The following is a 46,010-nucleotide window of genomic DNA, read 5'->3' on the forward strand; positions in this document are numbered from 1 at the left end:
CGGCCACCACTTCGGCCAGCCCCGCTGTAATCACGAGGCTTGACGACTGCACCGCCCCGCTCAGGCCCGCCGCCAGGGCAAACGGCACCGTGAGGCCATCGGACAAGCCAATGACGATGTCTTGCAGCATGGCCGAGCTGGTAAGGTGCTTCTCGCCGGGTGCTTCTACTATGGGAGTCATAAAATTCAGCTAATCAAGGCATTACGAAAGATAAATCGAAGCTTACCACGTTGGCCGTGAGGCCGGTAGTCTGGCGGTAGTAGCCGTAGCGCAGGTCGAGCGACTTGAACTTGGTGACACCGTGGCCAAGTGGTATTTTGAAGCGGCCCAGCCCGTAGAGCGGCGCGTAGCGCAGGCCCAGGCCCGCCTTGTGGGCCGAAAAGGCCGAGAGGTCGTAGTCGGAGGTGTAAAACTCGTTCGTAACCGAGTGGGCCAGGTAGGGCGCAAAGTAATCGGCCGAAGTTTGGGTGTGGTAGCGGTAAAACGGATAGAGCGTGAAAAACGGGCTCACTTTCACCGGCACTTCCAGCTCCAGGGTGTGCGCCCGGATGCCGAAGTTGTCGTTATAAAAGCGGTAGAAGCCGCGTAGCTGCACCAGGTCGGTGGCGTAGTAGGTGAGGCGCAGGCTGGCCGGATACTTATAGCGCAGGCGGGGCAGCACCTCAGCCAGGGCCGTGCCCAGGGCACCGGGCGTGCCCAGCTCGGGGCTGCTATCGAAAAAATACACCCGTTGAAACGGCGTGCTCAGCAGCCCACGCTGCGCCACCGGCTCGATGCTCACGGAGGCTTGCAGGCGCTTGCTCAGCACCTGCGCATACACCACGGAGAGCGTGAAGCTCTGGCGGTTGTCGGAGCCGTACTTCTTGTTTTTGGTGCCGCCCACCCGCAGCTCGGCGGGCGTGATGAGGGTAATTTTATCAATAAATGCCTGGCCGCTCACGCTCAGTTGGCGGTTGCCATCGCGCGAGGTGCGCGCCCACGAGCCCACGAGGTTAAACGACAGGTAATCATACTCTTTTGATACGCCCAGGCCCGCGCCCACCGTGGTAAGCTTGTCGGCCAGCACGTGCGCCAGGCCAAAATCGGCGTGGTAGCGCACGTCGGCCGATGAGGGCGACGACATTACCTGGTCAATCTTGTCCGACGAGGCCGAGGCGTAGTAGTCGATGCCCACGTTGGCGGCCAGGCGGGTGGTGGAGTCGAGCGGCACGTTGAGCAGGATAGTGGGCGCCACATCGGTCAGGTGCTGGCTGCCAATGCCACCCTCCACGGCCGAGTGGTCGCCGTTTTGCTGGTAGTAGCTGCCCAGGATGTCGAGCTCCGTTTCGCCGTAGCTGCCGGGCCGGGGCAGCGGCGAGGCGTTGGGCACAATGCCCGAGCCATCGAGCCGGTTGGGCGTGGGCGTGGCCTGCGCCAGGGCGGCGAGTGGGGCCGCAAAGGCCAGGCCGGCGAGTAGGATTTTTTTCACGAAGGAGTTCAGTTAATTTTTCCGCATTGTCATTGCGAGCGCAACGCAGTGGAGCGCGGCAATCCTTCCTGCACGCATAGGTTACTAAAGCAGTGAGACAGACGACCAGGAAAGATTGTCGCGCTCCACTGCGTTGCGCTCGCAATGACAATTACTTAATCACCTTTAATTGCAGCCGCAGCCACCGCCTACTTTACCGCCGTTGGCCCCGCCGGCACCTTCGCGGTAGCTCTCGAAGTTGACTTCCGAGGTTTCTATCTTCTTGGTAGCCAGCTTCATATCTTCATCATTGAGATAGGCTTTTTGGTAGGCAGCCACCGACACGCAGCCGGGCAGCGCAGCCGCGCCAGCCAGCGCCAGGCCCAGCAGCGCCGGGCGGAAACACAGGGGGAGATTCATCATTTTGCAGGGTTGGGGGCCGGAGCCGCGGCGGCACTGTGGTAGGCGTTCATCTGCATTCCTCTGGAAACCAGAATTTTGCCGTCGTCGGTAATCAACGTGGCGTCTACGCCCTTGAGGCGGTTTATGAGGGCCAGGCCCGCCACGGGGCCGAGCACAAACACGGCATCGTCGAGGGCATCGGCCAGCTCCACATCGGGGCAAATAATGGTGACCGAGCGCAGGCCCGTGGCCGGGTAGCCGGTGTGCGGGTTGATGATGTGGCCGTAGTACTTACCGGCCACCGTAAAATACTGCTCGTAATTGCCAGCCGTTACCACGGCTAAGTCGCTCACCGTGAGCCAGGAAGATACGGTGTGCGGCCGGGCCGGGTCGCCGATGGCAATGCGCCAGCCGCTGCCATCGGGCTGCTTGCCCCAGCAGTACACGTCGCCCGAGCCGTTGATGAGGCCGCCCGCGATGCCCATTTGTTTCATTATTTCGGTAGCGCGCCGCACGCCGTAGCCTTGCAGGACGCCCGCCAGGTTCAGGCGCATGCCTTTTTCGGGCAGGTAAACGGCGCGCGTGGCCGCATCGAGCCGCACCTTTTGCCAGCCAATGCGGCGCACCGAGTTGCGCACCGTAGCCGAGTCGGGCAGGCTGGCATGGGCCTGTTTATCAAACTGATATATCTTGTCGCCGCTGGCAAACGTGATGTCGAAGGCCCCGCCGCTGAGCTGCGATATCTTGAGGGTGCGCTGGATAAGGTCAAACACCTCCTGGTCCACCACCACTGGCCGGATGCCAGCCAGCCGGTTGATTTTGACCACCTGCGAGGTCGAATCCCAGTAGGAAAAAAGGTGGTCGATGCGCTGGGTTTCGCGCAGGCCGGCACGCAGGGCGCGCCATGCCAGCGAGTCGTCGCTGGATACAGCCGTAAACGTGAAGTGCGAGCCCATGAGGTGCGCCTCGCGGGTGTAGGCGCGGGCGCGCACCGGGGCCAGGGGTTGGGCTAACACGCCCAACCCGCTCATTACCAGCGCAATGATACTACTGGCTACCCAGGCTCCTCCCCTCTTGCTCATGGTGGGCGCGTAATTAATCAGCTGCAAACAGGCTTATTTCTTAGCCAGCAATTGCGTAAGGTAGGCGTCGTAGGCAGTGGCCCCGCCGGAGCGGTAACCGGTGCGCGCCAAGATTTTACCCTCGGGTGAGAGCAGCACCACGGCCGGAAATGAGCCCTCCTTGTTAAGCTGCGCAGCCGCATCCTCGCTGAGCTTGGTTTGGGCCGGGTCGAGGCGGTTTTTTTTGTTGCGTGGAAAGTCGAAGCGGGCCAGCACAAACCTATCCTGGGCATAGCTGGCAAACTCGGGCTGGTCGAATACCTCCTGCTTGAGCAGCATGCAGGGCTTGCACCAGTCGGAGCCGGAGAACACGGCCAATACCGGCCGCTGGCTGGCTTTGGCCTGCGCCAGAGCGGCGGGCAACGAGCTGGTCCAGGCCAGGCCGGATGCAGACGGGCTGGTTTGCGCAACGGCCGAGGCCGAAGCGAATAAGCTGATTGTGAGCGCGTTTAGCAATAGGGCACGCATAGCAGAAGAAAGAAGGCCAAAGAAGAAAATAGTAAAAAGTCCGGGCGTTACGCGGCAGGAAGACCCGTACAAATACGCTGCCGGGTTGGTGACAGCAAAACGGAAACCGCTCTGTAATAGCTTGGCCGGGGTCTTAAGATTGACTTAAAACTCATTGGTAAGCAATTGCTCACGACTAAATAAGTACTGTTACGCGGATGGCACGGGGCAGGGCCCCGCGCCATCCGCCCATCCGCAAACCGGAATTAGTCGCCGCCTTCGCCTTTGCGCAGCTCGGCATCCAGAAAATAAGCGCCCTTGCGCACCAACTGGGTGGTGTCGGGCAAGGGGTCGAGCACGGTCACGGCCACATCGCCGTGCTGGGGCGGCGCGGCGCGCACCCGCACCCGCCGAAACACGGTGCGGCCCGAATCCTGGCCCACGCGCCGGAAAATATAGCTCAGCTCACCGGCCTGAATGAGGGCCGCCTCGGGCAGGGTGCGCACCCGTGCGCCGGCCGTTTGGATGCGGGCGGCCACAAACTGGCCGGGCAGCAAGTCGCGCCGCTCGGGCTCCAGGTGGGCGTGCACGCGCACGGTGCGGGCGTTATCGTCGAAGGCCTTGCCCACCAGGAATACGCGGGCGGTGAGCTCCTCGTCGCGGTTGGCATTCTGAATTTTGAAAAGGATTTTCTGGCCGACTTTCACCTGGGCCACGTCCTTCTCAAACACCTTGAGCTCCAGGTGCAGGTCGTCGCGGTTGAGCACCTCCACCAGCACGTCCTGGGGGCCCACGTACTGGCCGGGGTTGATGTTGACGACCTTCACGTAGCCCGAGATGGGCGAGGTAAGCGGCACGCTGGTAACTAGTTGCCCGGTAGCATCGAGGTGGGCCACTGAGATACCGAGTAGCCGCAACTGGGCGGCGGTGGCGCGCAGCATAGCCTGCTCGGTGGCGTAGTCGGCGCGGGCCATCTGCAGCTTGCGCTTGGCCCCCACATCCTCCACGTCGAGGATGCGCTGGCGCTCCAGGTCTTCGGCCAGGAAGCGTACTTTGGCCTTGCTCTGAAGGTAGTTCTGCTGCAAGGTGAGGTACTCGGGCGAGCGCAGCGTGGCCACTGGCGCGCCGGCCGCCACGTGCTCGCCGGGCAGCACCAGCACGGTTTGCACGTAGCCGCCCTGCACGGCCGTGATGGACACCCGGTTTTGGGGCGGCACCTCCACCGAGCCGTTGGCCTGCACTTCGGTGGTCATGTTCTGGCGCTCGAAGCTGCCGAAGGTGATGCCGGCGGCTTTTTCCTGGGCGGGGCTCACGGACAGCTGGTTGGGGTTGGCGGGGGCGGCCGGGGCGGCGGCTTTGCCGTCGGCGGGGGCATCTTTTTGGGCGGCATCGCCGCCTTTCGAGCCGCAGGCCGTGAGCAGCGCCAGGGTGCCCGCGAGGGCGTATAAGTTGAGGTTGAAAGACATTAGTAAGGAAGGTCGAATCGAAAAGAAATACGGGCTCACACTAGCGATGAGCTCCCGAGGTAAGCCAGCTACTTGGCAGTGCCCTGCGGAATATCCGTACCCGTGAGCGCCTGCAAGCTCACTACCAGGTCGTTATACCGCTGGGCCTGGTCGAGGTAGTTGGACTGGATTTGCCAGGCGGGGTCGGTGTTCACCACGTAGGTCACGTAGTCGATGTCACCGGCCCGGAAGCTTTTTTCGGCCGTATCAAGAATGAGCCGGGCCTGGGGCAGGGCCGTGCGCTGGTAATAATCGAGCGACGCCTGCGCCCGGCGCAGCTGGCGGCGCAGGGTGCTGAGCTGGGTACTGAGCTGGCTGGTGGCGTAGGCCAGCTGGCCGGCCGCCGCCTGCTCGCCCAAGCGGGCGGCGGCCACCCGCGCCCGCCCGGCCCCGCCCAGCAGCGGAATCGCCAGGCCCAACTGCCCCACCCGCAGCGCCCTATACTCGGGCCGGAGGGTTTGCTGGAAGTAACCGGCGCGCACGTCGGGCAGCCGGCGTAATTGCTCGACCCGCGTTTGGAGCTGGCTCACGGCAATTTGCTGGCGCAGCAGGCCCAGCGTGGGGTTGCTCTCGGGCGAGAGGGCGGCCGTGTCGGCGGCCGTGAGCGGGGCCACCAGCGCGCCGGTAGTGTCGATGGCGGCCAGGCCGGGGCTGCCCAGCAGCTGGCCCAACTGCTCGCGCTGCACCTCCAGGTCGGAAAGCGTGGTGAGCAGGCGGTTTTGCACTTCCAGCAGCCGGGCCTGGGCGGCTACCTGCTCCAGGCGGTTGGTTTCGCCCACTTTGTAGCGAATGAGGGCGGCGTGGGCGGCGCGGCGGTACAGGCTGTCCTGGCGGCGCAGCAGCGCCACCCGGCGGTAGCTCACCAGCAGGCCGTAGTAGTTGCTGCGGATGGCCTGCACTAGGCTGCGCCGGCTCACGGCGGCCTGCCGCTCGGCCGTAGCACCCTGGCCCTGAAGCAGTTTGCGCTGCGCGCTGTACACCCCCGGCAAAGCGGCCTGCTGAATAATGTTGAACGTGCGGTCGTTCAGGTTGCTCGATATCTGGCCGAGCTGAAAATCGACCACCGTGCGCGGCAGCTCCACGCCCGTGCGAATAAGCGCCTGCTGCTGCTGCGTTTGCAGGCCGGCGTTGCGCAGCGACTGGTTTTGGGTGCCGGCCGTTTGCAGGGCCTGACCCAGGTTTACGGGCGCGCCAGCCGTGGAGCCGAGCGTGTTCTGGGCCAGCGCCGGGCGGGCGATGCCGCCCAGCAGAATTAGCAGCAACACGGCCGTGGCTACGGCGGTGGGCAGCTTGGCCGGGGTTTGGCTCGGTTGGCCAGCGCCTACGGTGGGCTCAGCCGGCGGGTTTTGGCCGGGCGCTTCGCCCTTTTCGGCGGCGTGCTTGGCATCGTCGGCGGCTTGGGCGGCCTCTTTGGGGTTGGGTTCGCCGTCTTTAGTGAACAGCATGTAGAGCACCGGCAGCACCACCAGCGTTAGCAGCGTGGCCGATATCAGCCCGCCAATCACCACCGTAGCCAGCGGCTTCTGCACCTCGGCCCCGGCCGACGTACTCAGGGCCATCGGCAGAAAGCCCAGCGAGGCCACGCTGGCCGTGAGGATAACCGGCCGAAACCGCTCCTCCGTAGCGCGCAGCACGCGGTCGCGCACCGACTTCACGCCCTCGGCGGCCAGCTCGTTGAGGCTGGCCAGCAGCACAATACCGTTGAGCACGGCCACGCCAAACAAAGCGATGAAACCCACCCCCGCCGAAATACTGAACGGCATGCCGCGCAGCCACAGCGCCATAATGCCGCCGATGGTAGCCAGCGGCACGCCCGTAAAAATGAGCAGCGCCTGCTTCACCGACCGAAACGAGAGGTAGAGCAGCAGAAAAATCAGCAGCAGCGATACCGGCACGGCTACCTTGAGGCGCTCGATGGCGTGGTTCAAATTCTCAAACTGCCCGCCGTACACGATGGTGTAGCCGGGCGGCAGCTTGAGGCCCTTAGCAAGCTTACCCTGAATTTCCTGCACCAGGCTCTGCACGTCGCGCCCGCGCACGTTGATGCCGATGTTGATGCGGCGACGGGCATCGTCGCGCGAAATCTGGATGGGCGCGTTCTTATACGCTACGGTGGCTACCTCGTCGAGCGGGATTTTCTGGCCGCTGGGCGTGTCCACGTACAGGTTTTGCAGGTTGGTGAGGCCGGCGCGGTGCACGCTGTCGAGGCGCATCACCAGGTCGTAGCGGCGCTCGCCTTCGTACACCTGCCCGGCCACGTTGCCGGCGAAGGAAGTGCGCAGTATCATATTCAAGTCGCTCACCTTCAGGCCGTACTGGGCCAGCTTCTGGCGGTTGTAGGTGACGCGCATCTGCGGCAGGGCCGCGATTTGCTCCACTTTCAGGTCGCCCACCCCGGCCAGGGGGCGAATGAGCGCGGCGGCATCGTTGGCTTTCTCGTAGAGCACGGCCAGGTCATCGCCGTAAATCTTGATGCTTACGTCCGATTTCACGCCCGAAATCAGCTCATTAAAACGCATCTGGATGGGCTGCTGAAACTCCATGCTCACCCCCGGAATACCGGCCAGCGCGTCCTGCATCTTGTTGGCCAGCTCCTCGCGGGTATCAGCCGAAGTCCATTCGCTGTGGTCTTTGAGAATCACCATCTCGTCGCTGTCTTCCAGCGACATCGGGTCGGTGGGGATTTCGGAAGTACCGCTCTTGCCCACAATCTGCTCGATTTCGGGAAACTTGGCTTTCAGAATCTGCTGAATGCGCAGGTTGGTGGCCACGGTCTGGCTCAAGGAAGAGCCGGGTGCGAGCGTCACGTTCAGGGCAATATCGCCCTCGTCGAGCTGCGGAATAAACTCGCCGCCCATCTTCGAAAAGATAAAGCCCGCCAGCACCAGCAGCGCCACCGCCGCGCCCACCACGATAACGCGCGCATTGAGCGCCGCCCGGATAATGGGGTCGTAGCCGCGGTGCAAAAACTTCATGATGCGGTAGGCAATCGTACCTTCCTCCTTAATATCCTTTTTCAAGGCCCAGGCCGTAGCGGCCGGCACAAACGTAAGGCACATGAGCATAGCCCCAATTATGGCGAAGCTCACCGTAAGGGCCATGGGCCGGAACATCTTGCCCTCGATGCCAGTCAGCGACAGAATGGGCAGGTACACGATGAGGATGATGAGCTGCCCAAACAAGGCCGATGACATGAGGCGCGTGGCGGCGCTCTCGGTCATGTCGTCCATGGTTTCGTGGGCGGCCTTGTCGCGCTGGTGCACGATGTGGAAAATGACGGCCTCCACGATAATCACGGCCCCGTCCACAATCAGCCCGAAATCCAACGCCCCCAGGCTCATCAAGTTAGCCGATACGCCGAATACACTCATCATGCCCAGCGCAAACAGCATGCACAGCGGTATCATGAGGGCCACTACCACGGCGGCGCGCCAGTTGCCGAGCAGCAGCAGCAGCACGGCCAGCACAATCACGCCGCCCTCGATGAGGTTGTGCTCCACGGTGGCAATGGCCTTGTCGATGAGCTTGGTACGGTCCAGAAACGGGGTGATAACCAGGCCCTTAGGCATCGTTTTCTGAATCTCGGCCACCCGCGCCTTTACGTTCTTAATGGTTTGCTCCGAGCTGGCGCCTTTCAGCATCAGCACCACCGCGCCCACGGTTTCGCCCTCGCCGTTGCGGGTCATGGCCCCGTAGCGCACGGCGTGGCCCATGCGCAGGGTGGCCACGTCGCGCACCAGCAGCGGCGCGCCGGCGGCGGCCTGCTTGATAACGGTGGCCCCCAGGTCGTCGAGCGAATTGGCCCGGCCCTCGCCCCGGATGAAGTAGGCATTGGGCCCGCGCTCGATATAAGCGCCGCCGGTGTTGGCGTTGTTATCCTGCAAAGCAGCGTACAACTCGCTCATGGTCACGCCGTTGGAGGCCAGCCGGGCGGGGTCCACGCTCACCTCGTACTGGCGCAGGTAGCCGCCGAAGCTACTCACGTCTACCACGCCGGCCACGCCGGCCAGGCGGCGCTTCACTATCCAGTCCTGCACGTCGCGCAGCTTGGCCAGCGAAAACTGCTTTTCGTAGCCCGGCAGCACCCGAATGCTGTACTGGTATATCTCGCCCAGGCCCGTGGTAATGGGGGCCATGGTGGGCACGCCGGCCCCGGCGGCGAGGTCGGCCTCGGCGGTTTTGAGCTTTTCGGCTACCAGCTGGCGGGTCTGGTAGGTGGTCATTTCGTCGGGGAAAACGACGGTAATCACCGACAGCCCAAAGCGCGAAATGGAGCGGATTTCCGTCACGCCGGGCACCGTGCGCAGCTGGAGCTCCAGCGGAATAGTAATGAGCTGTTCCACCTCCTGGGCGGCCAGCGCATCGCTCTGCGTGATGACCTGCACCTGGTTGTTGGTGACGTCGGGGATGGCATCGAGCGGAATATTGGCCGCCGAGTAGCCACCCCAGGCAATGAGGGCCAGCAGCAGCAGGGCCACCATCAGCTTGTTGCGGACGCTGGCCGCAATTATTTTTTCCAGCATAAAGATGAGGAGATGCGGCACCCGGCAGGCCAAACCTGTCAGGCTTATAAACCCTTGTCAGCAAGAGCATTACCCGCGATGATTTCTAGTAATTAACCAACTCGGCCGGCGCGGTAATCGCTCACTTATTGGGCCGCCTTGCGTGGGCAGCGGGGCCATCCAGGCCGGCGGCGCAACGGCGCGCACTACCCCCGGGGGCTGCGCAGCACTAGGCTCGGGGCGGCTGCAACAGGGCCGGGGCAGCGCCATCCTGATAGCGCGGCTGGCCGGCCGGCCGGTAGGCAGGGTTGGCTACGCTGCGCCGCTGTGGCAGCAGGCGCACACCCACGGGCAGCAGCAGAAACGCCACGTGCGCGCTGCATGCGTGCTGCCCGTGCAGGGGCAAACCCTGGTGGTCTTGCTGGTGCCGGGGCGAAAACGTGCACCCAAAGTGCACGGGCGTACCCGAGCCATAGTGCTCGGCCATAAACTGGCCCACCGACAAGCCGCCGCCCGCCACCGAATGGTGGAAGCGGTAGTGTTCCAGCAGCTGGGGCAGCTTGCTCAACTCCGCCAGGTCGTTCTGCGGAATGAGGCTGCCCACCAGCATCAGGCAGGCCAGAAAAAAGGAAACCACCGATTTCATACGTGCTTTCTCAACGCCCGGGGGGGGTGAAGGTTTCTCAAGGAGTAGGGCAATGGGCAAATTTAAGGGCAATTTAAGATTGCAGCCTAGTTGTGGCGAGCCAAAACATTTGCCCGCCGCTACGTATTCTTGGCGCATCATGCGTCTACTTCCCCTCTTTCCGCTCAACCTGGTGGCATTCCCCGGTGAACACCTGAATCTGCACATCTTCGAGCCCCGCTACCGGCAATTGGTGCGCGACTGCTTCACGGAGGGCCTCCCCTTCGGCATCACGCCTTTTCTCGACAATGCCGTGCAGGAGCTGGGCACCGAGATGCGCCTGCTGAGCGTGGAGAAAACCCACTCGGGCGGCGAAATGGACATTCGCACCGAGGCCATCGGCATTTTTCGGGTGCAGCAGTTCTACCGCCAGGCCCCCGACAAGCTCTACGCCGCCGGCCAGGTAGAAGCCGTGGTGCAGGACGAGGAGCCCGACCTGCTGCTGCGCGACATCATTGCCGGGCAGGTGCGCCAGCTCTACGAGGCGCTGGGCCTGCGCAAGCTGCTGCTGCAGCTGGAGCCGGACTTTAAAATATTCGACGTGGCCCACCACATCGGCCTCAGCACCGAGCAAGAATACCAGCTGCTGGGCACCACCGCCGAGGTCGAGCGCCAGGAAATGGTGCGCGAGCACCTGGAGCGCCTGCTGCCCGCCGTGCTCGAAGCCGAGCGCCTCAAGGAGCGCGTGCGCCTGAACGGGCACTTCAAAAACCTGCAGCCGCCGCAGTTTTAGCGGTTATTCTGAAATAGCTAAAGGCTGTGACCGGAATTATCAACCGATTTTCCGGGGAATACGTACGTTTGCGCGAATGCCGACAATCGACATTTGCCAGACTGTCTATTCCTAATTAACAGCTTTTTATGAAAAAAATATTTCCTCACCTGGGGTTACCAAAAGGACTGCGCCCAGCGGTCGTGGCGCTTGGCGTACTGGGGGCTCCAGCTGCCTTCGCCCAATCATCCTCGGTGCCGGTTACGCCTACCACTGTGTATGGGCTTGGCTATAATGTGGGCACGGGAGCCACCTTTATATTGCCGCTTAACCCCGCTAACTTAAATAACGGAAACCCGCTTATCCAGGCCCTGCCCATCGCGATAGACCTAACTAACGTTACACCAGGCCAACGGTTAGTGGCTATTGACACGCGGCCCAGCACGGGGCAGATTTACGCACTAGGGTATAATTACAACCTTACTACCAACAATGCCCGGCTGTATACTCTGACTCTGAATGCGGCCGGCAACAGTTTTCTGGTTAGCCCGGTAAGCAGCAATTTACTGACGCTGGACCTACAAGACCCTACTAAAGGATTTGCAGCGAGCCCAACCGTTCCGGTAGGCACTGGTAATACATTAGATTTCACCACCACGCCTACCCCTGCCGCACCGCAGTTATACAACGTCGTTTTCGACTTTAACCCGCGGGCTGACCGAATTCGGGTGTCGGGCCCGCGCACCAGCAATGGCACCAGCAACGGCATCACCTACGTACTGAACCCCAATACAGGCGCTGTTGGGGCAAGTAGCCCCGTCACCGGAAGCTTTACTGATGGGCAAGGCAATCAAGTGCCCTATTACTTGGGCACTGGCGCTTACACTAACTCCGCATTTGGGGTGGCGGGCACCACACTCTACGACCTGACTATTAATAACGGGGTCGGCAAAGTAGTAACGCAAAACATCGCTACCGGCGCACTCACCCGACAAGCAGACCTAACGTTTGCTACGTTGGGCAGCGCAGGTTACGGCTCTTACACAACGCTTAACTCTCCCACCATTAGGCTCGACCTTGATTTTTACTATGACCGGGGCGGCAACAGCGGCCAGCGTAATATTGCCTACGTGCTGGAAGCTCGCCGTAATCCGAATAACAATGGTTATTCTTCGAATCTTTATACCCTGGATTTCAGCAGTGGTGCTACTACTTCAGGGCAGGCTACGGGTAAAAATATCTACGGTGCATCGGATTTGTCCGGGGCTGGAGCCAGCTTTATTTACGACATCGCGGCACTGAGTAATAGTCCTAAAGTCTGGATTGGCAAAAGCACTACTGCTCCTACGGCTTGGAACGACAACGATAACTGGTACCCGATGGGCCGCCCAACGAATACTGATGACGTACTGATTCCTGGTAACGGCACATTTGTGGCTTTTGGCAGCGGCTACACCGTAACGACGCAGCCAACGGTGAATACCAGCAACCCCGCCAATGGCACTGCTGCTGTGAGCGAGGCCCTGTCGGTGACGCTCACAAACGGAGCCCTATTGACGCTGGCTGATGGCGGCACCCTCAATATCTATGGCGACTTTGTGAATACTGATAGCCAAGTATCAGGCGGCGGCAGTGGCACTCTAGCTCTGCTCAATGACCCTAATATGAGTACCATAACTCATGACTTAGGAGGTAACGTTGCCACTACTTTCCCTAATCTGTCCGTAGGCGCGGGCATTGCTGCGACTACCTCGCAGGCCGTAAGCATTACGCAGGCCCTGACGCTGAGCAGCAACTTGACTATTGGTACCGGCCAGCTATTTACGCTGCTCTCCAATGCCGCCGGCACGGCTTACGTGGTGAACAACAGCACCACAAACAACTTCCTCAACGGCAACGCGACCGTGCAGCGCTACATCGATGCCAGCGGCAACAGCGGCAGCAGCGGCTACCGCCAGTATTCATCGCCCATCGCCCGGGCCACGGTTAACAGCCTCACCACTACGGGCCAGGGCGGCAGCTTTACGGCGCAAGTAAACCCAGCCTATAATACCCAGGACCCCAATACGTTGACGGTGGCTACTTACCCCAACGTATTCAGCTACGATGAAACTAAGATTCCGGGTTCGCCGGCCGTTACGTTCACCAATTTCGATAAAGGCTATCAGTCGCCGCAATCGGTGAACGACCCGCTGATAGTGGGCCGTAGCTACACCGTGCAAATCGGCAACACGGAGAAAGTGCAGTTTACCGGCCAGGTCAACAACGGCGACCAAACCATTGGGGGCCTAACCCGTACGGGCAATACCGATGGCAGCGGCTGGGCACTGGTGGGTAACCCCTACCCTTCGCCTCTCGACTGGGGCACAGTTACGAGCGGGCAGCTCACCAACGTTGACGCCGCCGTATACGTGTTTCAAAGCACGGAAGCCTATAAAGGTCGCTTCACCTCCTTCACCAATGGCGTAGGGGCTGGCACCGGCCTGATTGCCAGCAGCCAGGGCTTCCTTGTGCGGGCCAGCGGCGGCACCGGCTCCATTACCCTCTCCAACGGCAACCGCGCGGCCTCATCAACGACCAAGTTTCAGCGCACGGCCGCCGAAACCCGCCCGTTGCTCCGCCTGAGCCTGGGCCTGGGCAGCAGCCCGGCTACCATCGCCACGGCCCAGGACGAAACCTTTGTTTACTTCGAGCAAGGCGCCACGGCTGGGTTTGATGGTAAGTTCGACGCCTACAAGCTAGCCAACCCCAGCGGCTACTACTTGGGCACGGCCGCTACCGTAGCCGCCGGCGACCAGCCCACCGGCTTGAGCATTGATGGCCGCAATCCGCTCGTGGCCACCAGCGCTACCGAGGTAATTGCGGTGCAGCTGAGTGCCCCGACCGGCACGTATAGCCTCACGGCTACCAGCCTGCTCAACTTTGCCAGCGCCGGCACGCAGGTGTACCTGCGCGATGCCCTACTGGGCACCCTTACCAACCTGGCCACCACGCCTAATTATAGCTTCAGCATTGCGGCTAATTCCGCTAGCACCGGGCGTTTCTCACTCGTGTTTGGCTCGGCTTCGGCCCTGGCCACGGCCCCGAGCGCCGCGCTGGCCCAAACGCTGGCTACCCTCTACCCGAACCCCGCCGCCGGGGCCGATAACGTAACGCTGGCCGTTACGGGCCTGCCCCAGGATGTGCGCCTGGTAGAAGCTACGCTGGTGAACGCCTTAGGCCAGATAGTGAGCCGCACCACGCTGGCCGCCGCCCAGGGCAATGCTCGCACCAACCTGACTACCAGTAACCTAGCTGGCGGCGTGTACCTGCTGCGCCTGAGCGCTCAAAACGCGCAGGGCCAGGTAGTAGGTAGCTTGCCCGCCCAGCGCCTGAGCCTACACTAAGGTTGTTTTTCTCCTTAATAAAGTTCGTTTTTATGCCTACTTCCCTTTTTTCCTTGCCGCGCCTGTTACTGGCCGGTGCCCTACTGGCTGGTAGCATTGCCACCAGCAACGCACAGTCTCCTACTTCTGGCGGGAATACCAACGGCCCATCGCTGCCCCAGAATCCCCAGGACCCCACGGCAGTTCCCCTTGATGGGGGGGCCTCCCTGCTGCTGGCCGCGGGCGTAGCCTACGGCGTGAAGCGCCTGCGCCGCCGCCAAGCGTAGCTTCCCTGCTTGGGCAGGCGGGCCTTTGGAGCCTGAATAGCCCGCCAATTGCCCACAAAAAAGACCCTGACCGTTGAACGGTCAGGGTCTTTTTGCGTGCTGTGCGTGCTGTGAGTAGGCCTCCAAGCGGCAAAGGCAATATTTTCTAGCTGGTCGCCCTGCGTGTAGCCTAAGGTTTATACCGCTTTCCTACTTCCCGAGCCGCCATTCCAGCGCCCTGGCCATAGCAGCGGCACCAGCATCATTACGGGCAGGGGCGACACGATAAAATCGATGATGCGCCGGCTCAACTTAAACGCCCACTCCGCATTGCCAGCCAGCCGGCCGCCCACCATCAGCAGCACGTACAGGGCCAGCAGCCCCAGGTAGAGCCGCAGTGCCCAGCGTGTGCGCCGCGTATCGCGCAGCAGCACCTGCAGCAGTAGCAGGCAGCAGCCAATGTAGAACAGGCTGTAGGTGCCCATGGCGGGCAGGCTGCGGGTGGTTACCAAGTGGCTGGTACCCTGCTGCCAGTGAGCCAGGATATCGCCCAAGCCCAACAGACCCGCCAGCATTTGCCACCCGCGCGTGAGAACGGCAAACACGGCATCCGACTCCATGCCAATCATAAAAAGCAACAGGGCCAGCGCCGCCGCCGCGGTCCAGCGGCCGGGCGTCATGGGCCGCACGGGGGTAGCGAGCGGCTGGCTCATGCTTCGGCAACGGCCGGCGCGCCATACCAGCGTACCCACTGCATCCAGAGGGCGCAAATGCACGCGTACACCACAAACGTAAAAGTGTAGTGGTGGTTGAAATCAACCGACCGGTGGGCGTAGTGATGATTGAGAGCCAATGCGCCAACCCGCACTATATTAAGCAGATATAATAAGAGTATTCCCACTGGAATGAACCATAGCTTGGGCCGGGCCGGGCCGGGAAAGGCAATGATAAAACCCGCAAACAGGGCGTATATCACCAAGCCATCGCAGGGTGGCCCCACCACCACGGCGGGCAGGTTATCCATCAGCAGCAAATTGGAGCCAGGCGCCGCGCTGGCCGTGAAGCCCAGCACGCGCAGCAGCCAGGCCCCACCCGCCGCAATATTGATGGACAGCAGCTCGTCGAGCCGGCCATCGGGCCCTACCACGCCTTCATATAGCAGCAGCCAGGCCAGGTACAGGCCCGCGGCTACGAGCAGAAACTGCCAGCGCGGAGCCAGCTGTGCCCATTTAGAAGTGAGGGAAGACGGGAATTCAGGAAGCATGGCTACAAATATATTACGCAGCCCCAGCAACTACTACGGGCTCAAACTAACGCAAAAAGGCGGGCTACGGATTTTATCCGTGGCCCGCCTCCCTCGTACTGCGCTGGGGCTATTGTTTCAGGCCGCCGGGGGTGCCCTGCGGGTACTGCTTCTTAATATCCTTTTGCAACTCCTCAATGCGGTTGCCGGGGTTGGGGTGGGTAGCCATGAACTCGGGCTGCCGGCTACCGCCGCCCTGTTTATCCAGCATGGCCATCACGTTCATCATCGACCGGGGGTCGTAGCCCGCCACGGGCGTCAGCTTCACGGCAAAGTCGTCGGCCTCCAGCTCGTCGTTACGGCTGAAGCGCAGGGTCACCAGCTTGGCTATCATGGCGGCGGCGGCGGCGCGGGCCACGCTGCTACCGGGGCTATTGGGGTCGTAGGAGGCAATGGCGGCCGCCCCGGTGAGGCCCTGGGTCAGCTGGCTCTTGGCTACCTGCTCGGCCGAGTGGCGGCCTACCACGTGGCCTATCTCGTGGGCCAGTACGCCGGCCAGCTGGCCTTCGGTAGTAAGGTTTTTGAGCAGGCCCTGCGTAATGAATACCTGGCCACCCGGCAGCGCAAACGCGTTGATGGTCTGGTCATCGGCCAGCAGGTGGAAGCGGTACTGGTACTTGGTTTTCTGGTCGAGGCCGTTGGCCTGCACAATGCGCTGGCCCACCTGCTGCACGGCGGCCGTAGCGCGGGCGTCGCGGCTTTCGCCGCCGTATTGCTGCGCCATTTCGGGCACGGCCTGCACGCCCAGGGCTATTTCCTGGTCGGCCGTCATGTTTACGTGCTGCTTCTCGCCCGTCACGGGGTTAGTCGAGGTGTTGAAAAAGTACCCAATCAGCGTAACCGCTGCGATTACAAGGCCAATAATAAAGCGAAAATTTAAGCGCATAGCGTGAAAAAAGGGTAGGGGGAGAGAAAAGAATGAGTAAGCTTACCTAGTTGGGCCCAGCTGCCAGCAGCCCGGCCAACCGAATGGGGCTTGTAACGGGCAGCGCCGGGCTAGGTTATGCTGCGGGCTACCCGGTGCCGGGTCATAACCTGCTTTCGGCCCTAGCTTCGTTCTTCCGCCCGGGCTGCCCACGGCCGGCGGCCCCATTTCCTATGGCTTTTTCTCTGTTTGCTTCTACTCGTGCTGCTGCCACTCGGCGGCGGCTCTTCCTGCTGGCCCTCCCCGCCTTGCTGGCCGGCTGCGGCCACGCCCTGCCCGATATTCCGGGCTTTGCGGCCCCCGCCTGGCGGGCCGACCGCTACGCCTGCGCCAACCGCCGGGCAGCCCTGCTGCCGCCGCTGCTGGCGGCCCGCCCCCGCCTCTACGAGGCCCGCGCCAACGATGTCACGGCCGTGCTCGGGGCCCCCGATGAGGAGGAGCTGCTGGCCAATACCGAAAAAATTTATCACTACTACCTAGTGCCGGGCCCGCAGTGCGCCCCCCGCCGTCCCCACGCTACCGGCCCGCGCCTTAGCATTCACTTTGGGCCGCTGGGCACGGTTACCGAGGTGCAGGCCGACCCGCTGCCCAAGCCTTAGTCAACCAGCCATAAAGAAGCCCGGCGGAGACTCCGCCGGGCTGCGCTTTTAAACGCTGGGGGCTGCGCCTAGCCATTACCGCCCGAGGTTGTGCCTTGGTTTTCGCTTTGCTGAAGCTGGCTGAGCTGCGAAGGCGACATAATGCGGCTGCATTCCTGGTCATATTGCGTTTGCAGCTCGCTGAGCTGGCTGTTGCGCATGGCCGGGTCTTTTTGGGTGCTGGTGCTCTGCTCAATTTCGCGCTGCCGGGTCTGGCGGGTGCGGTTGAGGGTTAGTAGCCGCACGTATTGCCCCTCGTTGAGCCGCAGGCGGGCACTCATTTCGCGGGTCATATCGGTGGGGTTTTGGGGCTGGAGCGTCTGGGCCTGGCTCACTACGGCAAAAAGCAAGGCCAGCGGCAACAGGCGGAAGGAAGTCGTTTTCATAAGTGTTTGTAGAAAATGTGCAGGCGGGCCTTGAAATTATGCTAGATTGTCCGGCCTAACCGCACGCTACGCGCCGTAGTTCCCATTTTTTCTTATTTTACTCCTTTGGCAGTAGCCTTACCTTCGCGGCTTGCCTTCTTCGCCATGCTCACCTGTTTTGCCCCCGACCTGCGCCCCGGCCAGGCCAGCTACACCCTCACCGAAGACGAAAGCAAGCACGCCGTGCGCGTGCTGCGCCTCGGCCCCGGCGCGCCCGTGCTGCTCGTAGACGGGCGCGGCACGCTGGCTACCGCCGCCATCCAGGAGGCCAACCCCAAGCGGTGCGCCCTGGCCATCACCAGCCAGGAGCTGGTGCCGCCCCGCGCCACCTACACCCACGTAGCCGTGGCCCCCACCAAAAACCTCGACCGCATGGAGTGGCTCGTCGAAAAAGCCGTGGAAGTCGGCATCGAGCGCCTCAGCTTCCTACGCTGCGCCCGCTCCGAGCGTCGCGACCTCAAGCTGGAGCGGCTGGAAAAAATTGCCGTCAGCGCCCTCAAGCAGAGTGGCCAGGCGTGGCTGCCGCAGCTTGATGAACTACTTGACTTTGATAGCTTTATAAAAAGCATCGACCCCATCACTACGTTCATTGCCCACCTCGAAGCCGGCGAGCGCACGGCGCTGGCCCAGGTTATCGGCGCCGCGCCGCGCTGCTGCGTGCTCATCGGCCCCGAGGGCGATTTTTCACCCGCCGAAATAGAGCTGGCGCTGGGCCGGGGCGTGCGCCCCGTTACGCTCGGCACCTCGCGCCTGCGCACCGAAACGGCGGCGCTGGCGGCCGTGTTCACGGCGCAGGTAGTGCGGGAGCAAGTTTAAACAATCCGTTAACTGCTAGCATACTAATCGCTTGCTACCTAGGTAGCTACCTCACTAGCGCGCTGCGGTAGCGCGGCGCTGAGCTTTGCACCGCAAGTGGCGCAAAAAGGCATGTGACTAAAGTTTTTGCCACCGCAGCTGTGGCAGTTTGAAAACAGCTCCAACCCGCAGTGACGGCAAAAATCCGTCACGAGCTGGTTTGCTTCCTTCGCATTGGCAGGCAGTGGGAACTCCCATTTTTTCAGGATAAAATCCTTGCCGCAGGAAGGACAATAGTGGTTCTCCAGCGCCTTTTCCGCCACCTCCAACTGCACATTCTGGGCGCGCTCCTGGCTCGATGCTTTCAGCTCCTGCTGCTTGCGGTCGAGGTAAGCCCGGATGGTTTTGATGGCATAATATCCCAGCCCAACCGAGAGCGCCACCCCTACCGCCGACCGTACGTAGCCGCCGTAACTAGGCAGGTAGGGCACCAAGCCAAAAAAGAAAGCATAGAGCGAGAAAAGGGTGAACCCCAGGTACAAAGGCCAGAATTTGTGGCGGCGATAGCGAATAAAAAAGAAGATGCCCAATCCCAGTACGGGCCCCACAAACAGAAGCCGTATCAGGAATACGCCTAGGTCATAGCGCTTGAGGGCCACCGCGTATTTCTCGTTGGCCAGCGCATTTTCCTGGTCTCGCTGCTGCTGCACTTGGGCCTGCTGCCGTTCGTTGGCCTCCACCGCGGCTTGCTGCGTAGCCATTTGCCCGCGCCAGGCCTGCTGCACTTTGTAAAAATCATCCAGCCGCGTGGCCCGGCTCACTACTTCCCGGTCTTTATTGGGCGAGCCCAACGTTTTGCGGGTTTTCACCCAGTTCTCAAACGACTGCTTCTCATCGGTATAATTCTGCTGCGCCGTTAGCATGGTTCGCTCCAGCAGTGCGTTTTTATCCCGCAGGGCTTGCACGGCCGCCTCCAGGCTGCTTTGGCGGGCGGTGAGGCTGGCTACGGCACGCTCATTCAGGAAGGATTCAGCTTTGGGACGGGCGGAGGCCGTGTCCAGGTCGCCAATGAACTGATTGGAAAGCAGAATCAGGAAAACGCACAGAATGAGGGAGATGGCGTAGTACACCAAGCGGGAGGTGCGTTCCAGGTTTTTGCTGTTGAATTCCATGTGTTTTCTATTCTTTTTAACTTCGGTTGTATGCCTTAGCCAACCCAAACGGCAGTTGAATCCGGTGCTTCAACCCGCCGAATCCGCGCACAACCAAGTGCCCGCTTTCATCGCCAACGCGGCGCTAATCAGGTGGGCGGGTTGGCCTTGTTGCGTTTCTTCACCCGCCACGGCGCTTCCTGCTCCCAGTCGCCGGCCATGATGCAGCCGTAGGGCCGCACCTCGTCGAGCACGGTGGCCAGGCCAAACTGCGCAATCTGCTGCTGCACCTCGGCGGCGTCTTTGTAGGCGCTGGGCAGCTCCGAAATATCAATCTGGTCGAAGAAAAACCGGGCGTCAATGCCCTGCGTTTCCTCCGCAAACCATTCTTCCTTGGTCTTATCGGTGCGGCTGGCCTTGTGGCGGGTGCGGCTGAGGTTGCGGCCCGCCCCGTGCGGCGCAAAGCCCAGGTTATTGGCGGTGGTAGCGCCCTCCACAATCAAAATGGGCTGCGCCATATTGAGCGGAATAATGCGCGGGCCGGTGATATCGGGCATAAAGCGCGGGTCGAGCGGCGTGGCCCCCTTGGCGTGGTAGTAAAGGTCGCCGTTTTTGAACACGAAGTTGTGCTCGTTCCAGTAGCGCTGCTGCACGGGCACGGCCAGGCGCTGGGCAATATCGTCGTGCAGGCACAAGTGATTGAGCTTGGTCCACTTGCGCACGGTTTGCAGGGCCGCCCAGTAGGCCACGCCCTCGGCCGAATCGGCAGGCAGCCAGGCATTGGCGGGCGCGGTTTGGGGCGATAGCTGCCGGCGGAAGCGCTCGGCTACCTTCATGCCCTCCGTGTAGAGGCGCGCGCCCACCCCGCGCGAGCCGTGGTGCGTCACGAGCACGGTATCGCCGGTGTTGCGCGAAATGCCCACGTACAGAAAGTGGTTGCCGTCGCCCTGCGTGCCCAGCTGCTCGTGGGCCAGGGCGAGGGTTTTGTCGGTGTCCAGAAAAGGATTGGCCTGCATCTCGGCCCGCAGGGCGGCCGGCAGCTCGTAGCGCCGTTCGGGCGGCCGGCCGCCCGGGCCGAAGTGCGTTACCTGCTGGGCCACGTCCAGCACTTTTTTAGGGTCAATTTTACCCAGGTTGGTCAGCATCACCGAGCAGCAGATATCGGCCGAATGCATGCCGGGGTGAATGGCGTTGCGCGTCACCACCACCCCACCCACCGGAATGGTGCCGGGCGGGCCCGCCGGGCAGGCATCAGGCATAATCGCGCCCGTTACCACGGTGGGCGTGCGCATGAGCAGCTGCATCGACGCCTTCACGTAGTCGATGTTTTGCTGCTCGACTACCGAGCCAGCGCTGATATTTTCGTAAAAGGGCAGCGGCTCGGGCAGCAGCGGCATGGTGGCGGGCGGCTTCACGGTATCGAGATAAGCCAGCATTGCGTCACCGGTCAGCCCGTGGGCGTTAACGTGCTCCAGGGCCTCTTTAAACCATTTGCCCGCCTTGAAGCCGAGGTCGAGCAGGTCTTTGCCGGTAGTCATGGGGTAGGTACTTAATCGGTGATTTTAACGGCCGGCAGTTTGGCGGCGGCCATGGCGGCAATAGCTTCGGTGCGCACCGGCTTCAAGGTTTTCAGGAAGTTGTCGATGCCAGCGCCGTAGCCTCTTTTAGAATACGCGTACAGCAAAACGCCCGTTTTGCCCGCGCCCAGCGCCACTTGCTTGTAGCGGTACACGTTGAATTCGGCAATGCCCTGGTTACCTTCCATATTCTGGCTGAGCAGAAAATCGAGAATAATTTCTTTGTTGTCGGGACTGGTAATCAGCTGGTAGTTGCAAATGACATCGGACTGCTTGCGGGCTTCTAACTCCTTTACCTTCAAGGCCGCTACGCTTCGCACATCGGTATCCTGGCTGACCAGGTGCAGGGCTAGCATCTGCTTGAAATCGGCCGATTTTTCGCCCTTGGGCAGGTATTCCTGCACGTAGTAGGTGGCACTCGGCTTGGTAGCCCAGGCCAGGTTGTAGGTGGTGCCGCCGAAGGTGAGGGGCCCCGCCACGCCCAGCCGGTCGGTGGGGGCGGCGCTATCGCTGGTAAAAGCCATGAGTAGGATTGCCGCAATTGGCAGGTACTTTTTCATTTTATGTTAGGTTAAGTGGGTGCCACCCGCGGCATCGCTTTCGCTTTAAGCCGAGCGAATATACCGGCATAGCCGGTTAGTCCTCCCCGCGGGCCCCTGCCCCGGCCCCGAACTTTGCGGCGCTACCGTTTCTTTGCCACCCTAGTTGCCTCCCCCTGCCCTCGCCCATGATTCGCCCGCTTCTCCTCGCCGCCGCCCTGCTTTTTACCGCCACGGCAGCCACGCCGCCCGCCGCGCCCAGCTACCAGCTGGCCAAGCTGCACTACGGTGGCGGCGGCGACTGGTACGCCAACAAAACGAGCCTGCCCAACCTCATCAGCTTCTGCAACCAGGCGCTGCACACCAATATCGCGCCCGACGAGGCCACCGTGGAGCTCGACCAGCCCGAGCTGCTCACCTACCCCTTCGTGCACATGACGGGGCACGGCAACGTGAGCTTCAGCGCCGCCGAGGCCCAAAACCTGCGCCGCTACCTCATGGGCGGCGGCTTCCTGCACATTGATGATAACTACGGGCTCGATAAATTTATCCGCCCCGAGATGAAGAAGGTATTCCCCGAGCTGGAGTTCGTGGAGCTGCCCTTCTCCCACCCCATCTACCACGAGAAGTATCAGTTTCCCAAGGGCTTACCCAAAGTGCACGAGCACGACGGCAAGCGCCCCCAGGGCTTCGGCCTGCTCTACAAGGGCCGCCTGGTGTGCTTCTACTCCTTCGAGTGCGACCTCGGCAACGGCTGGGAAGACGTGGGTACCTACCCCGAAGACACCCCCGCCGTGCACGACGCCGCCCTGCGCATGGGAGCCAACTTGGTGGCGTATGCGCTCACGCAGGATTAAGTGTGAATTGGTGAAGGAGTGAGTTGGTGAATGAAAAGTGGGTCATTCACTCCTTCACCAACTCACTCCTTCACAATTACAGCACGCCCTGCTTTGGGAAGCGGCCGGTTTTGGTGCGGTAGAAGGCTTTAATTACTTCCAGGTCTTTTTCGTAATCACCCGTGGGCCAGACAACTGGACCCACGCCGGCCTCCCGCTTCTTGTAGTCGAGGAAGCCGAGCAGGATGGGCACGCCCGCCTCTACGGCGGCGTGGTAGAAGCCCTTGCGCCACTTGGGCTGGTAGGCGCGCGTGCCTTCGGGCGTGATGAGAATCACCAGTTCCTCGTGCTGCTTGAAGAGCTGCACCATGCCATCGACCAGGCTGTTGTTGCGGCTGCGGTTCACGGGCAGCGCACCGATGGATTTCACCAGCCAGCCCAGCACCGGGTTTTCGGTCCACTCGCTTTTCACGGTGAAGCGCACGTCCACATCCATGATATAGAAGGCGGCGCGGGCCATGATGAGGTCCCAGTTGCTGGTGTGCGGGGCCGCAATCATCATGCACTTTTTGATGTCGGGCGGCACCTGGCCGGTTTGCCTCCAGCCAGCCACGCCAAAAATGGCTTTAGCGATGTAGTACCAAAAGGTGGAGGTTTTGCGGACGGCCATTCACTTATCAACTAAAAATTAACTTCCAAAGCTAGGCACCAACGGCCAGCAGGGCGCGCAGCTCGGCGGCCCGGCTCAGGGTGTAGCGGTAGCCCACCTCAAACAGCTCGGCGGCCTTGCGGTAGTCGAGCGGGCGGTAGGTACGCAGGGCGGGCGGCTCCAGCAGCAAGGCGCACTGGCTCTTGCGGGCGGTTACGTTGGTGCTGAGGGCCAGTTGCAGGGTGCGCTCCACGAGGCGGCGCAGGTTCGACACGCTTACGTCGGTGTTGAGCGGGTTGCAGTGCACGCCCACCACGCGCTCGGCGGGCCGGCCCAGCAGCGGCTCCACGGGCAGGTTGTTGAGCAGGCCGCCATCTACCAGTTGCCGGCCCTGGTACTGCACCGCCCGGTACACGATGGGCACCGCCGCCGAGGCCAGCAGCGGCGGCAGCAGCGGCCCGCTGGTGAAGTACACCGACTCGCCGGCCACCAGGTCGGTGGCCACCAGCGTGAGCGGCAGCCGCAAATTCTCAAACTGCAAATCGGCCCCCAGGTGCCGCGCCAGCAGCTGCTCCACCGCCTCCAGGCCCAGCAGCCCCAGCCGGCTGAATACCGGCCGCGTCAGCCCCCGGAAATTGGTGCCCAGCAGCAGCCGCAAAATATCGCGCGGGGCAAACCCCGCCGCGTAAAACGTGGCCGCAATCCCGCCCGAGCTCACGCCCGCCAGCCGCCCCACGGGCAGGCCCAGCTCGTCGAGCGCCGCCAGCACCCCCAGGTGCGCAATGCCCCGCGCCCCGCCCCCCGACAGGGCCAGGGCGAGCGTATTAGCGGGCAGGGCAGTGGCTGAATTTTTACTTTCCATTAAATACAAAATACTATTAATCAGTAAGTTGCAATAAATTACAAATCACTGATTCGCAGCGTTTCGCCCAGGCGCACGCCCTTGTCGGTGAGCTGCACGGTGCAGGCTTCGTGCTGCGCGTCGTGCTCTAATAGCAGCACCCAGTTTTCTTCAGCGGCGCGGCGCAGCACGGCTTCCTTTTCGCCGAGCGTGAGGAGCGGGCGCACGTCGTAGCTCATCACGTAGGGCAGCGGAATGTGGGCCGTACTAGGCAGTAAATCAGCCATGTAGGCCAGCGTGCGGCCTTTGTATTTCAGCACCGGCACCATCATTTTCTCGGTGTGGCCATCGACAAACAGCAGTTCGCTGAACTGCGGCAGCGCGGCGGGCACCCCTTGGCTGGGGTCGATAAACCTGAGCTGCCCGCTCTCCTGAATGGGCATGATATTCTCGCGCAGGAAGCTGGCCTTTTCGCGGGCGTTGGGCTGGGTGGCCCAGTTCCAGTGCGCCTCGTTGCTCCAGTAGGTGGCGTGGGCGAAGGCCGTTTGCAGGGCCCCATCGGGCCGCCGCACCACCGAGCCGCCGCAGTGGTCGAAGTGCAGGTGCGTCAGAAAAACGTCGGTGACGTCGCTGCTGGTAAAGCCCAGCTTTTGCAGCGACTTCTCCAGCGTGTCGTCGCCGTGCAGGTAAAAGTGACCCCGAAACTTCTCGTCCTGCTTTTCGCCAATACCATTGTCAATGAGCACCAGGCGGTTATCATCCTCCACGAGCAGGCAGCGCATGGCCCAGGTGCACATATTGTTGGCATCAGGCTGGTTCAGCTTCTGCCATATCGCCTTGGGCACCACGCCAAACATGGCCCCGCCGTCGAGCTTAAAAAGGCCGGTGTCTATTGAGTGGATGGTCATTTTTTGGGGTGTAAGGTTGGGGGGGTAAGGGGGTAAAGGGCAAAAAGGGGCGGGGGTAAGGGAAGGAAGGCTAGCCAAAAACTTCTGCCCCCTACCCGCCTGCCCTGCTTTATTCCACCACCACGCCCATCGCCGAAAACTTGTCGATGCGCTGCGAAATGCGCTCGTCGGCGGGCACGGCGGCCAGCTCGCGCAGCGTTTCGATTAGCTTGCTTTTCAGGGTGGCAATCATGGCGGCTGTGTTGGTGTGCGCCCCGCCGAGAGGTTCCTGAATGATGCCATCGACCAGGCCCGCGCCCTTCATGTCGGTGGCCGTGAGCTTGAGGGCCTCGGCGGCCTGCTCCTTGTAGTCCCACGAGCGCCACAGAATGCTGCTGCACGACTCGGGCGAAATAACGGAGTACCAGGTATTTTCCAGCATCAGCACGCGGTCACCGATGCCGATGCCCAGCGCCCCGCCGCTGGCCCCCTCGCCAATGATGACGCAGATGACCGGCACCTTCAGCATAAACATCTCCTTGAGGTTGCGGGCAATGGCCTCGCCCTGGCCCCGCTCCTCGGCCTCCAGGCCCGGAAACGCGCCCGGCGTGTCGATGAGCGTTACCACGGGCACGTTGAATTTTTCGGCCAGCTTCATCAGGCGCAGGGCCTTGCGGTAGCCCTCGGGGTTGGGCATGCCAAAGTTGCGAAACTGCCGCTGCTTGGTGTTGTGGCCCTTTTGCTGGCCCACGAATAGCACCGGCTGGCCATCGAGCTCACCAAAGCCGCCCACCATGGCCTTGTCATCGCCCACGGTGCGGTCGCCGTGCAGCTCCACAAACTTATCGGCCATGCCCGCGATGTAGTCCAGAGTATAGGGCCGCTCGGGGTGGCGCGAGAGCTGCACCCGCTGCCAGCGCGTGAGGTTGGCGTAGGTTTCTTCTTTAAGGGTTTTTATCTTGGCTTCGAGGGCCGCCACGGCCTCGGTTACTTCGACGTCGCTGTCGAGGGCGAGCTGTTGCATTTGGCGCAGCTTGTCTTCAAGGGCCGCGATGGGTTGTTCAAAATCGAGCAGCATGGGGTAGGTTGCTGGGTGCTGAATGAAAAGGCGGGCCGCCGCCGGGGCCAATTATGCCCACGGAAGCTGCCCAAAAGCCGGTTGGCAAAGGTAAAGCCAAACCAAGCCTGCCGCCCCGCCCAAAAACAATGAGCCTGAAAAACAACCTACAACGTTTGCCAACGCCCCCAATACCCGCTTTTTTAGCCCGTTGGCTTGTAGGTGGGGTTTTGCCGGCTCTACCTTTGCAACACCAAAACGGAAAAGCCTCCTGGTTTTCCCGACTGCGGTAAACGGTTTGGTAGTTCAGCTGGTTAGAATGCCGCCCTGTCACGGCGGAGGTCGCGGGTTCGAGTCCCGTCCAGACCGCAATCGTTTAAGACGAAAGCCCCTAAAAGTCGCTCATCTGGTCACAGAAGCGGTTTTAGGGGTTTTTGCTTTTGGTCGGTTTACGGTTTAGCAGCCGGTTTAGTCGACTGAATGCTCCCCGACCCGCCCGCTCGCCGTGGCCAGTCAGGTTGCGCTGTGCCCTGCCTGCCCGGCCTTTCGACTAACATAAAAGGCAGTTTGATTACCCCTGCTTTTCGAGTAGTGAGAACCCTTGCCTGGTCAATAAAAACAAAACTAACTTCTTACAAAAGCGGTGAGAACTCACGCATTTGAGGGCCCGGAGGCCTCGCAAGTAGAAGACGTGGCGCGGCCGGTGCCGGCGGCGGATGAGATTTTAACCTAGCCTGACAGTGAGCAAAATTGCCTGCGAGCGGGGGTTCGAATATTTGCAATTAGTCAGTCAGCAAGCTGTTTAAAACTAAAACGAACCTGGTGCCTTTAGAATGCAGGACCTCTTTTAATCAACCAAAAGACGCGGGCTATTTTTTGTGGCATTGTTTGACCGGCGTACCCGCCGCCACCTATTTACGACCTAAACTACCCGTTTCTTTGCCCTGATGGGGTGCCTGTGTGCGGCGGCGGCCACGGCGGCCATATTTACTGCCCGGCGGCTTGCGCCTCTTTTTTGGCCTTTGCCTGTTTTTTAGCCTGCTTGCGGAAGTAGCCGCGCAGCAGAAAATTGTGTTTCAGGGCTTCCATGTTCTGGTTGAAGCCGTCCGTGCCCTGCTCCACGTTGCGGGAGGTTTGGCGCAGCTGCCCGCTCATGGCCGTGTCGGTGAGCAGGGTATGCAGCGGGCCGTTGCCGGCTTGCACCTGCTGCTGCAAGCTACCCAAGGTGCCGGCCAGGGTACTGGAGCTACGGGCCAGCTGGCGGGTAGCGTGCCGCATCTGGCCCGCAAACTCCTTGTCGGTCAATAAGTAGCCGGCCGGGCCCCGGCCCTGGCGGATGCCGCGCGTGAGGTGGCTGATGTCGTTGGCCGAGGCCTGGAGAGTGGCCGTGGCGCTGGCGGCCTGGCGCAGGCTCTGGCGCACGTTGGCGGCCACTTGCTGGTCGCCCAGCAGCTCCCAGAGGGCCCGGCTGCCGTTGAGCTTGCCCGTAATCTGACGCAAATCTTCGGTGATGCCGACCAGGTTTTTATTCGATACGCTCAGCGTTTTCAGCATCTCGTCGATGGCCGGCGGGTTGGTCGTGCGCAGCACATCGCCCTCAGCGATGAGCGGGGCGGGGGCGGCCGTGGCAGTCAGGTTTACGATGGTGTTGCCCACCAGGCCGTCGGTTCCCACGGAGGCTACGGCATTCTGGTGCAGGTAGCGCTGCACGTCGCGGTCGAGATGCATTTTTACACGCACTGTACTGTCGTTCAGTATGTTGATTTCCTTCACCGTGCCCACCGTGATGCCGGCCAGGCGCACGTTGTTGCCGGTGAGCAGACCGGAGACGTTGCGAAAATCGGCCTGTACCGCCAGCGAGGAGCCGAACAGATTCTGCCGTTGCCCGAGCAGCACCAGCGTCGCGGCCAGGCACGCCAGGCCTGCCAGCACAAACAGGACGAGACGGATATGATGGCTGGCAGTGGGCATTTTTTTACGTATGAATTGTGAGTTATGACGCGTGAATTGGAGCTCGGTTGAACGGTAGGCAGACCGCCGGAAAGCAGCTTGCGTGGTACAGCAAGCAAGACGTAAGCAACGATGCGCGCGAGCTGCCTTCCGGCGGTCTGTATGACGTGCTAATAACTTCAGCTCATTCAAAAAACGTGTGGACGGTGGGGTCGGTGCTGGCCAGCAACTCGGTGTAGGTGCCTTCGGCGTAGCTGCGGCCCTCGGATAGCAGGATGACGCGGTCGGAGGTGAGGCGCACGCAGTTCATATCGTGCGAGATGATGAGCGACGAGGCGTGGTACTTCTGCTGCACGTGGCGAATGAGCTGGTCGATTTCGCGGGCCGTAACGGGGTCGAGGCCGGTGGTAGGCTCGTCGTAGAGAATGATTTCGGGGGGTACGATGAGGGTGCGGGCCAGCGCGATGCGCTTGCGCTGGCCGCCCGATAGCTCGGCGGGCAGCTGGTCGATGGTCTGGGGCAGGCCCACGTCGTCGAGGGCCTGGCGCACCAGCTGGTCTTCCTGGCCCTGGTGGTCGGCCAGCCAGTGCCGGCGCAGCGGAAACAGCAGGTTTTCGCGCACCGTCATGGAGTCGTAGAGCGCGTTGCTTTGGAAGAGAAAGCCCACCTTGGCCCGCAGTGCGTCGAGGGCCACGTGGTCGAGAGTGGCCACGTGCTGGCCCAGCACCGTGATGGTGCCCGCGTCGGGCGTGAGCAGGCCGATAATGCACTTAATGAGCACCGACTTGCCCGAGCCCGACTTGCCCAGTACCACCACGTTTTCGCCCCGGCGCAGCGTCAGCGAAAAGTCTTTCAGCACGTGGTTGTCGCCGAAAGATTTGCTGATTTTGTCCACCGTCAGCACCACTTCGGCGGCCGGGGCGGGTGGCGCGGGGGCCGGGGCAGAAGTTGTGGCAGTTTCCAAGGCAACTTTTTTGTATAAAATTCATGGGAAATCGTCTGCCATTTCGAGCACAAAATACTTATTATCAAGCATATACGGAGCGGTCGCAATAACAAACGCTGTGCCTACGTCCTGTTTCAAATAAGCCCGAACGCAGTGCTGACGCCGACCGCCACCAGGTCGAGCAAAAAAATCAGGAGCGACGACAGCACCACGGCCGAGTTGGCGGCTACGCCCACGCCCTGGGTGCCCTTGCTGGCATTGTAGCCCTTGTAGCAGCCAATGAGGCCGATGGCGAAGCCGAAGAAGAAGGTTTTAACTACCGCCGGCAGCACCTGGCCAAAGGTGAGGCTGCCCAGAATGTTGTTCATAAACAGCGCCACCGAGGTTACACCCTGCAGGTTGATGCCCAGGTAGCAGGCAAACAGGCCAATGGCATCGGCCAGCAGCGTGAGGATGGGCACCATGAGCGTAGCAGCCAGAATACGCGTGACTACCAGGTACTTAAACGGATTGGTGCCCGATACTTCCATGGCGTCAATCTGCTCGCTCACGCGCATCGAGCCCAGCTCGGCCCCAATGCTGGAGCCAACTTTGCCCGACACCATCAGCCCGGTGATAATGGGGGCCAGCTCCTGAATAATGGTGAGCCCCACCATAACCGGAATCCAGGACGTGGCCCCGAACTGCACCATGGTGGGCCGCAGCCGCAGCGTGAGCACCAGCCCCATAATAAAGCTGGTAATGCCCACCAGCGGCAGCGACTGGTACCCAATGGCATAGCACTGGTTCAGCAATTCCAGCCACTCGTAGCGCGGCCGGAACCCCTCGCGAAAAAACCGGCCGGCGAAGCCCGTCATGGCCCGGAGCTCGGTAAAAAAGGCGCTGGCGGGCATAGAAATAGCGGGGCTGGTGAGTGGGCGGCATTGAGCAGAGCAGGCAGCGCTGGGGCAAACGCAGCCGCCTCCAATTAACCCGTTAAGCATCAACTGATTTTATAGCGCAAAGGTGGGGCTGGCGTGGGGCGGCGGGTATGACGGAAATCAGGTTTCTGCCTGACGGTTATCAGCCCGCCGGCCCTGGCCAGGGGGGAGCTTTGCTGCTACTCCCACCCCTGGCGGCTGGGCCGCCAGCGCCCCTTTTTCCTTCCCCTCCCCTGCTATGCACATGCCCGTTGAGCTGCCCACCACCGAAGCGCGCCTAGCCGATGCCGATATTCTCACCGCCGTGGCGCGGCTTTTTGCCCAGCCGAAGGGGGTGGGCGCGGCCCGCATTGCCACGGCCTGCCGCGAGGGCATTGTGGAGCTAACGGGCTTTACCGACAGCCTGCTGGCGCGGCAGCGGGCCGCCGAGCTGGTGAAGGCCATTCGCGGCGTGCGCGGCGTGCTAAACGAGCTGTGCGTGCGCACCCCCCACGTGCCCGATGGCGAGCTGCGCCGCCGCGTGCAGCAGGCCCTGGCCCTGGCCCCGGCCGTACGTAGCTATGCCGTAGACTGCCGGGCCTGCGCCGGGGCCGTAACGGTGGAGGGCATCGTGCAGTCGTGGGCCGAAGTGCAGCTAGTGCTCCAGGTGCTGTTTGGGGTGCCCGGCCTGCGCCAGGTGCACAACCACTTGGTAGTACGCGGCGGCGCCCTCAACAATTCGGATGCAGAAATCACGACGCAGATTCAGGCGTTTCTGGCCTGGGATATCCGGGTGGTGAGCGCGCGGGTAGAGGTACTCACTAGTGACGGCATAGTGTACCTCACGGGGGCCGTGGGCTCGGCGGCCGAGCACGACCAGGTAGTGGCCACGGCCTACGTGGCCGGGGCCCGCTGCGTAAAAGCCAGTGAGCTGCACGTGGCGTACTGGGCCCAGGACCCAGCCCTGAGCCGCCAGAAATTTACCCCGCCGGCCGATGCCGAGGTGGCCCAGGCCATTCAGGATGCGTTCCGCTACGACCCGCGCCTCGGCTCGCTGCTCCCCACCGTGCAGGTGCGCGCCGGGGTAGTTACGCTGCTGGGCACGCTCAGCAACCTGCGGGCCCGGCAGGCCGCCGAGCAGGATGCCCGCAACGTGGTGGGCACCTGCCAGGTACACAACCTGCTAAAGGTGCGCAGCACCCGCCCCGAACCCGATGCGCACATTCAGGCGCAGGTGCAGGCTGCCCTGCTGCACGACCCCTACGTGAGCCACCGCAGCTTTGAGGTGCGGGTGACCAATGGCCGCGTGCAGCTGGCGGGCGTAGTGGCCGACCACTTCGACCGGGAGCGGGCGGCCGACGTAGCCGCCGGCATCAACGGGGTGGTGGAGGTGGCAAACCACGTGCACCTGGCGGCGGCCCCCGGCACCCAGGTAGCCCCCGATACCGGCGAGGCAGTGCCCCCCACCCAAGTGCCATTTAGCCGCGAGGGTGTCAACGCCCAGTTAGCCCAGCGCCTGCACCAGCACTACCAGTGGTCGGCCCTGCTCCACAGCCAGCCGATTGAGTTGGGCGTGCGGGCCGGCCGCGTCACGCTCAGCGGCACCGTGGGCTCGTGGCTGGCCCGCCAGCAGGCCGTGAGCGGGGCCTACGCCTGCGGAGCCACGGAGGTAAACAATCACTTGCGTATACTCGCCGCGAAGAGAGAAAGCGAAGGCTTACCTAAGCTTGTGCCCTAGTGGTGCACCTGCTGGCGGCGGCGCGGCAGTTGCGGCGGCAGGCAAACCGGCAGGCCTTGCGGCGGCACCACGAAACAAGGCTGGTGGTGGGCGCGCTCACGGGCTTTGTGGGGGCGGGCAGTGGTTTCCTCCTCATTCTGGCGCTGGTGCTCGGGGGGGCGGCTGCCCATGAAGCTGGCCGTGGGCACCTCGCTGGCCATCATCGCCCTGAGCTCGCTCACCAGCTTTATAAGTGATTTGAGCGCGGGCACGCCCATTGCGGGGCCCTTTATCCTGGGTTTCCTGGCCTTTGCGCTGGGCGGCATCGTGCGGGCCAAACTCAAGCCCGCGTTCGGGTGGTTTACGCTGGCCATGAGCACGTTGCTTGGCATCATTCTCGCCAAAAGAGAAGTCATCAGCTGGTTTCGGGTTCAGGAGATATTCCGCTTCCAGGCCTTCCACGTATACGGCGTTATCGGCTCGGCCATTGTGGTGGGCATGGGTTCTATTCAGCTCCTCAAGCGCAACCGCCTCAAACCCACCAGTGCCGAGCCCATTCTGCTGGCCGACAAGCAGTTCAACCACGGCATCTGGCTTGGCGGCTTCATTTTCGGGCTGAGCCATTACCGGACTAGGGCGGCAGGGGCCGCCTGCCTTGTTGCCAGCTCACCTGCGTTACTTCTTGCGCGCTTAACCTCCCTCCGTGATGAAAACCATCAGCGGCGAGCCCATTGTGCTGGCCGGCAAGTAGTTCAATCACGGCACCTGGATTGCACGTTTTTCGCCCCGCGAGCGGGAAGGGGGCCTCGACGCGGCCGCGCCGGGCCTGAAGGCGGAGGTTGGCTACGGCCCCTACTACCTGCCCGACGCAACGAATTTCCGGCCCAATAAGTACGGCACGCCTTCGCACGGCCAGCTCATCGCTATTCCGTTGTGGGGCTGGGCCAAAGGGCTGCGCGGGCAGGTACGCTACATTTACAAAGCGCCGCTGGGCGACACCTCCGGCGAGGCCCGCTACGTGGTAAACAAGGTGGACATGCACCAGCTCAACCTGATTACCCACTACGATTTCTAACCCGCTTTCCATCTGCTGATGAATTTCCTTCCCTCCTTGCTCTCCACCGCGGCGCTGCTGGCTACCGTCGGCACCGCCCAGGCCCAGACTATGCCCGCGGCCACCGCTACCCCGCCGCCGCCCGCCGCTGCCCCCACTCCCGCACCAGTCCTGACGCCGCCCAACGCTGCCTTTGCGGCCAAAGCGGCTACCTACGTTGGGGCACCGGCTACCAAGGGGCATTACCGGGCTGTTTATCAGCTTGATAGCAACGACCCCAAGCTCATCAACCAGACGCTGCACAACATGAGAAACGCCCTGGACGACCCGCGCCTGAAAGGCAAGCTGGAGTTGGAGCTGGTGGTGTTCAGCGGCGGCACGGTGGTGTTTAAAAAGGAGCAGCCCTACGAGGCCGACGTGCTGGCTTTGCAGCAGGCCGGCGTGCAGCTGACGCAGTGCGCAAATTCGATGAAAGCCTACAAGCTGACCAAGGACGACATGCTGCCCTACATCTCGGTGGTGCCCACCGGCAACGGCGAGCTGATTATCCGCCAGGCGGAGGGCTGGGTGCTGGTGCATCCGTAACGGCGCGCGGCGGGCCCCTCCCCCGGCTACTTTGCTGGCCTTGCCGGCAGGGTGCGCAAAAAGCAAGAGGCCCTGCCCTCACCGAAAACGAAGCAGCCAGCATCGCCTTCGGTAAGAGCAGAGCCTCTTACTCATTAACTGTTTATTAATCAGATTTTTACGTCGTAGCGGTCGAGCATCATCACTTTATCCCAGGCCTTCACAAACGCTTTCACGAAGCGCTTGTGGCCATCGCTGCCGGCGTACACTTCCGCCACCGCGCGCAGCTGGCTGTTGGAGCCAAACACGAGGTCGGAGCGGGTTGCTACGAAGCGGCTTTCGCCCGTTTTGCGGTTATCGAGCGAGAAGGTCATGCCCTTCTCATCCGCCTTCTTCCAATCGAAGTCCATGCTGGTCAGCACAGTGAAGAAGTCGTTGGTAAGCACGCCCACACGGTCGGTAAAGATGCCGTAGGGCGAGCCGTCGTGGTTGGCGTTCATGGCCCGCAGGCCCCCCGCCAGCGCCACCCACTCGGGCGCGGTGAGCGAGAGAAGCTGCGCCTTGTCGAGGAATAGCTCCTCCGGAGAAACATGCTGCGCAATTTCCCCAAACCCTTTGTCGAGGTAGTTGCGGAAGCCATCAGCCACGGGCTTCAGCCACGTAAACATCTCTATGTCAGTAAGTTCTTGCGTAGTATCGCGGCGGCCCGGCGTAAAGGGTACCTCGGTGGTAACGCCCGCATCGGCGGCCGCTTTTTCGAGCGCGGCGCAGCCGCCCAGCACGATGAGGTCGGCGAGCGATACTTTCTTGCCGCCGGCCTGCTGGCCGTTAAATTCCTCCATCACCGTGCGTAAGGCCGCGATAACCGGCACCGTGCGGCGATTAACCGCCCAGTCCTTTTGCGGAGCCAGGGCGAGCCGCCCGCCATTGGCACCACCCCGCTTGTCGCTGCTGCGGTGCGTAACCGCGGCCGAAAAGGCGGTGTACACCAGGTCGGACACGGAAACAGCCGATGCCATAATCGCCTTCTTCAGCGCCGCAATATCCGCCGCGTCCACCAGGGCATAGTCGGCCACCGGAATGGGGTCTTGCCAGAGCAGGTCATTTTCGTTCACCTTCTCGGCACCGAGGTAGCGCTCGCGCGGGCCCATGTCGCGGTGGGTCAGCTTGTACCAGGCCTTGGAGAAGGCCTGGGTAAAGGCGTCGAAGTCGTGGAGGAATTTCTCACACACGGCGCGGTACTCGGGGTCCACCTTGAGGGCGATGTCGGTGGTCATCATCATCAGGGCGTTCATTTGGCCGGGGATGTGCGCATCGGGCGTTTGGGGCGCGTTTTTGTCCACCGGGGTCCACTGCAACGAGCCGGCCGGGCTCTTAGTCTGCTCCCATTCAAATTTGAACAGGTTGACCAGGTAGTCGTTGTCCCACTGGGTGGGGTTGGGCGTCCAGCTGCCCTCGATGCCATTGGTCATCGTGTTTTCGGCATTGCCCTTGCCCTTGGGGTTGTGCCAGCCCAGGCCCATTTCCTCCATCGGCGCAATCTCGGGCTGGGCCCCGATTTTGGCCGCCGGTACCATGCCGTGGCTCTTGCCAAAGGCGTGGCCGCCGGCAATCAGAGCCACGGTTTCCTCGTTGTTCATGGCCATGCGGGAGAAGGAAACGCGGATGTCGCGCGCCGCTCCCATTGCATCGCCGTTGCCGTAGGGGCCTTCGGGGTTCACGTAAATCAGGGCCTGGTGCGTGGCCCCGAGCGGGTTCTCCAAGTCGTAGTCGGCATCGCCGTTTTTGCCGCGCCAGCGCTTGTCGCGGGTTACCATTTCGTCGGGCGTGTGTTTCTTATCACCGTCCCACACCTCGGGGCCCCAGTAGGTGGCGTCGTCGGCCTCCCAGGCGTCGTGGCGGCCACCGGCGAAGCCGTAGGTGGGGAAGCCCATGATTTCCAGCGCGCAGTTGCCGGTCAGCACGATAAGGTCGGCCCAGGAAAGGGCGCTGCCGTATTTCTGCTTGATGGGATAAATCAGCCGGCGCGACTTGTCGGTGTTGCCGTTGTCCCACCAGCTGCTGATGGGCGCGAAGCGCTGCAACGCCTCCCCGGCCCCGCCGCGGCCGTCGGCAATGCGGTAGGTGCCGGCCGAGTGCCAGGCCATGCGAATCATCTGCGGGCCGTAATTATTGTAGTCCGACGGCCACCAGTCAACCGAAGAGGTCAGGAAGCCTTTTATTTCTTGCTTCAGCGCCTCCAGGTCAATGGCGTTGAACGCCTCAGCGTAGTTGAAGTCCTCGCCGAGCGGGTTAGCACCCGGGGCATTGTGGTGCAAAAGCTCCACGCGCAGCCGGTTGGGGTACCAGTCGGACAGCGTGGGCGACGCCCCTTCCGCGCCGCCGATGCGGTCGCCGCCGAAGGGGCATTTGCCGGCCATTTCAAATGTTTTGGTGTCAGTTTTGTCGGGGCTCATGTTAATCATTATGGTTTCCTCTAAAGTGGGTCTTAAGTAAACAAACGCAGGTTCTGTTCTAACTGTTTTTCTTCCCCTTTACCGGTTGGTTTTTCTGCTCCTGATAGCCCGGGGAAAATACTTTCTTCGTGTTCATCATTACCTTACCTTTCATGCTGCCCGCTTTTATGACGGGTTACCGTCTAGTTCGAATCGTCGGCCCGGGCTTTGGGAGTAGGTGCCGAGTCGGCTTCTACTTCGGCGGGCTTGGTGCGCTCAATAACGGAGAAAACCAGGCTAAACCCCACGGCGCTCAGCAAAGTAGCCCATACCGCCGGCGAAGCAGCCAAGCCCATTGCCAGGGCTACGGCGGGGTTCAGCACCCCGTGGCTGACCAGCAAGCCGGCCAGCAGCGCGCCGCCCACCGCAATGCCGCTGCCCGCCTTGGCCACCTGCTTCTCGGTGGTAGCCGCCACCGTGAGCATGAGGATGCCAAAGCCCACAAACTCAGCGGCAATGGTGCCCGCCTGGTAGCTGTGGCCCAGTTCGCCCACCAGCCCGGCCCTGGCTACGGCGCGCGCCAGCAAGGCCCCGGCCACCTGGGCCACCACATACAGCAGCCCGTGGGCAAGCGGAAAACGCCGGCTCACCACCAGCCCCACGGTCACGGCCGGATTGAGGTGCGCGCCCGACAGGCTGCCCACCGCATACACGAACACGAGCAGCGTAAGCCCCACAGCGAAAGGCGTGAGTGGCGGCGCTACCGTGAGGGCGGCCAGGGCTAGAAAAAAGGTGCCCAGCAGCTCAGCCAAAGCCGACCGAAAGGCCTCGCTACCCAATGGATTGGCAGTTTTATCACTCATAAAAGGAGAAGAAAAGCAAGCAGCAGGGGATTCGCAGCACAGGCACTATACCTGCCCGCCACGCGGCGGCGAGACATAGGGGACTACTACAGCCCACTACGCACGCCAAAGCTGGCTTATACATCTGCCTGTGAGCCGGATGGTTTACTTAAACGACCATGCGGCTTAGGCTTGGCTTAGGATTAACTTAATTTCTGGTTAAATTACCGCCGCCCCATTTCCTTTGCGAGTGGCTATGGGCGTAGCTTGAGGTGGCCGGCTAAACCGGGAGAAAACCGGGTCGTAACTTACTTCACTCCTGCAAAAGCCCCCCCCAGGCGGCGGCGCGGCGGGGCCGCTTTTCGCGCCGCCGCGCCGCCGCCGAAGGCCGCGCGGCTTTCGCGGCTGCACCGGCGCTCAATAGCAGCCCGGAGTGCCTCGGTGCGTGGCAAAAAGAAGCCCGCTGGCCGGCCATCGTTAAGCAATCGAAAGCGGCTTCGTGCAACGAGCGGGCCAGCGGCCCGCCAATAGTTGGCACGGGGCCAAGCCCCGCGCCATCCGCGTAACAGCCCGTTACAGGGCTGCCCCCCCAACCCCACTGCCGTGTCCGTCGATATGCTGGCCCGCGTCGAATCTGCCTTTACCATTGCCTTTCACCATATCTACCGCCGCGCAGCATCGGGCTGGGCGTAGTGCTGGTCATCGGCGTGGCTACGGGCATGGTGATGAAGTTTGATTTCGGCCACCCACCAGGCCACTTACTCGCGCTACGTGGGCGACATTTTCGGCTCGGCGCGGGCGGCGGAAGGCATTTTTGCCTTCGCCCTGGAATCGGGCTTTGTGGGCATTCTGCTCTTTGGCTGGCACCGGGTATCGCCGCGGGTGCCCTTCTTTACCACGGCAATGGTGGCGCTGGGCTCCCTGTTTTCGGCCGTCTTGATTGTGTTAGCAAACGCCAGCCGGCTTTCACATCGTGGGCTCGGGCCAAAATCACCAACTTCTGGGCGATGGTCTTCAACCCGGGTAGCGCAGGCCGACTCTCGCACGCCGGTATTAGCTCCTTTCTCTCCGGCTCGTTTCTGGTGCTGCGCGTGCGCGCGTTCTACATTTCTACTCTGCTGAAAGGCCGCTTCGTGGACAGCTTGAAGGCGGCATTTAAGATTGCGCTGGTCGTGGCCACGGTGTCGGGGCTGGGCCAGTTGTTCACCGGCCACGACCCTGGCCTACGCCATATTCCGGCCCACCGCGCCGTTCTGAACGAACCACTCGACCGGGCGGCGCTCGGCCACGGGCTCGGGGTAGTCGTTTACGTAGCCGCAGCGCAGCAGGAACTGAATGGGCTCGGCCAGGCCCAGGGCCCCGTTTACTTGCTGGGCGAAGGGGGCTTCTTCCAGTACCTGCGTCATGGGGTGCACCGCAATGCCGCAGCCCCGCACCTGCGTCCAGAGGCGCTGCACCCGCCGGCCGGCATCGAGCAGCGTCGGGGTGGCGCGGTCGGGGCTGGTGAGCACCAGCCAGCCCCCCGACTGGCCCACCTGCTCGGCCACCTGAGCCATACTCTGCTCCCGAAAGCTCGTTTTCATGACCGTGGCCGGGCTATAAAAATGCCGCACCCACCACCCGGCTACCCCCCCGATTCCCATGCTGGCAGGCGTGAGGCCGTCGCGGTGCCGAGCGGCTTCCTGGTTCGAAAACCGGACCCAGCGGCTTAGCTCCTGCTCGGCCGCATCGCGGTAGGTTTGCTGGCGATTGGCAGCCAGGGTTTGGGCATCCAGCCACTGGCCCTGGGGCGAGGCGCGGCGGAAGAAGTGGTAGCCGGGCTCGCCCGCCGTCAGGGCGCGCACATCGGCCGGGGCCAGCGGCTGGTCGCGGTAGCCCGTGCGCAGCGTGCGGCGGCGCAGCAGGCCCGTTACGTCCACAGCGGGCAGGCCCGCGGCTTTGGCCAGCTTTACATCTACCATGCTAGCTGCCTGGTTGTTATCGGCCAGCAGCTGCCAGCGGCAGGCGTAGCCGAGGTAGTTGGCGGCCGATTCCAGGTTTTGCATAAAAGCCCCCATCGACAGCATGGTTTCGCGCTGGGCAGGGTCCACGGCCGGCAGCCAGCGGGTGCAGTCGTTGCCGATGGTCCACTGGAAGGGCGCGTGGCGCGTCACGCGCCAAGGCTGGGTGTTGTGGCCACTGGGGGCCAGCGCGGCCAGGCGCAGAATTTCCCGCTCATCGGGCAGCAGCGGCACCGCGCCGGCGGGCGGCACCGGGGGCCGGGTGGCTTGGGGCGGCTTCGTGGCCAGGTAGGCGAGGCCGCCGGTAGTGAGCAGCACGCCCCCGGCGGCCGGCCAAAATTGTCTCCGATTCATGGCACCAAGGGAATAGGGAAGCTTACCCCCGCCACATTGGTGGGGTAGGCGCTAACAAAGGTGCGGGCCGGGCGGAGCCGGCAACATGCGCATAGTCAGCCTTTACTGCTGACTATTGTCAGGCCGGCAGCGCGGGGCAGCGGTTATTCCTATGACTTATTTCAGCTGGATAAAAGATTTATTTTCAGCTTATTAGACCTGCATTAATGGCCCTTCCTACTGCCGCTCACGTTTAGCCGGGCTACCCGGTAGCCCGGCCGTTTTCACGCTGCCTTCCTAGTGAAAACGATTCTATTGCTGGCAGACGACCCGGCCAGCCGGGAGCGCCTTGCCCCCCTGCTGGAGCTGGCCGGCTACGGCGTGCACATCGCCCCAAACGGCGCGCCCGGCGTGGCCCTGGCGCTGGCCCATCTCCCCGAGCTGGTGCTGTGCGACGTGGGGCTGCCCGTGCTCGATGGCTACGGCGTGCTGGCGCATTTTATCCAGCACCTGCGCCTGGCGAGCGTTCCTTTTCTACTGCTGGCCAGTTAGTTTGACCACGCCGACCAGCGCCGGGCCGTGGCGCTGGGGGCCGACGACTACCTCACCCAGTCCCTGGCCGACGACGAGCTGCTGGGGGCCATTGCGGACCGGCTGACCCGCTTCCGCCGCGTGCAGGCCGGCCACGACCTGGCGGCCCCCGGCGGACTGGGCGAGTTTGTGGCCGATGCCCGCGCTACTGCCCGGCTCGACCACCTCGCGGGCCACCGCCCGGCGCACGCCGTGCGCCGTCGCCAGGATGTGTACCTCGCGGGCGACGAAGCCACGCGGGCTTATTTTGTGCAGGCCGGCCGCCTGAAAACGCTGAAAGCCAACGCCGAAGGCAAGGTGCTGATTACGGGGCTCTACGGCCCCGGCGAGTTTCTGGGCTACCTGCCCCTGCTGGAGCACACACCCCACCACGACTCGGCCGTAGCCATCGACGACTCGGAGCTGGTTTACATCTCGGGGGAAGATTTTGCCCAGCTGCTGCACCACGCCGAGGTGGGCCCGCAGTTTATGCGCCTGCTGGCGGGGCAGGTGAGCGCACGCGAGCAGCAGTTGCTCGACATGGCCTACCACTCCGTGCGGCGGCGCGTGGCCGCCGTGCTGCTGCACCTGCACGGGCAGGCCGGCGGCACGGCGGCCACGGCTCGTGAGCTGGCGCACGAAGACCTGGCCGCCCTGGTGGGCACGGCCCCCGAGTCGCTCATTCGCGCCCTGCGCGAGTTCAGGCAGGCGGGTTTGCTGGAGCTGACTGCCAAGGCCATGCGCCTGCTGAAGCCCGAAAAGCTGCGGCATACGCCCTGGTAGGGCGCACCTGCTTTGCGACGCAGCGGTTGGTAATAAATCACCCCATGCAGCTTCTAGTGGGGCCGACTTTTATGGCTGCGGGCTGCCTGCGGCCCGCTCCTAGCGTTTGCGGCTGCTGGCGGCCGCCTTCTGCCATGAAACCAGCCTTCGTAGTGCTCACCGATTTATCGGCGGCCGCCAATTCGGCGCTGACCTACACCACCCGCCTGGCCGCGTGCCTGGCGGGCCGCCTCGTGCTGCTGCACGCCTACCTGAATATCAATGCTTTAATTGAGCCCGAAGTAATACTTGCTCATCACCTTCGTGGTCATCTTTTGCACGCTCGTGGTGCAGGGCCTGAGCCTGGGCCTGCTGCGCAGCTGAACCGCCGCCCTCAGGGGCCGCCACGCCTGCGACCTGCGCGAGAAGCCCTTCACTAAATCACAACTACTTCAGGAAGAGCTGATTATATTTGAGCGTAGTGTGCTGCAGGAATTGCAGCAGCAGGAGCGCACCAGCGAGGAGGTACTGCGCAAGCTCGAAAATGAGCTGGATTTGGAGGAGGCGCGCCTGCTGCTGGACAAGGGCTTGTTTTGAGGCTGCCAGCCCAGGGGCCCACGCCCGGATGCGCCTTTATATCCTGAGCCAGCTCTCTCCCCAGCTACCAAAAGGGGCCGGCGGGGGCTTACGCGGCGCTGCGGGCTACTAGCTCCTGGCCCCGTAAAAAGGTCAACCTGCTTAGCTGACTGCCAGCAGGTGGCAGCCCCTGCCGGTGTGGATAGCATGGTACCCCAAGGTGGCCCAGCACCCTACGTGGCCCCTTGGCGAACGTTATGCTTTCCAGTTACTATTTTATAAACTATTTATAATCAGTATTTTAGCTTATAAACTACTAGTTTACCAGTGCGCGCGGCGCAGCTTTTCGGGCTCCAGCACCCGGATATTTTTGGGCGTCAGCTCAATCAGGCCATTCTGGTTGAACTCGCTCAGGGTGCGAATCAGCGACTCGGAGGCGGTGCCCACCATGGCGGCCATGTCCTCGCGGGTGAGCTGGATGGTGGCCTCGGGGTCGTCGGCCGTGGGCTCGTAAAGGCGCAGCAGCGTGTCGGCCACGCGCCGGCGAATGGAGCTGTAGGCCATGGCCAGCAGCTGCTGCTCGCGCTCGCCCACGCGGCCCGCCAGCAGGTGAATAAACTGCTGGCTTACGGCCGGGTTGCGCAGTAGCAGCTGCGAAAAGTCATCCTGCGGAATGTAAACCAGCTCCGAGTCGTCGACGGCCACGGCCGAGTCGATGTGCGGCGTCTGGCCCAGCAGCGCCAGGTAGCCGAAGAACTCGCCGGGGCCGTAGAAGCCGGTAATCAGCTCCTTGCCGCCCTCGGTGGTTTTCACGGTTTTGATGCGGCCGGACTGCACAAAATACACCCGCGTGGGCTCGTCGCCTTCGAGGTACACGTCCTGCTTGCGGCGCAGCGGGTGCGCGCGGCGGTCGGCCGAGAGGCCGGCCAGGTTGCCCACGGTGCGGGCATCGTCCAGAAACTCACCCAGGCCGCCGGCTTGCAGGTCGTAGTCGGGCTGCAGGTGCCGGAAGCGGTCGAGGCGGCCGCTCACGGCACTCAGCAGCTCGTTTTCGCTGAAGGGCTTGGTGAGGTAGTCATCGGCCCCCAGCTCCATGCCGCGGCGCTGGTCGGCGCGCTCGGTTTTGGCGGTGAGAAAAATGAAGGGCACGCCCGCCAGCTGCGGGTGCTGGTTGAAGATGTGCAGCACGCCGAAGCCGTCGAGCACCGGCATCATAATGTCGCAGATAACGAGGTCGGGCCGGGCGGCCAGGGCGTTTTCAACGCCCACTTTGCCGTTTTCGGCAGTGCGCACGGTGTAGCCGGTGAGCGTAAGCAGCTCGGCCGTGTTTTCCCGGATGAACGTATCGTCCTCAATCAGCAGAATCGTTTTCATAGGGAATGGTGACGGTGACGGTGGTGCCCTGGCCCAGGGTGCTGCGCAGGGCAATGGTGCCCCGCAACAGCTCCAGGTACTTGGCAATAATGTAGAGGCCCAGCCCGGTGCCGGGCACGGTGCTCACGCTGCGGGCCCGAAAAAACCGCTCGAACAGGTGCTTCTGGTCTTCTTTGGAAATTCCTACCCCTTGGTCTTCCACGCTCATTACCAGCTGGTTGGCCTGGCAGCTGGCCCGCACGGTCACCACTGAGTTGTCGCCCGAGTACTTGAGGGCGTTGGAGAGCAGGTTGACCAGGATTTTGCGCAGCAGCGACGAATCGAGGTGCACCGGGCTGGGGCACTCCACCAGCCGCACAATGGTTTGGCCGGGCTTGCGCAGGCTTTGCACGTCGGCCAGGGTTTCGGTGAGCAGCGTGGCCGGGTCGAAGGTGGTGGCCCGCGTCTCCATGGTACCCTCCTCGATGCGGCCCACCGAGAGAAACTCTTCCAGGATGGCATTGAGGTGGTTGACGGAGGTTTCGATGCGCGCCAGGTGGCGCACGCGCTGGGGCTGCTGGTCGCCGCCGGGATACTTGCCAATGAGCGTGGCCGAGGTGAGCACGGCCGTGAGCGGCGTGCGAAACTCGTGCGAGGCCATGCTCACGAAGCGCGACTTGAGCTCGCCCAATTCCCGCTCGGCCGCCAGGGCCAGGGCCAGCTCCTGGCCGCGCTCTTCGAGCTCGGCCAGGGTGCTGAGCAGCGCGTGGGTGCGGTCGGCCACCTTCTGCTCCAGCTCGGCGTTGAGGCGGGCCACGTGCCGGTGCTGGGCAATCAGCTCCTGCTCGGCCGCCTGCTTGAGGCTGATGTCGAGAATGTAGGCCACCACGTACAGCTCCTCGTCGAGGTAGAAGTAGCTCAGGCTGACCTCTACCGGGAACACGGAGCCGTTGTGGCGCTGGCCCTGCAGCACGCGGTGCACACCCATGCCGCGCACCTCCGGGGTTTGGTTGAACGTTTCGCGCAGCAGCGCGTGGTGGCGGCCGGCGGCACCGGGCACCAGCACTTCGATGCGCTGGCCCAGCAGCGCGGGCAGGGTGTAGCCAAAAAGCTGCCCGGCCAACTCATTGGCCGACACCATAATACCGGCCTTATCGCAGACGATGATGCCGATGGTGGCATTGGCAAACACCGCCTCGAAGCGGCGCACGCTGTGGGCCAAGGCGCGCTCGGCCCGTTGCAGCGGGCTTTGCTCGGTGAGGCACACAAGCAGCGCGGCGCGGCCCTCGGCCTCAAAATGCGTGAGCCGCAAATAGGCCAGAAACGGCTCGCCGGTGTGGCGGCGGATGGTGGTTTCCAGCTCGTGGTGGCCCTCGCGCTGCGTGAGCTCGCACAGCCCCCGCCACTCGGCCACCGTCCAGGGCGGCGAGCGCAGCGAGTGGTCGGGGTCGGTGAGGAAGGCTTCTTCTGAGGCGTAGCCCAGCAGCTGCACGGCCATGGGGTTTACCTGCGTAAACCAGCCCAGCTCTACGTCATAGATACCCACAAATTCGCGGGAGTGCGTGTAGAGCAGGTTGGAGAGAATGGTGGTGTAGGAAGCCGAAAGCATGGGCGGACGTGGGAGGAGCGGGAGGAGCGGGCTGCACCTCATGCCTATCAAAGGTCGGCAGTGGGCCGGCGGCTACCCATGACGAACGTCAGGTATTTGCCGGGCGGTCGTCATGTTGGCCGCCGGCGTGGCCCACTAGCTTTGCGCCCCTGGCAGCCGAAATGTATTGAGAAGCTGCTCGTGCGGCGCGCGGCGTTGGCGGGCCAGCACCGGCTGGGCCTCGCTACCCGCACCAGCCCCACAGTGCCCACCCGCTGGCCAAGCCAGTCATATTCGGCGGGTTGAACGAGCTTACCGTTGACCTTAACTTGAATTAATATGATAGATATCAGCCATTTAAGCAGGTAGGCTCATGTTATGAAACGCGACACGGCACTAGTTTTGCCGTTGCTTACGTATTCTGCTGCTACTTCCTTTGCCATGCCCCACTCTACCCCAACTTCCGCCCTGGCCGCCGATGCGGCAGTGCTGCTGGTGCTGCTGCCTACGGTAGGCACGGCCCTGCCGGTGCGGGCGGCCACGCTGGCGGCGCTCCAGGTGTTGCAGCAGCGGCTGGGGGGGGCTATCCGGGTGCTGTCGGTGGACGATGCCAGCCATCCGGCGGTGGTGCACAGCTTCCAGGCAACCACGTTGCCGGCCTTCGTGCTGGTGCGGCAGGGCGTGGAGCTGTGGCGCCAGCAGGGCCTGCCTGAGGGCGAGTTTATTGTGCCCCAGCTGCTGGCCCGGCTGGCTCCGCCCCCAACGAAATAGCGCCGGGTAAGTGCTGGCGGGTCAGGGGCTGAGGCGCCTGGCCGGCCGGCTGGCCCCGCCCCTACCGGGTAGGCCACTAGCCAAACTTAGCACATTAATCCGTTGGCAATGGGGCAATTATCAAGCTTATTGCGTAGCTTCACCAACCGTAAGCGCTGCATTGGCCGGGAAGGGTAACCACCCCGGCGCGCTTTCACTCACTTGCTGCTACTTATGGGCCTGTACCACCTCCTTTACCACAGCCAGGCCTTGCAGCCCTTCGACACGCCGGCCCTGACGGCCCTGCTGCAACAGGCCCGCGCCTTCAACCGCGAGCACCACCTCTCGGGCCTGCTGCTGCACACGCCCGACGACCGGTTTTTTCAGATTCTGGAGGGGGAAGAAGCCACGGTGCGGACGCTCTACTACGACCACATCGTGGCCGACCCGCGCCACCACCACTGCCGCCTGGTGGGCGCCGGGGCCTGCGCCGAGCGCAGCTTTGCCGACTGGAACATGGGCTTCCGCGTGGCCAACGCCCAGGAGCTGCACGCGCTACTGGCCGCCGCCACGCCCCACTCGCTGGTGCTGTTTGCCCCGCAGCCCCGCGTGCGCCCCGAGCTGCTAAACCTCCTGCTCGATTTTGTGGCCCACCACGAGTTGGAGTCGATTAGCTATTAACTCCATTTTTGAGTTAGGCTACGTGCCCCGGTCCACCGGCTGCGCCGGCCGACCGGTTATCGCGCGCGCCGCTTGGCCAGTTGGGCGGGTGTCGTTCACGCGGCAACCGGTCGGCCGGCTGCGCCGGCGGACCGGGGCGTGCGCAACTAGTAGGAGGCAGACGCTGTGGCTTGTCACCCTGGGGCCTGATTTTCGTCATGGGAGCCATTTTAGAGCGGGCGTAATCTTGTAGTGTGCTACTCGCACCGCGCCCGTCGGGCCGGGCGGGCACCACGTTTCCTTTACCCTTATCTCCCTTTCTGATGCAGAACGAACCCGTCATGTCCGTCCTCTACGACACTCACGAGCAAGCCGAGCAGGCCGTAGAGGCATTGCAAGCCAGTGGCTACGACCTCCAAAAGCTCTCGATTGTGGGCCAGGCCGTGCACACCGAAGAAAAGGTGGTGGGCTACTACAACCTCGGCGACCGCATGCTGAGCTGGGGTGGCACCGGCGCGTTTTGGGGCAGCATCTGGAGCCTGCTGTTCGGCTCCGCTTTCTTCCTGGTGCCGGGGGTGGGGCCGCTGCTGCTGGCCGGCCCGCTGGTATCGGCGCTGGTGCTGGCCCTCGAAGGCGCGGTGGCGGGCGGCACTATCAGCGCGCTGGCCGGGGCGCTGGCCAGCGTCGGTATTCCCGAAAACAGCGTGCTCGACTACGAGACGGAAATCAAGGCCGGCAAATTCCTCTTTATTGCCCACGGCACGGCGGCTGAGGTGGCCCGCGCCCACGAAATCCTGGGAGTAAGCCAGCTGGCGGCTGCGCAGCGCTGGCACGCGCCTCTTATAATCAGCCTGTTATGCGCAGGAACCTAATCGCCAGCAACTGAGAAATGAACACGACGCTGGCCCAGGCTACGGCCCGGCTCACCACCGTAA

43 protein-coding genes, 1 tRNA gene and 2 pseudogenes (1 of these 46 only partly in view) are annotated in these 46,010 nt (G+C 62.6%); 18 read left to right on the forward strand and 28 right to left on the reverse strand.

What is annotated here, in order from left to right; translation table 11 throughout:
- From QMK33_RS16110 to QMK33_RS16145, 8 genes are all read right to left on the reverse strand, one after another.
- A protein-coding gene (locus QMK33_RS16110; protein WP_283565644.1) for a VIT1/CCC1 transporter family protein crosses the window boundary here: on the reverse strand, window positions 1-181 show its start. 533 nt of this gene lie to the left of the window's left edge; the window shows 181 of its 714 coding nt (coding positions 1-181); it begins with the start codon at window positions 179-181; the stop codon falls past the left edge of the window.
- A 13-nt stretch (window positions 182-194) separates the two neighbouring features.
- Complete coding sequence (locus tag QMK33_RS16115; protein ID WP_283565645.1) at window positions 195-1,469, reverse strand: DUF3570 domain-containing protein; 1,275 nt, start codon at window positions 1,467-1,469, stop codon at window positions 195-197.
- A 165-nt stretch (window positions 1,470-1,634) separates the two neighbouring features.
- Window positions 1,635-1,871 carry a DUF4266 domain-containing protein gene (locus QMK33_RS16120; protein ID WP_283565646.1) on the reverse strand — a complete coding sequence of 79 codons (237 nt, stop codon included), beginning with the start codon at window positions 1,869-1,871 and terminating at the stop codon, window positions 1,635-1,637.
- A complete protein-coding gene (locus QMK33_RS16125; protein WP_283565647.1) occupies window positions 1,868-2,932 on the reverse strand; it encodes an FAD:protein FMN transferase in 1,065 nt (354 codons plus the stop codon). The genes QMK33_RS16120 and QMK33_RS16125 overlap by 4 nt, the downstream gene beginning before the upstream one ends.
- A 33-nt stretch (window positions 2,933-2,965) precedes the next feature.
- Window positions 2,966-3,439: a thioredoxin family protein gene (locus QMK33_RS16130; protein ID WP_283565648.1), complete on the reverse strand. Its 474-nt coding sequence runs from the start codon at window positions 3,437-3,439 to the stop codon at window positions 2,966-2,968.
- A gap of 245 nt (window positions 3,440-3,684) precedes the next feature.
- A complete protein-coding gene (locus QMK33_RS16135) occupies window positions 3,685-4,884 on the reverse strand; it encodes an efflux RND transporter periplasmic adaptor subunit (RefSeq protein ID WP_283565649.1) in 1,200 nt (399 codons plus the stop codon).
- Window positions 4,885-4,952: 68 nt separating this feature from the next.
- Entirely contained in the window at window positions 4,953-9,446 is a 4,494-nt protein-coding gene (locus tag QMK33_RS16140) for a CusA/CzcA family heavy metal efflux RND transporter (protein WP_283565650.1), read from the reverse strand.
- A 208-nt stretch (window positions 9,447-9,654) separates the two neighbouring features.
- Window positions 9,655-10,071 carry a hypothetical protein gene (locus QMK33_RS16145; protein WP_283565651.1) on the reverse strand — a complete coding sequence of 139 codons (417 nt, stop codon included), beginning with the start codon at window positions 10,069-10,071 and terminating at the stop codon, window positions 9,655-9,657.
- 139 nt (window positions 10,072-10,210) lie between these two features.
- Between QMK33_RS16145 and QMK33_RS16150 the strand changes: the two genes are divergently transcribed.
- From QMK33_RS16150 to QMK33_RS16160, 3 genes are all read left to right on the forward strand, one after another.
- Window positions 10,211-10,843, forward strand: coding sequence for an LON peptidase substrate-binding domain-containing protein (locus QMK33_RS16150; RefSeq protein WP_283565653.1), 633 nt, complete (start codon window positions 10,211-10,213; stop codon window positions 10,841-10,843).
- A 128-nt stretch (window positions 10,844-10,971) separates the two neighbouring features.
- On the forward strand, window positions 10,972-14,208 hold the full coding sequence (locus QMK33_RS16155) for a DUF8693 domain-containing protein (protein WP_283565654.1): 3,237 nt from the start codon (window positions 10,972-10,974) through the stop codon (window positions 14,206-14,208).
- Window positions 14,209-14,240: 32 nt separating this feature from the next.
- The gene (locus tag QMK33_RS16160; RefSeq protein ID WP_283565655.1) at window positions 14,241-14,474 is read left to right on the forward strand and encodes a PID-CTERM protein-sorting domain-containing protein; all 234 of its coding nucleotides are present in this window, start codon (window positions 14,241-14,243) and stop codon (window positions 14,472-14,474) included.
- Window positions 14,475-14,650: 176 nt separating this feature from the next.
- On the opposite strand, the gene QMK33_RS16165 is transcribed toward QMK33_RS16160, so the two are convergent.
- From QMK33_RS16165 to QMK33_RS16175, 3 genes are all read right to left on the reverse strand, one after another.
- Complete coding sequence (locus QMK33_RS16165; protein WP_283565656.1) at window positions 14,651-15,166, reverse strand: XrtX-associated membrane protein; 516 nt, start codon at window positions 15,164-15,166, stop codon at window positions 14,651-14,653.
- A complete protein-coding gene (xrtX, locus tag QMK33_RS16170) occupies window positions 15,163-15,717 on the reverse strand; it encodes an exosortase X (RefSeq protein ID WP_283565657.1) in 555 nt (184 codons plus the stop codon). The genes QMK33_RS16165 and xrtX overlap by 4 nt, the downstream gene beginning before the upstream one ends.
- Before the next feature lie 109 nt (window positions 15,718-15,826).
- Window positions 15,827-16,642: a M48 family metalloprotease gene (locus tag QMK33_RS16175; protein WP_283565658.1), complete on the reverse strand. Its 816-nt coding sequence runs from the start codon at window positions 16,640-16,642 to the stop codon at window positions 15,827-15,829.
- A gap of 212 nt (window positions 16,643-16,854) precedes the next feature.
- Between QMK33_RS16175 and QMK33_RS16180 the strand changes: the two genes are divergently transcribed.
- Window positions 16,855-17,280, forward strand: coding sequence for a hypothetical protein (locus QMK33_RS16180; protein ID WP_283565659.1), 426 nt, complete (start codon window positions 16,855-16,857; stop codon window positions 17,278-17,280).
- 68 nt (window positions 17,281-17,348) lie between these two features.
- Here the strand turns inward: QMK33_RS16180 and QMK33_RS16185 are convergent, their stop codons facing one another.
- A complete protein-coding gene (locus QMK33_RS16185; protein WP_283565660.1) occupies window positions 17,349-17,705 on the reverse strand; it encodes a hypothetical protein in 357 nt (118 codons plus the stop codon).
- Between the two features lie 144 nt (window positions 17,706-17,849).
- Here QMK33_RS16185 and QMK33_RS16190 point away from each other — a divergent pair, with 144 nt between their 5' ends.
- Complete coding sequence (locus QMK33_RS16190) at window positions 17,850-18,560, forward strand: RsmE family RNA methyltransferase (protein WP_283565661.1); 711 nt, start codon at window positions 17,850-17,852, stop codon at window positions 18,558-18,560.
- A 38-nt stretch (window positions 18,561-18,598) separates the two neighbouring features.
- On the opposite strand, the gene QMK33_RS16195 is transcribed toward QMK33_RS16190, so the two are convergent.
- The 3 genes from QMK33_RS16195 to QMK33_RS16205 form a co-directional block, all read right to left on the reverse strand.
- Window positions 18,599-19,711 carry a zinc ribbon domain-containing protein gene (locus QMK33_RS16195; RefSeq protein WP_283565662.1) on the reverse strand — a complete coding sequence of 371 codons (1,113 nt, stop codon included), beginning with the start codon at window positions 19,709-19,711 and terminating at the stop codon, window positions 18,599-18,601.
- 128 nt (window positions 19,712-19,839) lie between these two features.
- The gene (locus QMK33_RS16200; RefSeq protein ID WP_283565663.1) at window positions 19,840-21,228 is read right to left on the reverse strand and encodes an RtcB family protein; all 1,389 of its coding nucleotides are present in this window, start codon (window positions 21,226-21,228) and stop codon (window positions 19,840-19,842) included.
- A gap of 11 nt (window positions 21,229-21,239) precedes the next feature.
- Complete coding sequence (locus tag QMK33_RS16205) at window positions 21,240-21,791, reverse strand: HI_0983 family protein (RefSeq protein WP_283565664.1); 552 nt, start codon at window positions 21,789-21,791, stop codon at window positions 21,240-21,242.
- Window positions 21,792-21,994: 203 nt separating this feature from the next.
- Between QMK33_RS16205 and QMK33_RS16210 the strand changes: the two genes are divergently transcribed.
- Entirely contained in the window at window positions 21,995-22,663 is a 669-nt protein-coding gene (locus tag QMK33_RS16210; protein WP_283565665.1) for a DUF4159 domain-containing protein, read from the forward strand.
- Window positions 22,664-22,739: 76 nt separating this feature from the next.
- Here the strand turns inward: QMK33_RS16210 and QMK33_RS16215 are convergent, their stop codons facing one another.
- From QMK33_RS16215 to QMK33_RS16230, 4 genes are all read right to left on the reverse strand, one after another.
- Entirely contained in the window at window positions 22,740-23,312 is a 573-nt protein-coding gene (locus QMK33_RS16215; RefSeq protein ID WP_283565666.1) for a 1-acyl-sn-glycerol-3-phosphate acyltransferase, read from the reverse strand.
- 31 nt (window positions 23,313-23,343) lie between these two features.
- On the reverse strand, window positions 23,344-24,153 hold the full coding sequence (locus QMK33_RS16220) for a patatin-like phospholipase family protein (RefSeq protein WP_283565667.1): 810 nt from the start codon (window positions 24,151-24,153) through the stop codon (window positions 23,344-23,346).
- 38 nt (window positions 24,154-24,191) lie between these two features.
- The gene (locus tag QMK33_RS16225; protein WP_283565668.1) at window positions 24,192-25,040 is read right to left on the reverse strand and encodes an MBL fold metallo-hydrolase; all 849 of its coding nucleotides are present in this window, start codon (window positions 25,038-25,040) and stop codon (window positions 24,192-24,194) included.
- A gap of 109 nt (window positions 25,041-25,149) precedes the next feature.
- Window positions 25,150-26,097, reverse strand: a complete 948-nt coding sequence (locus tag QMK33_RS16230; RefSeq protein ID WP_283565669.1) for an acetyl-CoA carboxylase carboxyltransferase subunit alpha — start codon at window positions 26,095-26,097, stop codon at window positions 25,150-25,152.
- Between the two features lie 274 nt (window positions 26,098-26,371).
- Between QMK33_RS16230 and QMK33_RS16235 the strand changes: the two genes are divergently transcribed.
- Window positions 26,372-26,445, forward strand: a tRNA-Asp gene (locus QMK33_RS16235).
- Window positions 26,446-27,063: 618 nt separating this feature from the next.
- Here QMK33_RS16235 and QMK33_RS16240 read toward each other — a convergent pair.
- The 3 genes from QMK33_RS16240 to QMK33_RS16250 all read right to left on the reverse strand — a co-directional run bounded on the left by QMK33_RS16240 (window position 27,064) and on the right by QMK33_RS16250 (window position 29,865).
- The gene (locus QMK33_RS16240; RefSeq protein WP_283565670.1) at window positions 27,064-28,047 is read right to left on the reverse strand and encodes an MlaD family protein; all 984 of its coding nucleotides are present in this window, start codon (window positions 28,045-28,047) and stop codon (window positions 27,064-27,066) included.
- Between the two features lie 163 nt (window positions 28,048-28,210).
- Complete coding sequence (locus tag QMK33_RS16245) at window positions 28,211-28,990, reverse strand: ABC transporter ATP-binding protein (protein ID WP_283565671.1); 780 nt, start codon at window positions 28,988-28,990, stop codon at window positions 28,211-28,213.
- Window positions 28,991-29,106: 116 nt separating this feature from the next.
- On the reverse strand, window positions 29,107-29,865 hold the full coding sequence (locus QMK33_RS16250; RefSeq protein WP_283565672.1) for an MlaE family ABC transporter permease: 759 nt from the start codon (window positions 29,863-29,865) through the stop codon (window positions 29,107-29,109).
- Between the two features lie 265 nt (window positions 29,866-30,130).
- Between QMK33_RS16250 and QMK33_RS16255 the strand changes: the two genes are divergently transcribed.
- The gene (locus tag QMK33_RS16255) at window positions 30,131-31,609 is read left to right on the forward strand and encodes a BON domain-containing protein (RefSeq protein WP_283565673.1); all 1,479 of its coding nucleotides are present in this window, start codon (window positions 30,131-30,133) and stop codon (window positions 31,607-31,609) included.
- On the opposite strand, the gene QMK33_RS16260 is transcribed toward QMK33_RS16255, so the two are convergent.
- Complete coding sequence (locus QMK33_RS16260; protein ID WP_283565674.1) at window positions 31,606-31,779, reverse strand: hypothetical protein; 174 nt, start codon at window positions 31,777-31,779, stop codon at window positions 31,606-31,608. The two genes, QMK33_RS16255 and QMK33_RS16260, sit on opposite strands and share 4 nt — an antisense overlap.
- Between QMK33_RS16260 and QMK33_RS16265 the strand changes: the two genes are divergently transcribed.
- Genes QMK33_RS16265 through QMK33_RS16275 form a run of 3 tightly spaced genes read left to right on the forward strand, consistent with a single transcriptional unit; the run spans window position 31,778 to window position 33,227 of the window.
- Window positions 31,778-32,479 carry a hypothetical protein gene (locus QMK33_RS16265; RefSeq protein ID WP_283565675.1) on the forward strand — a complete coding sequence of 234 codons (702 nt, stop codon included), beginning with the start codon at window positions 31,778-31,780 and terminating at the stop codon, window positions 32,477-32,479. The genes QMK33_RS16260 and QMK33_RS16265 overlap by 2 nt on opposite strands.
- A gap of 40 nt (window positions 32,480-32,519) precedes the next feature.
- Window positions 32,520-32,663, forward strand: coding sequence for a hypothetical protein (locus QMK33_RS16270; RefSeq protein WP_283565676.1), 144 nt, complete (start codon window positions 32,520-32,522; stop codon window positions 32,661-32,663).
- 18 nt (window positions 32,664-32,681) lie between these two features.
- Window positions 32,682-33,227: a DsrE family protein gene (locus tag QMK33_RS16275; protein WP_283565677.1), complete on the forward strand. Its 546-nt coding sequence runs from the start codon at window positions 32,682-32,684 to the stop codon at window positions 33,225-33,227.
- Between the two features lie 149 nt (window positions 33,228-33,376).
- Here the strand turns inward: QMK33_RS16275 and katG are convergent, their stop codons facing one another.
- Together katG and QMK33_RS16285 are read right to left on the reverse strand one after the other, a co-directional pair.
- A complete protein-coding gene (gene katG / locus QMK33_RS16280; protein WP_283565678.1) occupies window positions 33,377-35,671 on the reverse strand; it encodes a catalase/peroxidase HPI in 2,295 nt (764 codons plus the stop codon).
- A gap of 173 nt (window positions 35,672-35,844) precedes the next feature.
- A complete protein-coding gene (locus QMK33_RS16285) occupies window positions 35,845-36,504 on the reverse strand; it encodes an aquaporin (RefSeq protein ID WP_283565679.1) in 660 nt (219 codons plus the stop codon).
- 750 nt (window positions 36,505-37,254) lie between these two features.
- On the opposite strand from QMK33_RS16285, the pseudogene QMK33_RS16290 reads away from it, so the two are divergent.
- Window positions 37,255-37,383: pseudogene (locus tag QMK33_RS16290) on the forward strand (cytochrome ubiquinol oxidase subunit I); the annotation flags it as partial.
- 107 nt (window positions 37,384-37,490) lie between these two features.
- Window positions 37,491-37,649: pseudogene (locus tag QMK33_RS16295) on the forward strand (cytochrome ubiquinol oxidase subunit I); the annotation flags it as partial.
- Between the two features lie 57 nt (window positions 37,650-37,706).
- On the opposite strand, the gene QMK33_RS16300 reads toward QMK33_RS16295, so the two are convergent.
- The gene (locus QMK33_RS16300; protein ID WP_283565680.1) at window positions 37,707-38,837 is read right to left on the reverse strand and encodes an Acg family FMN-binding oxidoreductase; all 1,131 of its coding nucleotides are present in this window, start codon (window positions 38,835-38,837) and stop codon (window positions 37,707-37,709) included.
- 279 nt (window positions 38,838-39,116) lie between these two features.
- On the opposite strand from QMK33_RS16300, the gene QMK33_RS16305 reads away from it, so the two are divergent.
- On the forward strand, window positions 39,117-39,368 hold the full coding sequence (locus QMK33_RS16305; RefSeq protein ID WP_283565681.1) for a response regulator transcription factor: 252 nt from the start codon (window positions 39,117-39,119) through the stop codon (window positions 39,366-39,368).
- Between the two features lie 27 nt (window positions 39,369-39,395).
- Window positions 39,396-40,169, forward strand: a complete 774-nt coding sequence (locus QMK33_RS16310) for a Crp/Fnr family transcriptional regulator (protein ID WP_283565682.1) — start codon at window positions 39,396-39,398, stop codon at window positions 40,167-40,169.
- A gap of 876 nt (window positions 40,170-41,045) precedes the next feature.
- Here QMK33_RS16310 and QMK33_RS16315 read toward each other — a convergent pair.
- Together QMK33_RS16315 and QMK33_RS16320 are read right to left on the reverse strand one after the other, a co-directional pair.
- A complete protein-coding gene (locus QMK33_RS16315; protein WP_283565683.1) occupies window positions 41,046-42,098 on the reverse strand; it encodes a response regulator in 1,053 nt (350 codons plus the stop codon).
- Window positions 42,076-43,686 (reverse strand): sensor histidine kinase, encoded by a 1,611-nt coding sequence (locus tag QMK33_RS16320; protein WP_283565684.1) that lies wholly within the window; start codon window positions 43,684-43,686, stop codon window positions 42,076-42,078. Before QMK33_RS16320 ends, QMK33_RS16315 begins: the two co-directional genes overlap by 23 nt.
- A gap of 420 nt (window positions 43,687-44,106) precedes the next feature.
- On the opposite strand from QMK33_RS16320, the gene QMK33_RS16325 reads away from it, so the two are divergent.
- The 3 genes from QMK33_RS16325 to QMK33_RS16335 all read left to right on the forward strand — a co-directional run bounded on the left by QMK33_RS16325 (window position 44,107) and on the right by QMK33_RS16335 (window position 45,947).
- Window positions 44,107-44,436 (forward strand): thioredoxin domain-containing protein, encoded by a 330-nt coding sequence (locus QMK33_RS16325; protein ID WP_283565685.1) that lies wholly within the window; start codon window positions 44,107-44,109, stop codon window positions 44,434-44,436.
- A 213-nt stretch (window positions 44,437-44,649) separates the two neighbouring features.
- Window positions 44,650-45,096, forward strand: a complete 447-nt coding sequence (locus QMK33_RS16330; protein WP_283565686.1) for a BLUF domain-containing protein — start codon at window positions 44,650-44,652, stop codon at window positions 45,094-45,096.
- Window positions 45,097-45,398: 302 nt separating this feature from the next.
- The gene (locus QMK33_RS16335; protein ID WP_283565687.1) at window positions 45,399-45,947 is read left to right on the forward strand and encodes a general stress protein; all 549 of its coding nucleotides are present in this window, start codon (window positions 45,399-45,401) and stop codon (window positions 45,945-45,947) included.
- The last annotated feature ends 63 nt before the right edge of the window (window positions 45,948-46,010 follow it).

The organism is Hymenobacter sp. H14-R3 (genome assembly GCF_030063445.1).
Taxonomy (GTDB): domain Bacteria; phylum Bacteroidota; class Bacteroidia; order Cytophagales; family Hymenobacteraceae; genus Hymenobacter.

Coding starts and splice junctions, on each gene's coding strand:
- QMK33_RS16120 (WP_283565646.1), bottom strand. CDS start 1,871: ATGATGAATCTCCCCCTGTGTTTCCGCCCGGCGCTGCTGGGCCTGGCG.
- QMK33_RS16125 (WP_283565647.1), bottom strand. CDS start 2,932: ATGAGCAAGAGGGGAGGAGCCTGGGTAGCCAGTAGTATCATTGCGCTG.
- QMK33_RS16130 (WP_283565648.1), bottom strand. CDS start 3,439: ATGCGTGCCCTATTGCTAAACGCGCTCACAATCAGCTTATTCGCTTCG.
- QMK33_RS16135 (WP_283565649.1), bottom strand. CDS start 4,884: ATGTCTTTCAACCTCAACTTATACGCCCTCGCGGGCACCCTGGCGCTG.
- QMK33_RS16140 (WP_283565650.1), bottom strand. CDS start 9,446: ATGCTGGAAAAAATAATTGCGGCCAGCGTCCGCAACAAGCTGATGGTG.
- QMK33_RS16145 (WP_283565651.1), bottom strand. CDS start 10,071: ATGAAATCGGTGGTTTCCTTTTTTCTGGCCTGCCTGATGCTGGTGGGC.
- QMK33_RS16150 (WP_283565653.1), top strand. CDS start 10,211: ATGCGTCTACTTCCCCTCTTTCCGCTCAACCTGGTGGCATTCCCCGGT.
- QMK33_RS16155 (WP_283565654.1), top strand. CDS start 10,972: ATGAAAAAAATATTTCCTCACCTGGGGTTACCAAAAGGACTGCGCCCA.
- QMK33_RS16160 (WP_283565655.1), top strand. CDS start 14,241: ATGCCTACTTCCCTTTTTTCCTTGCCGCGCCTGTTACTGGCCGGTGCC.
- QMK33_RS16165 (WP_283565656.1), bottom strand. CDS start 15,166: ATGAGCCAGCCGCTCGCTACCCCCGTGCGGCCCATGACGCCCGGCCGC.
- xrtX (WP_283565657.1), bottom strand. CDS start 15,717: ATGCTTCCTGAATTCCCGTCTTCCCTCACTTCTAAATGGGCACAGCTG.
- QMK33_RS16175 (WP_283565658.1), bottom strand. CDS start 16,642: ATGCGCTTAAATTTTCGCTTTATTATTGGCCTTGTAATCGCAGCGGTT.
- QMK33_RS16180 (WP_283565659.1), top strand. CDS start 16,855: ATGGCTTTTTCTCTGTTTGCTTCTACTCGTGCTGCTGCCACTCGGCGG.
- QMK33_RS16185 (WP_283565660.1), bottom strand. CDS start 17,705: ATGAAAACGACTTCCTTCCGCCTGTTGCCGCTGGCCTTGCTTTTTGCC.
- QMK33_RS16190 (WP_283565661.1), top strand. CDS start 17,850: ATGCTCACCTGTTTTGCCCCCGACCTGCGCCCCGGCCAGGCCAGCTAC.
- QMK33_RS16195 (WP_283565662.1), bottom strand. CDS start 19,711: ATGGAATTCAACAGCAAAAACCTGGAACGCACCTCCCGCTTGGTGTAC.
- QMK33_RS16200 (WP_283565663.1), bottom strand. CDS start 21,228: ATGACTACCGGCAAAGACCTGCTCGACCTCGGCTTCAAGGCGGGCAAA.
- QMK33_RS16205 (WP_283565664.1), bottom strand. CDS start 21,791: ATGGCTTTTACCAGCGATAGCGCCGCCCCCACCGACCGGCTGGGCGTG.
- QMK33_RS16210 (WP_283565665.1), top strand. CDS start 21,995: ATGATTCGCCCGCTTCTCCTCGCCGCCGCCCTGCTTTTTACCGCCACG.
- QMK33_RS16215 (WP_283565666.1), bottom strand. CDS start 23,312: ATGGCCGTCCGCAAAACCTCCACCTTTTGGTACTACATCGCTAAAGCC.
- QMK33_RS16220 (WP_283565667.1), bottom strand. CDS start 24,153: ATGGAAAGTAAAAATTCAGCCACTGCCCTGCCCGCTAATACGCTCGCC.
- QMK33_RS16225 (WP_283565668.1), bottom strand. CDS start 25,040: ATGACCATCCACTCAATAGACACCGGCCTTTTTAAGCTCGACGGCGGG.
- QMK33_RS16230 (WP_283565669.1), bottom strand. CDS start 26,097: ATGCTGCTCGATTTTGAACAACCCATCGCGGCCCTTGAAGACAAGCTG.
- QMK33_RS16240 (WP_283565670.1), bottom strand. CDS start 28,047: ATGCCCACTGCCAGCCATCATATCCGTCTCGTCCTGTTTGTGCTGGCA.
- QMK33_RS16250 (WP_283565672.1), bottom strand. CDS start 29,865: ATGCCCGCCAGCGCCTTTTTTACCGAGCTCCGGGCCATGACGGGCTTC.
- QMK33_RS16255 (WP_283565673.1), top strand. CDS start 30,131: ATGCACATGCCCGTTGAGCTGCCCACCACCGAAGCGCGCCTAGCCGAT.
- QMK33_RS16265 (WP_283565675.1), top strand. CDS start 31,778: ATGAAGCTGGCCGTGGGCACCTCGCTGGCCATCATCGCCCTGAGCTCG.
- QMK33_RS16260 (WP_283565674.1), bottom strand. CDS start 31,779: ATGGGCAGCCGCCCCCCCGAGCACCAGCGCCAGAATGAGGAGGAAACC.
- QMK33_RS16275 (WP_283565677.1), top strand. CDS start 32,682: ATGAATTTCCTTCCCTCCTTGCTCTCCACCGCGGCGCTGCTGGCTACC.
- katG (WP_283565678.1), bottom strand. CDS start 35,671: ATGATTAACATGAGCCCCGACAAAACTGACACCAAAACATTTGAAATG.
- QMK33_RS16285 (WP_283565679.1), bottom strand. CDS start 36,504: ATGAGTGATAAAACTGCCAATCCATTGGGTAGCGAGGCCTTTCGGTCG.
- QMK33_RS16300 (WP_283565680.1), bottom strand. CDS start 38,837: ATGAATCGGAGACAATTTTGGCCGGCCGCCGGGGGCGTGCTGCTCACT.
- QMK33_RS16315 (WP_283565683.1), bottom strand. CDS start 42,098: ATGAAAACGATTCTGCTGATTGAGGACGATACGTTCATCCGGGAAAAC.
- QMK33_RS16320 (WP_283565684.1), bottom strand. CDS start 43,686: ATGCTTTCGGCTTCCTACACCACCATTCTCTCCAACCTGCTCTACACG.
- QMK33_RS16325 (WP_283565685.1), top strand. CDS start 44,107: ATGCCCCACTCTACCCCAACTTCCGCCCTGGCCGCCGATGCGGCAGTG.
- QMK33_RS16330 (WP_283565686.1), top strand. CDS start 44,650: ATGGGCCTGTACCACCTCCTTTACCACAGCCAGGCCTTGCAGCCCTTC.
- QMK33_RS16335 (WP_283565687.1), top strand. CDS start 45,399: ATGCAGAACGAACCCGTCATGTCCGTCCTCTACGACACTCACGAGCAA.